Source organism: Methylobacterium gregans (assembly GCF_022179245.1).
GTDB lineage: Bacteria > Pseudomonadota > Alphaproteobacteria > Rhizobiales > Beijerinckiaceae > Methylobacterium > Methylobacterium gregans.
Genome location: NZ_BPQM01000025.1, coordinates 1 through 53,667 on the forward strand (window position 1 = coordinate 1; position 53,667 = coordinate 53,667).

A 53,667-nucleotide genomic window follows, 5' to 3' on the forward strand; every position below is an offset into this window, starting at 1 on the left:
TGTTGCCGGCGACCGCCTCCGCCTGCTCGCGGATCGCGTCCATGGCCTTGGCGGTGTCGGCGACCGCGCGCAGGCCCTGGCGCGAAGTCTGGGCGGTGGCCTGGGCGGTGGCGATGACCTCGCCGGCCCGCTTCGAGATCTGCGCGCCCGAATGCGTGATCTCGTCCACCGTCGCGGCGGTCTCCTGAACGGCGGCGAACTGCTCCTCGACGGAGGCCGCCTGCTCCTGCGCGGAGGCGCGGATCTCGGCGGCCGCCGCGTTGAGGTCGGCGGTCGCGGCGCGGTTGGTGCGGGCGAGCTCGGCCAGCCCCGAGACCATCTGGTTCAGCGTGCGGCTGAGCCGGGCGATCTCGTCGCTGCCGCGGTCGGGCAATTCGCCCGAGAGATCGCCCGAGCCGACCTTCTCCACGAAGCCCATCACCCGCTCCAGCGGCCGGACCACGGCCCGGCTGATCAGGATGGTCACGAGGATGCTGAGCAGGGCGCAGGCGGCGAGCGTTCCCAGGATCGACAGGCGGCTCGCCTCGTAGATGCCCTGCACGGTGCGCTGGCCCGTGGCGATGCCCTCGTCGAGCGTGTTGCGGTTCTGCTCGACGCCGCGGAGCACGCTCTCCTGGATGCGGTTGATGTCGGGATTGCGCGCCTCGATCGCGGCGGTGTCGCGCGCGGCGATCGCCGCGACCTGCGCCTCGCTGGCGGTGCGCAGCTGGCGGAACAGGCCGGCGGTATCCGCGGCGCCGAGCGCGAGCCGCTTCCAGATCGCGGCCCGCGCGGGCGTGAAGGCGGTTTCGGCGTAGCCCTCGGAGGAGCGGATCAGGGAGGCCAGCAGCGTCTCGGCCTCCCCCGCGGCTGTGCGCCAGCTGTCCAGCGCACGGTTGACCGCCTGCGCGTCGGTCTCGCGCGCGAGGACGGCGATCACCGCGTTGCGGCGCTGGAGCCCCATGTCGCGCGCCCTGTTGGCCAGGTCGTCGAGCTGGCGCGCCATCGAGAGATCGCGGGTGACGATCGCGTCGGTCGCCTCGCGCACCGCGCTGATCTGGCCGATGGCGTAGAGGCCCAGGGCGACGATCACCACCGTGATGGCGACGAAGCCGAGGAGGATCCGTTTTCCGATCGAGAGCGACAGCGAGGTCAAGGCGGCTTGCTCCGGAGCCGGTCGGTGGAGCCGACCGGCCTCTGGCGTCAGGGGAGGGCGCGCCGCAGGAGGCGCGGCAGGTCGAGGACGACGAAGTCGCCGCCCGCGGATTCGGCGGGGGCATAGCCCGAAACGGCCGCGCCGCCCATCCCGCCGGAGGACGGAGGCGACGGATCGGCTTCCGGGCGGGCGAGGTCCGCGTCGATCTCGCTCACGCCGATCACCCGGTCGACCGCGAGGGCGACGGGCACGGCGCCCGCGCGCAGGGCGACGAGGTGGCCGCTGGGAGCGGCGCCGGGCCCGGGCCGGCCCAGCGCGCGGGCGAGATCGAGCACGCTGACGATGCGGCCCGAGACCGCCGCGAGGCCGAGGAGCGCGGGCACCGCGCCGGGCACCGGCGTGCACGGGCGCATCGGCAGGACGCCGGCCGCCTCCTCGAGCGGCAGGCCGTAGCGCTCCGCGCCGCAGGCGCAGACGAGATAGGCGCGGCGTGCGGCAACCTCGGCCCGGCCCAGACCGCGCCGGGCCAGCGCCTCGGTTCGGGCCGCGCGCAAGGCACGGGCCCGCTCCGCGGCCTGATTCGCGGCTCGGCTCGCGGCCTGGCTCGTGGCTTGGCTCATGGCTTGGCTCGCCGCCCCGCCGGTGCTCTCCCTGGCCGTTCTGGTGCCCACCCGGCTCCCCACCTCGCTCATCGCCCGATGCCGTCCCGTGCCGCCTGCGCGCCGGCCGCGATCTCGGCGGCGGTCGCCCCGTCGCCCTCGCGGAGCACGGTCTCCGGCGGCAGGGCTTGGCTCAGCCGCAGCGCGTTGTCGAGGGCCCGCCGCGCCGCGTCGGCCCGCCCGAGGCCGGCGAGCAGCAGGCCGAGATGGTGGTGGGCCATGACGAAGCCGGGGTCGAGGTAGAGCGCCGCCCGGAAGGCGCGCTCGGCCTCCGCCTCGCGGCCGAGGCTCGCGGCGATCAGCCCCTCGTAGAAGCGCAGGCGCGGATCGGTCGGCCGCGCGGCGAGCGCGGCCCGAAGCGCGCGCCAGGCCGCGCCGCTCTCGCCCGCGTCGGCGCGCGCGCGGATCTCCGCGAGCACGGCCTCGGGATCCGTGTTTGGATCCATCCCGGCCTCGGGATCCGCCCCGATTTCGGGCGCGACTGCATCGACCGGCGAATCGTCCGGCGGCGGGACAGGCTCGCGCGCGTCCGGCTCCATGTCCTCGGGCGGGTGCCGCGCGGGGACTGCATCCGGGAGCACGTCAGGGATCGAACCGGGGATCGGCTCGGCCCGCGCGAGCGGCAGGTCCGGCAGGATCGGCGGCTGCCAGGGCTCAGGGGGCACCGTCTCCGGACGCGTCTCGCCCGGCCGGCGGTAGGCGACGGTGCCCGGCAGGCTCACCGCGTCGAGCCAGCCGCTGAAGGCGGGGTTCGGCTCGGCGTGGCCGATCAGCAGCCAGCCGCGGTCGCGCAGGCGGGCCCCGAAGGCGCGCATCAGCGCCGCCACGGTCTCGGCGTCGAAGTAGATCAGCACGTTGCGGCAGAGGATCAGGTCGAAGCCGTCGAGGTGCGGGGGCGCACGGCCCTCGATCAGTTCGAGCAGGTTGCGCCGCTCGAAGCGCACGAGGCGGCGATAGGCCTCGCGCAGGGCGTAGCCGCCCTCGCGCGCCGCGCCCGGCTGGGGCGGCACGGCGCGGAAGTAGCGCATCCGCTCCTCCGGGGGCGAGGTGCGCAGGGCCCAGCGCCCGTACTCGGCCGCCCGCGCCGTGGCGAGGGCCGCCGCGCTGATATCGGTCCCGAGGATCGTCACCTGCCAGTCGGGCAGCGCCGGCCCCAGCAGCTCGTGCACCAGGATCGCCAGGGAGTAGGGCTCGGCGCCGGTCGAGCAGCCGGCGCTCCAGATCCGCACATTGCGCTCGGCCGCGCGGGCGGCGAGGAGGTCCGGCAGGATGGTCTCGCGGAGCGCGGCGAATTGCTCGGCGTAGCGGAAGAAGAAGGTCTCGCCGATGGTGATCTCGGCCTCCAGCGCCGTCCACTCCTCCGGCGCCCGCTCCAGAAGGGCCGCGTAGGCGGCGGCGTCGGCCACGCCCAGCGCCCGGAAGCGGCGGCGCAGGCGGTCGGAGAGCAGGTCGTCCTTGTCGGCGTAGTAGTGGTGGCCGGTGCGCGCGATGATGCGCGCCTTCAGACCGGCATAGGCGGGATCGCCCGCGAGGCTGATCCGGGCATCGGTGGCGGCGGCCTGCCGCATGCCGTGGCGCGGCCTCAGGCGGCCGGCAGGGCGGCGAGGCGAGCGGCCGCCGCGCGGGCGGCAGCCTCGACCCGCATCCGCTCCTCGGCGCTCAGCAACCGGTCCGGATCGAGGGCGTGGACGAGGCGGTCCCCGCGCGCGATCGCGGCGGCGACGCAGCCGTTCAGACTCCGGGCCGGATCGACCGGCCGGAACGCGTCGGCCGCGACGGTGACGAGGTCGGTGACGCGGTCCACCAGATAGGCCAGCGCGCGGTCGCGACCGAGAACGATGTGGGCGTGCAGGCCCGGCTCCGGGGCCGCGTCGCGCAAGCCGAGGAGCTGGGCGAGGTCCACCACCGGCACCGCATCGCCGCCGAGATTGAGGAAACCCGCGAGCCAGGCCCCGCAGGACGGCGGCCGGAACAGGTCGGGCAGCGGCAGGATCTCGCCCGCCGCGGCGCGCGGCAGGGCGCAGGGCGTGCCCGCCACGTCGAGGAGGAGGTAGGCGCCGTCGGGCGCGGCGGGGGCGGTGACGGCGACGGACGAGACGGCCAAGGGAGCTCCGGCACGAGGAGGGCGGCATGGCCGGGCCCGGCTCGACCGTGCCCCGCCCGGTCGAGATAGGTCGCTCGCTCCGGCAGCGCAATTCGGAGGGCCGGCGCGACGGGTCCGGCGGCGGATTCGGCAGGGTGTCCGGGACCAACCGGAACTTGCCGGAAACTTGACCTGGAAACTCGACCCCGAAACTTGGCAGGCGCGGGCGGAACTTGCCGTGAAGGACAGGGTTCCTTGAGGGGTTTCGGCGCGGCGGCGCATTGCACGCGCCCCGTTGTCGCGCCGTTTTCCCAGAATCGTACCGGGAGTTTCCAGTCGATGACCAAGACCAAGCTTCTGCTCGCCGCCTCGCTCACCCTGCTGGCGGGCTCCGCCTTCGCGCAGGGCGGCTCGCCCTACAACGCCTCAGGCTCGCAGGCCGGCGGCCCGCTCGGCGGCCTGGAGCGTCGCTCGGGCGCTCCCGGCGGCGCGCCCGCGGTGGCCCCGGGCGCCGTCGACCCGTCGGTGGCCCCGGCCCCCGCTCCCCGCAAGCGGACCATGAAGAAGCGCCGCAGCCATCGCAGCCGGTAATCCGCATCGCCCGTCTCGCGCCTCCCGGCACGGGACGGGCTCCGACGCCCGGTCGCGCCCGCTGCACCGCACACGGCGTTAAGCATCCGCTAACCATGCCCGCGACAGACCGAGCCCCGTGACGGGAACGGGCATGGCACCGCGTTGATGGCACCGGGTTACGAGATCGCGCTCTGGCTCGAAGGGCTGGGCCTTGCCGGCCTCGCCATCGGTCTCTGGCGCCTGCGCGCCGAGGAAGCGGCCCGGGTCCACGCCCTGAGAAAGGTGCTGCGCACGGGATCCGACCCGCGCATCGTGGCCGGCACTCGCCCCAGGGCGGACCGGACCCGGATGGTCCCGCACGTGACGGGCCGGAGCGGGATGCGCTCCGGGACCGTGCCCAGCGCGGCGGCCCACGCCCTGGCGCGCGCCTTCGCGCGCGGGGCTTAATCGGCCCGCGTCAGCGCAGCAGGGCGTCGAGGCCGCTGCCGCAGAGCACGACCAGCGTCAGCGTCACGAGGAACTTCAGGTCTTCGAATCTGCTCATGATCGGCTCTGGTGTCTCGAATTGGGCCGCGCTCTCTCGGCGATATTTAACGATCGCGCATTGCAGGGCATTTGCGCGACTCGTTTCACGACCTGTTAAGATCTGCGGCACGGTTTCCACAGTTCGCCATTAACGAAACGTGAATGCGTTATGATCCGGCGGACGCAACATTAACCGTGCGGCGCCGCACGGTCCGGCAGCGTCCGGGAGCCGTTCGGGCCCGACCGCGTTGGGGGAGCGCCGCCCGCGGGCGGCGTCCTGGGAGACCGCCCGATGCGCAACCTGCTGCTTCTCGTCATCCTCGTCGGCGCGGGCTTCGTGCTCGTCGGCATGTACGTCGCCCCGAACCAGCCCGAGCTGCGGACGTGGTACCGCGACAACGCCTGCCAGCACCTCGACAAGATCAGCCCCGAGATCTGCGCCCCGATCCGCCGGGCGGACGGCGGCGCGCGCCTTTGAGCGTGGCCGCGCTTCGGCGAGCGCTGGACTGGACCTTCCGCAGCCGGGTCGACGGCCGGATCACCGTCGGGCAATGGCCGAACCTGCCGCTCTGGCTGTTCATCGGCCTGACCGCGGCCGGGTTCGCGCTCGATCCGGCGGGCGCGCCCGGCCGCGCGGTGCGGGCAGGCGCCCTGCTCTGCCTCGCCTGGTGGGCGCTCGACGAGGTGGTCCGCGGGGTCAACCCGTGGCGGCGGTTTCTCGGAGCCGCAGTGCTGGTGGGTGGAGTGGTGATGTGGGGAAGCCCATGATCGGAAGCTCGCAGCAGAGGTGGGTAAATTTTTCCTATTTCTGTCTTAAAGCACGAGCTAAAGCATTGAAATCATGAACCCATGCGATGGCACGTCCCTTGCCACCTCTATTAAAAGGAGGTGCATCATAGGCACAGGCGTAACCATCAGCGGCAAAACTTTCCAGCTTCTGGATATCCCCGCGACGGCCTTGAAAAAAGCAGACGGAGAACTTGATATCTTCAAGTCTCTCAAGAATGGGTCTACCTCGACAGAGGCAAGCCCCCCAAGGCCGAGCCACAAACCTTACGCCACCATTCAGAGGGATGGGGCAGCGATCGCAACTCTCTATGAAAGCGGCTTTCTGATCACGGCCGGCAATATCGCACCACCCGCTGATCTCGCTAGGGGCGAGGCCGGCACTGCTCTAGCCGATCAGCGCATCCGCCAGATGCTCGCCCTACACGGCGGGACCGTGGTCTACGCGCAAGACGTCCAGGCGCGGAACGCGGCCGCGCAGGCAGCGAGCCTGTTCACCGCGCAGCTCTCCGGCCAAGCGTCCGCCTAGAAGGCCTCTACAGATCCGCCGAGCGCCGGGACAATTCGGCCCGCAATTGCCGGGCGATGTCCTGAAGCGCCCCGTCGCGGCGGATGCGGGGCCGGGGTAGGTCGATGCGCACCTCCGCGGCGATGCGGCCGGGGGGGCCTGCGATCACCACGACGCGGTCGGCGATGGTCACCGCCTCGTCGATGTCGTGGGTGACGAACAGCACCGTCTTGCCCGTCTCCTGGGTGATGCGCTGCAACTCGTCCTGCAGGCCCTCGCGGGTGAAGCTGTCGAGTGCCGAGAAGGGCTCGTCCATCAGCAGAACGTCAGGCTCGACGGCGAGCGCGCGGGCGATGGCGACGCGCTGGCGCTGGCCGCCCGAGAGCTGGTGCGGCCAGCGCCCGCCGAACTCCGCGAGGCCGACCAGGGCCAGCATCGCCCGCGCGCGCCCCCGGCGCTCCGCCCGGGACAGGCCGGCCCCCTCGAGGCCGAAGGCGACGTTGTCGATCACCCGCCGCCAGGGCAGCAGCCGCGCGTCCTGGAACACCATCGCCATCGGGGTGCGGGCCTCGGGACGGGCGTGCACGTCCATGCGGCCGGCGCTCGGGCGGCTCAGGCCCATCAGCACCCGCAGCAGGGTCGACTTGCCGACCCCGGACTCGCCCACGATGACCAGCACCTCGCCGCGAACCACGTCGAGGTCGAGGGCGTCGAGGATCACGTTGCGCCGCTCGCCGTCGCCGTAGGCGAGGCTGAGGCCCCTGATGTCGATGATCGTGTCCGGCATCTCAGGCCCGCCAGCGCAGGAGCCAGCCCTGGAGGGCGACGAAGGCCGTGTCGAACAGCCCGTAGAGCCCCGCCATGGTCAGCATGTAGACCACGACGATGTCGGTGGAGAGGAGCGAGGAGGCCTGCATCATGCGCTGGCCGACGCCCTCCACGCCGAAGATCTCGGCGGCCACCACCGCCATCCAGGCCTGGCCGAGCGCCGTGCGCAGGCCGACGAGGATGCCCGGAGTGGCGGCCGGCAGCAGGATCTTGACGAGGCGCTGAAGGGGCCCCCGGAAGCCGAAGGCCTGCGCCACCTCGACGAGGTCGCGGTCGACGCCCCGCACCGCCCCTTGCGTGGCGAAGAACACGATCCAGAACACCCCGACCGCGATGATGAACACCGCCGCCGAGGACTCGACGCCGAACCAGATGATCGCGAAGGGCACCCAGGCGAGGCCCGGGATCGGCCGCAGCAGCCGCACCACCCAGGCGGTCGCCGCCTCGAAGCCGCGCGACATGCCGGCGACCAGCCCGAGCCCGATCCCGGCACCCGCGCCGCAGGCCAGCCCCACCACGTAGTGGCTGAGGCTCGACAGCACCGCCGCCGTCCAGACGCCGAGCGCGACCTCCCGCCCGAAGGCGGCCGGGATCGTGCTGGGCGGGGGCAGGAAGGCCGGGTTGATCAGGCCGAGCCGGGGCGCGGCCTCCCAGATGCCCAGGAAGACCGCCAGCCCCGCCGCGGCGAGCAGCGTCGCGCGGAAACGGTTCATCGCGCCGGCTGCGCCGCCTTCTCGTAGTAGGCCGGCACGAACAGGCCATCGACCGGCACCGCCTTGTCGAGGGTGCCGATGCTGACCTGATAGTCCTGCATCGCCTTCGTGGCCTCCACGATCACCCGCGGGTCGGCGGTGAACTTGGCGGCCGGCGAGGTGATGGCCCGGCGGATGGTGGCGACGTCCGTGATCCCCTTGCCGAGCGCCTGCTCGACGGCGGGCGCCGCGCGGTCGGGATCGGTCTTCAGGGTCTGGGTCGCCTTGACGAGCGCGTCCACGAGCCCCTGCACCGCGGCCGGGTTCTTGTCGGCGAAGGCGCCCGAGACCGCCACCACGGTGCCCGGCTGGTCGGGGAACATCTCGGCGCCCGTGGCGATCAGCTTGATGGCCGGGTTGCGGCTCTGGACGATGGTCAGCGCCGGTTCGCGGATCGAGGCGCCGTCGACCGCCCCGGCGAGCAGCGCCTGCTGGGTCGCGTCGATGCCCATGGCGACCACCTGCACGTCCGCCTTGTCGGCCTTGGCGACCTGCCAGAGCCAGTGCTGCAGCGTGGTGTTGGGCACCGAGCCCGGGGGCTGCGTGGCGAGCCGGGCGGGGCGGTTCTCCTTGGCCTTGAACTGGCGCAGCGCCTCGGCCTTGTCCGGGGCGGAGTCGAAGTAGGGGGCGAGCTTGGGGCCAGCCACGAACACCATCTCCTCCACGGCGGTGGCGGCGACGACCCGCACGTCGATGCCCTTCGAGCGGGCGACCGCCAGCGGCGCGATGCCCGCGACGTAGACGTCGATGGTGCCCGAGGCCAGCGCCTGGATCATGTTCGGGCCGGACTCGAAGGTGGTGAAGGTGGGGGTCAACCCCGCCTGCTTCAGCCCGCCCTCGCGGTCGGCGACGAAGACCGGCGCGGCGCCGATCACCGGGATCACGCCGATGCGCACGGGGACGGCACTCTGCGCGAGCGCCTGAGCGGAGAAGAGGGCGGCCGCGGCGAGCGTGGCCAGGGCGGTGAGCGCCGAGCGCATGGGCGAGGTCCGTTCGTGACGATTGCGCGCCCCATGCCACAGGCACGGGCGCGTGCAAACCGCAGAGGCCCGAAAACCTAACCTCGATCAACCGGCCCGATCAACAAATCGAGATTTCACAACAAAAAACGCCCTCGACGCCGGCGATCACTAGCAAGGTCGAAGACTTTCTCCTACGCGATCCGGCCATTTTCAGAATTCTTTTTCCGGCATGGTCGCCATGATCAGTCTCGCCTGTCTCGCCAGTGGCGTGGGTCTCGCCGCCCTGTCCCTGCGCCAACCGGACCGGGCGGCCATCCTGGAGCGCTGGAGCGGCATCTGCCTTCTGGCCGGGCTCGGCCTGCTCGGCTTTGCCCTGCAGGGAGGCCGCTGACACGACGACGGATCGGGCGCCGGGTTGGCGCCTCGATGCGGGAACGCCCTCGGGTGCGACCCGTTGTCAGGCGGCTGCGGGACGAGACGTCCCGCGACGCAACCGATCCGGATACGATAAGGAAGTTCCGCCATGAGCCTTCTCGGAAAGATCGTCAGCAAGATCCTGCACCCGTTCGGCGGCGGCAGCGCGGAAGCCGCTCCCTCCGACACGAGCAACCCGACCTCGACGGCGACCACGGGCAGCACCGGCTCGGGCGGCGCCGCGGCCCCTTCGGGCGGCAGTGCCCAGGGCGGCGAGAAGGTCGATGTCGAGCAGGTGCTCAACGACATGGCTGCCAAGAACCCGCAGCAGCTGAACTGGCGCACCTCGATCGTCGACCTGATGAAGCTGCTCGACCTCGATTCGAGCCTCACCGCCCGCAAGCAGCTCGCCGACGAGCTGCACTACACCGGCGACAAGGACGACTCGGCCACGATGAACGTCTGGCTGCACAAGCAGGTGATCAAGAAGCTCGAAGAGAACGGCGGCAAGGTGCCGGCCGACCTGAAGGATTGACCACATCATCTACCCTCCCCCCTCTGCGGGGGAGGGTGGCACCCAAAGGGTGACGGGAGAGGGGAGCGACGGTGCAGAACAGTGCTCGGCATCGACGCTGCGCTCGCGCCTGAAGCGTCGCCCCTCTCCCGCCTCGCTCCGCTCGGCACCCTCCCCCGCAGAGGGGGGAGGGTTCAGGTGGTCACGCCGCCAGCGCCGGCTTCGCGTGGCGGGCGTAGAGGAATTCCAGCACCTCCGCCCGGCAATGGACGTAGGTCTGGTCCTCGACGAGCTCCAGCCGGCGGCGGGGCCGGGCGAGCGGCACGGGCAGGATCTCGCCGATCGTCGCGGAGGGCCCGTTGGTCATCATCACGATCCGGTCCGAGAGCAGCACCGCCTCGTCCACGTCGTGGGTGATCATGATGACGGTGTTCTTGAGCCGCACCTGGATCTCCATGAGCTGATCCTGGAGATGCGCCCGGGTCAGAGCGTCGAGCGCACCGAAGGGCTCGTCCATCAGCAGCACGGTCGGCTCCATGGCGAGCGCGCGGGCGATGCCGACGCGCTGCTTCATGCCGCCCGAGATCTCGTTCGGGCGCTTCTCGGCCGCGTGCATCATGTTGACGAGGGCGAGGTTGTGCTCGACCCAGGCCGCGCGCTCGGACCGCGACTTCTTCTTCGCCAGCACCTTGTCGACGGCGAGCGCCACGTTCTCGCGCACCGTCAGCCAGGGCAGGAGCGAGTGGTTCTGGAACACCACCGCCCGCTCCGGGCCGGGCGCCGAGACCTCCCGGCCGTCGAGCAGCACGCAGCCGGTCGAGGCCTTGAGGAGGCCGGCCACGATGTTGAGCACCGTGGACTTGCCGCAGCCCGAATGCCCGATGATCGAGACGAACTCGCCCTTGTCGAGCTTCAGGTTCACGTCGCGGAGCACCTCGGTGGTCTTTCCGCCGCGGGTGAAGCTGATGCCGACCTGCGAGAGGTCGAGATGTGCGGTTGCCATGTCGTGCGCCCTCCCTCAGGCCGCGCTGGTGCCGCGGGTGACGAGGCTGCCTGCCGCCGCCACCAGCCGGTCGAGGATGAAGCCGATCACGCCGACATAGACGAGCGCGACGATGATCTCGGAGATGTGGGACGAGTTCCAGGCATCCCAGATGAAGAAGCCGATGCCGACGCCGCCGATCAGCATCTCGGCCGCCACGATGGCGAGCCAGGACAGGCCGACGCCGATGCGCAGGCCGGTGAAGATGTAGGGGGCGGCCGACGGCAGCATCACCTTCAGGAAGAACTCGGCCGGGTTCAGCCGGATCACCGCGGCGACGTTGCGGTAATCCTGCGGGATGTTCCGGATGCCGACCGCGGTGTTGATGATGATCGGCCAGATCGAGGTGATGAAGATCACGAAGATCGCCGAGGGCTGGCCGTCCCGGAAGGCGGCGAGCGAGAGCGGCAGCCAGGCGAGCGGCGGGATCGTGCGCAGCACCTGGAAGATCGGATCGAGGCCGCGCATCGCCCACTCGGACTGGCCGACCAGGGTGCCGAGCATCACGCCGGCCACGACCGCGAGGAAGAAGCCGAGCGCCACGCGCTGCAGGCTGGCGAGGATGTGCCAGAACAGGCCCTTGTCGGTGCCGCCGTTGTCGAAGAACGGGTCCGAGATGATCGGCCAGGCCTCCGACAGCACCCGCGAGGGCGGGGGCAGGCCGGCGGTCGGGCGCGAGCAGGCGACCTCCCAGAACAGCAGGAAGGCCGCCAGCACGACGAGCGGCGGGATCACCCGGGCGCCGAGCGCCCGGAGACCCTTGCCCGTGACGCGGGGCAGGCGGCGGGACTTGACCGCGGCACTGTCGCGCGCGGCCGTGCCCAGGGTAGCGGAGGTGGCGGCCATCAGGCGATCCTCTTGATGCCGAGGCTGGCGAGGTAGGCGGCGGGGTCGGCGGGGTCGAAGACCTTGCCGTCGAAGAAGGTCTCCTTGCCGCGGGACGTCGTGGCCGGCACGTCGGTGACGCCGAGCGCCTTGGCGGCCTCGCGCCAGATGTCCTCGCGGTTCACCTTGGCGATGAGCGCCTTGGTATCGGTGTTCGCCTCGAACTTGCCCCAGCGGATGTCCTCGGTGAGGAACCAGAGGTCGTGGGACTGGAACGGGTAGGAGGCGTGGTCCTTCCAGAACTTCATCACGAAGGGGCTGTTCTCGACGACGCGCCCGTCGCCGTAATCGATCGTGCCCTTGATGCGGCCGGCCACGTCCCCGACCGGGACGTTCATCCACTGGCGCTTGGCGGCGATCTGCGCGACCTCGTCCTTGTTCTCGGGACGGTCGCACCAGGCCTGCGCTTCCAGCACCGCCATGGTCAGGGCCTTCGTGGCGTTCGGGTACTTCTCGACGTAGGCGGCGCGGAGCGCGAAGGCCTTCTCGGGATGGTCCTTCCAGAGCTCGCCGGTGGTGAGCGCGGTGTAGCCCAGCCCCTGCTGCACGAGTTGCGCGTTCCACGGCTCGCCGACGCAGAAGGCGTCCATCGTGCCGACCTTCATGTTCGCCACCATCTGGGGCGGGGGCACCACGATGGTCTCGATGTCCTTGTCGGGGTCGATGCCGCCGGCGGCGAGCCAGTAGCGGATCCAGAGGTCGTGGGTGCCGCCCGGGAAGGTCATGGCGGCCTTCACGGACTTGCCCGCGGCCTTCTTCTTCTCGGTGGCGGTGCGGAAGACCTTGGAGTCGAGCGCGACCTTGGCGTCGAGATACTCCTTGGCGACCGAGATGCACTGCCCGTTGGTGTTGAGGCGCGCCAGGATCTGCATCGGCACCGGCACGTTGTTCTGCGTCACGCGACCGGCCGAGATCAGGTAGGGCATCGGCGTGAGGATGTGGGCACCGTCGATGCCGTTGCCCTCGGAGCCGAGCACGAGGTTGTCGCGGGTCGTGCCCCAAGAAGCCTGCTTCAGCACCTCGACATCGGGCATGCCGTGCTTGGCGAAGAAGCCCTTCTCCTTGGCGACGAAGAGCGGGCTCGCGTCCGTGAGCGCGATGAAGCCGAGCTTGGCCCCCTTCACCTCCGGCCCCGCGCCTTGCGCGAAGGCGCCGCCGGGCAGGGCCAGCCGCGCGGCGGCGGTCAATGACAGGGCTGCGGCCGCGCCCTTGAGGACGCTGCGCCGGGTCTTCGACTCGCCGTTCTGCATGAAACCTGCCCCGATAGAAGAGAGTGCCGACCGCCGATCCGCGCAGCGATGCACACCGCCGGCCGCAGCCCTGAGGCGCGGGACGGGAGGGATCGCGACAGCGGCGTTGCTGGCGGAGAGCGGGGCCGTCGCCGTTGACGGACACGCAGACGTGAGCAGGTTCCGTGCCAATGCGAGATCGCGGCCCGTCTCGTGCGCGGGCGCGCGGACGGCTGGGCCGGCGGCCCGCAACCGGATTGTGCACGCCTGAAAAAGCGGCAACTTGAGCCGCGACGGGCCCGTTTCGGGCGCGACGCGCCCCGCGCTTGGGCAGATTCGGCAAAGGATCCGGCTGTCGAGGGCACGTCACGGTGGCCCTTGCCCCGTCCTTGCCCCGCCCTGCTACGCTGCGCCGCACCCGGAGGACCATCCGGATCATCTCGCACTGCAAAATAGTGCCGGAGCGCTGGGCAAACCGGGTCGTCTGCACTACGGCGAGCGCGTCCTCCGTGCAGACCGCGTCCCATGCTCCAGACCACACCCACTCCGCCGGCCTCGGCCCGCCGCATCCTGACGGCGAGCTTCGTCGGCACGGCGATCGAGTTCTACGATTTCTACATCTACGCCACCGCCGCCGCGCTGGTGATCGGGCCAGTCTTCTTCCCGCCCGGCGAGCCCGGCGTGCAGCTGCTCGCGGCCTTCGCGACCTTCGCCATCGCCTTCCTGGCGCGGCCGATCGGGGCGGCGCTCTTCGGGCATTTCGGCGACCGCATCGGCCGCAAGGCGACCCTGGTCGCCTCGCTGATGATCATGGGCGTCTCGACGGTGCTGATCGGCTGCCTGCCGACCTACGCCACCGCCGGCTGGCTGGCGCCGGCCGCGCTCTGCATCCTGCGCTTCGGGCAGGGGCTCGGCTTCGGCGGCGAGTGGGGCGGGGCGGCGCTGCTGGCCGTCGAGAACGCGCCGCCGGGCCGACGCGCGTGGTACGGCATCTTCCCGCAGCTCGGCGCGCCGGTCGGCTTCATCCTGGCCAATACCTGCTTCCTGGCGCTGAGCTTCGGCCTCTCGCCGGAGGCCTTCCAGAGCTGGGGCTGGCGCCTGCCGTTCCTGGCCTCGGCGGTGCTCGTCGGCGTCGGCCTCTACGTGCGCCTCGCGCTCACCGAGACCCCCGCCTTCAAGGCGGCGCTCGCCCGGGCCGAGCCCGAGAAGGTGCCGCTCGCCACCGTCGTCACGCAGCACACGCGGGCGACCCTGCTCGGCACCTTCGCGATGGTGGCCTGCTACGCGGTGTTCTACCTCTCGACCGTGTTCGCGCTGGGCTACGGCACGTCCACGCTCGGCTACTCGCGGCCGACCTTCCTGCTCTTCGAGTGCATCGCCGTCTGCTTCATGGGCCTCGGCATCCCGCTCTCGGGGCTCGCCGCGGACCGGTTCGGGCGGCGCCCCGTGGTGATGTCGGGCACGGTGTTCACGATGCTGCTGGGGCTGCTGCTCGGGCCGATGCTGGGCTCGGGGTCGTGGCCGCTGGTGCTCGGCTTCCTATGTCTCGGGCTGTTCGCGATGGGCTGGATCTTCGGACCGATGGGCGCGCTGCTGCCGGAGCTGTTCCCGACCCGGGTGCGCTACACGGGCGCCTCCGTGACCTACAACCTCGCGGGGATCATCGGCGCCTCGGCGGCGCCCTACCTCGCCCAGAGCCTCGTGGCGATGGGCGGCATCGCCTGGGTGGGGGCCTATCTGGGGATCGCGGCCGCGATGAGCTTCGTCGCGGTGCTCTTGATGCCGGAGACGGCCCGGCAGGCGGTGTAGCGCCGAAACTCTCCCTCCCCCTTTCCGGGGGAGGGAGATGACGAGTTCTCAGTACGGACGGGTGCGGTGGTTCGGCGAGCCGTAGCGGCGACGCAGCCAGGAGACGACGCGGGGAAGCAGGAAGGCGAGCAGCAGCTTGCGCATGAGGGCCTCATCAACGGTTCGTGATGCCGGGCCAATGCGGGAGCGGCTTGTCCGTTCCACTCAGAGTTCGAGAGCCAGCGTCACGGGCACGTGGTCGGAGGGGCGCTCCCAGGCGCGGGTCTCGCGCGAGACGGTGACGCTGCGCACCGTCCCGGCCAGATCCGGCGAGACCCAGGCGTGGTCGAGGCGCCGCCCCTTGTTGGCGAGCTCCCAGTTCGGCGAGCGGTAGCTCCACCACGTGTAGATCTTCTCCGGCTCGGGCGTGAGGTGGCGCGCCGTGTCGATCCAGCCGGCCTCAGCTCTCAGGGTCTCCAACGCCTCGGTCTCGCCGGGGGTGTGGCTCACCACGTCGAGGAGTTGCTTGTGCGACCAGACGTCGTGCTCCAGCGGCGCCACGTTGAGGTCGCCGACGAGGATCGCCGGGCCGGAGACGCGCCGCCCGCCCCAGGCACGGAGTTCGGCCAGGAAGTCGAGCTTGTGGGCGAATTTCGGGTTGAGGTTGCGGTCCGGCACGTCGCCGCCCGCCGGCACGTAGAAATCGTGCAGCACGATCCCCGCGGCCGGCCCCGCCTCGCGCCCCAGCACCGCCGAGATGTGGCGGGCGTCCGGGCGCTCGCAGAAGCCCATCATCTCGGGGCTGAGGAGCGGGAAGCGCGAGAGGATCGCGACGCCGTTGTAGCCCTTCTGGCCCGAGAACACGACGTTCTCGTAGCCGGTGCCGGCGAAGGCCTTCAGGGGGAAGAGCTCGTTCGGGCACTTCGTCTCCTGCAGGCAGAGGACGTCGGGTTGGTTCTCGCTGAGGAAGCGCAGCACGGAATCGATGCGCAGACGCACCGAATTGATATTCCAGGTGGTGACGGTGAAGCGCACGCGATCAGGGTCCCGAACCGGTCGGAGAAGGGCGCGGCCTCGATAGCCGATTTGGCGGACCGGCACAGCGCGTCCGTGTCGCAGGCGCCCGAAATGCCGTGCACCGGCCCCGGGAAGGCGGTATGGGCGCGCTCCGCCGCCCGAGACCCCAGCCCCGTGCCCTCCCTCCGCTCCGTCTGCTTCAACGCCTACTGGGCGGCCTGGACCGCCCTGTTCCTCGCGCCGCTGCTCGCCTTCGCGGCGAGCGGCGCGCCCGCCCGGCCGATCCGCGCCGCGACCCGGCTCTGGGCGCGCGGCATCCTGTTCGGGCTCCGGGGGATCGTCGGCCTGCGCTACGTCGAGGAGGGCCGCGAGCGGATCCCGGCCGAGCCCTGCCTGATCGTGGCCAACCACCAGTCCGCCTGGGAGACCCTGGCCTTCCTGGTCCTGGTGCCGGACGTGGCGATCATCGCCAAGCGCGAGCTCGTCGCGATCCCCGTGGTCGGCTGGTTCCTGCGCCGCTCGCCGATGATCATCATCGACCGCGCCAACGGTACCCAGGCCCTGCGCACCATGATCGAGGAGAGCCGCGCGGCGGTGGCGGCCGGCCGCTCGGTGCTGATCTTTCCCGAGGGCACCCGCAGCGCCTTCGGGGCGCCGGTGCAGTTCAAGCGCGGGGCCGAGCTGCTCTACGGCAAGCTCGGCCTGCCGGTGCTGCCGGTGGCGGTCAATTCCGGCCTGTACTGGCCGAGCGGTTCGCTCAGCCGGCCCGGGACCGTGGTGGTGAGCTACCTCGCGCCGCTGGCGGCCGGCCTCTCGGCCGCCGCCTTCATGGAGGGGACCGAGCGGGCGATCGACCGGGAGCTCGACCGCTGGCGCCCGACGGCCGCAGCGGCCTGAGGCAGGGCCGCTGACCCGTTCGACAGCGGCTTCAGCCGGGCCTGGCGGCTACCGCGCGGCCCGGCTGGCTGCTCTCCCTCAGGGGTTCTGCGACTGCTTGATGCGCTCAGCCATCGCCTTGTCCTCGGCGCGGCCGTAATTGATGAAGAACAGCGACCCGTCGACGGCCTTGCCCCGCTGCAGGTTCGAGAGCTGCACCGTGGTCAGGTAGCCCTGCGGGTCGGTGATCCGCCACTGCGACAGGGTCTTCATCTCGGCGTCGAAGTAGAGCTGGATCTTCGAGGTGCCGCCGAGCGTCGCCCGGTCCTCCAGCGCGATGCGGATGCCGCCCGGCTCGTTGACCACCTCGGTCACCGTGAGGTCGCGGGCGAGGTCGATCTTCTCGCGCAGCAGGAATTTCAGCGGCGTCTGGGCGATGAAGTAGAGGTCCTGCGTGCCGAGCTTGCGGTCGCGCACGGCGACCGACTGGCCGTCGGCCACCACCTCCAGCGGCGAGGGCTGGTCGTAGTCGAAGCGCAGGCGGCCCGGCTTCACGAGGCTGAGCTTGCCGCCGATCCGGCGCCCGTCCGCCGAGATCTGCATGAAGCTGCCGGTGAGGGTGTTGAGCCCGTTGAAGTAGGCGTTGGCCTGGGCGAGCACGGTGGCAGGATCCGCCTGCTCCAGCGCGGCCGGGATCGCCGCGGGCGCGCCGACCGCCGCGACCTTCTCGGAGGCGGGCGCCTTGGCCTCGGCCGGGCCGGGCTTGCCCTTGATGCTGCCGGTCTTCTCGTTGGCCGCCTTCGCCGCGTCCTTGTGCTCCTTGGCGTCCTTGCCCGCCTGGGGCTTGGGCGCCGCCTTCTTGGGCGCGGGAGCCGGAGGAGCCGCCTCGGGCACCGGCTCGGGGGCGGGCGCCGGCTGCTCCTTGCGGCCGAACAGGCTGTCGAGGAAGTTGCCGACCTGCGCCTCGGCCGGCGCGGCGGCGCCGAGCCAGGCCGCGAGGACGAGAAGCGACACGGCGGCGGGGCTGGTGCGGCGGCCGATCATCGTGGGGCTGTCTCCTCGTGGCGCGGTCGCCGGATGCGGGGCTTGGCGGGCGGGCCCGCTTAGAGCCCGCCCCTGTGGCGAAGATGCGACGCGCGTCGCGGATCCGCCCGGCCGGGGCCGGGCGGACGGGGCTTCTCAGTCCTCGTCGTCCATCGCGGCGGCGCCGAGCGGGTGCGCCATCGCGTTGCCGATGCCCGTGCCCGCGAAGTGGCCGGCGTCGACCAGGATCTCGCGCTTTCCCGCGTGGTTGGCCGGGCCGACGATGCCCTCGATCTCCATCCGCTCCATCAGCGAGGCGGCGCGGTTGTAGCCGATCTGCAGGCGGCGCTGGATGTAGCTGGTCGAGGCCTTCTGGTCCCGCAGCACCACCTGGATCGCCTGCTCGTAGAGCTCGCCGGCCTCGCCCCCGACCGCCGCCGCGAAGGCGCCGACGTCGAAGACCGGAGCGTCCTCCTCGCGTTCCTCCGCGGCCGGAGCCGCGGCCTTCGCGCCGCGGGAGCCCTTGGCGGGCGCCTCCTCGGGGGAATCGTCCGCCGTGACGGCGTCGAGGTAGGCCGGCCGGCCCTGGCGCTTGAGGTGGGCCACCACGCTCTCGACCTCGGCATCCGAGCAGAACGGGCCGTGCACGCGCGTCGTGCGGCCGCCGCCGGCCATGAACAGCATGTCGCCCTGGCCGAGCAGCTGCTCGGCGCCCATCTCGCCCAGGATCGTGCGCGAGTCGATCTTGCTCGTCACCTGGAAGGAGATCCGGGTCGGGAAGTTCGCCTTGATGGTGCCGGTGATCACGTCCACCGAGGGACGCTGGGTCGCCATGATCAGGTGGATGCCCGCCGCCCGCGCCATCTGCGCGAGGCGCTGGATCGCCCCCTCGATGTCCTTGCCGGCCACCATCATCAGGTCGGCCATCTCGTCCACCACGATCACGATGTAGGGGAGCGGCGACAGGTCCATCGCCTCCTCCTCGAACACCGCCTCGCCGGTGTGGCGGTCGAAGCCCGTCTGCACCGTGCGGGTGATGGTCTCGCCGCGCTCGCGGGCCTCCTTCATCCGGGCGTTGTAGCCGTCGATGTTGCGGACCGCGATCTTGGACATCTTCTTGTAGCGCTCCTCCATCTCGCGCACGGCCCATTTGAGGGCGATCACCGCCTTCTTGGGGTCGATGACGACGGGGGAGAGCAGGTGCGGGATGCCGTCGTAGACGGAGAGCTCCAGCATCTTGGGATCGACCATGATCAGGCGGCACTCCTCCGGCTTCATCCGGTAGAGGAGCGACAGGATCATGGTGTTGATGGCCACCGACTTGCCCGAACCGGTGGTGCCGGCCACCAGCAGGTGCGGCATGCGGGCGAGGTCCGCGATGATCGGCTCGCCGCCGATGTTCTTGCCCAGGCACAGGGCCAGCTTGTGCTTCGTCTCCGCGAAGTCCGGCGCGCAGAGAAGCTCGCGCAGGTAGACCGTCTCGCGGGTCTCGTTCGGCAACTCGATGCCGATGACGTTGCGGCCGGGCACGACCGCGACGCGGGCCGAGACCGCCGACATCGAGCGCGCGATGTCGTCCGACAGGCCGATGACACGGGACGACTTGGTGCCGGGCGCCGGCTCCAGCTCGTAGAGGGTCACGACCGGGCCGGGACGCACGGCCAGGATGTCGCCGCGCACGCCGAAATCCTGGACCGTCTGCTGCAGGTTGAGGGCGTTCTGCTCCAGCACGTCGGCATCGACCTCCTCGCTGCCGCCGGGGGCGGGCAGGGCGAGGAGTTCGAGGGCGGGCAGCTGGTAGTCGGCATTCGCGAAGGCCGCGACCTCGAGGTGGCGCCCGGCCGGGATCAGGTGCGGGCGCACCACGGCCGGCACGTTCACCGGGGCCTGGGCCGGAACGGGGAGGGGGGGCGGCTCGGCCGTGACGCCCTGCTCGGTCTCGGCCGGGAAGGGGAGGGGGGCTTCCGCGGCCTCGGGTTCGGCCGCCTCGGCGATCTCCTCGACCGGTTCGGGGGCCGGGGCCGCCCGGCCGCGCAACAGGACGGGACGCGCCGGGATCGGCACCACGACGGGCGCGGGGGCCTCGGCCGCGACCGGGAGGGGCGCCTGGAACGCGGCGGGCTCGAAGGCGGCAACCTCGGCGGGCGCCGGAACCGGCTCCGGCGCGCCCGGCTGGCGGGCCGGGCGGATGGCGGCGCGGGCGGCCATCGCCGACAGGGCCGGCCGGAGGGGGCGCGGCGCCGGGGCGGGCTCGGCGACCGTGATCTCGGCCGGCGTCTCGACCGCGATCTCCGCCAGCACGGCGGCGTCGCTCGGGCCGGCCGGGGCGGGCGTCTCGGGACCGAAGACCAGCGTCAGAGCCGGGCGCGGCGGCAGGAAGGCGGCAGCAGCGGCCGCCGCGGCCGCAGCCGCCGCCTCTTGGGCGGCGCGGGCGCTGGCATTGTCCTGCAGGTCGGCCGGGCGCGGCGGCATGTCGAAGCGAACCAGCCGGTCGAGCACGTAGACGGGCTTCGGCGGCAGCGAGCGCAGGTGCGAGATGTCGACCGGCACCGCGACGTAGGGCGCGGTCTCGCCTGCGGCAGACTCGGAGACCGGCTCGGAGGTCGGCTCGGCGTCGGGGGCGGTCTCCGCGGGCGTCTGCGCGGCGTCGAGCGCGGCCCAGGCCTCGGCCGCCGAGAAGGCGTCGTCGCTGCCGAACCAGGGCTGCACGCCCGACCAGTCGGGCAGGTCCGAGAAGTCGCCGGCCTCGGGGACAGGCGCGCTGCAGCTCTCCGCGACGAGGGACGACGCGACGACGGCCGGTTCGGCGAACGCCGGCTCGACGGTGCCCGGCATCGCCTCGGCGTCGGTCAGGACGGTTTCGGCGGCCGTCGCCTGCAGGGCCTCGTCGGCCGCGTGCGCCTCCGCCGACAGCTCGACGCTCGGGCGGGCCGGGCGCCGGTCGGGGGTGCGGAAGTAGCGCACGCCCTCGGACGCCACGAAGGGCTGGCGCCAGAGGGGCACGGGCGGACCGGCGGCGAGGCGCGCCGCCTCCGCGGCGGCCTGCTCGGCCTCGCGGCGCTCGGCCTCCTCGGCGGCGGCGCGGCGCTCGGCCTCGGCGCGCTCGATCGCGGCCCGGGCATCCGCCTGGGCCTGGAGGGCGGCCTGCGCCTCGGCGCGGGCGCGCTCCAAGGCGGCGCGCTCGGCCTCCAGCGCCCGCTGGCGGCGCTCCTGCAGCACGGCGTCGGGGGTGCGGGTGAAGCGCACGGCCGAGGGCTGGGGCAGGGCGGAGGCGGGCGCCGCGGCAGGCGCGGTCGCGTAGGCGTCGGCCGGCACGCCCTCGGGCGCGATCGCGGCCGGGCGGCGAGGCTGGCGCACCAGCACGCCCGGCGTCGAGGCGGCGTGATCGATGCGGCTCTCGTGGCGCGGCAGCGGCGGCTCGAAGCCGGCGCGGTCGTCGAAGACGTGGTCGGGCCAGCCCTGCGGCTCGGCCTGTCGCCGGGCCGCCTCAGGCCTGCCGAAGCCGCCCGCCTCGTCGGCACCGAACGGCACCTCCGGCGCACCGAAACGCGTCTCCGGTCCGCCGAAAGGCGCCAACTCGGGCTGCAGGACGCGCGGCATCGGCACCTGGGGATCTTGGCCGCGGCCCAGCATGGCGTTCGGCGGGGTGGCCCAGCTCTGGGCGGCGCTCTGCCCCTGGCGCGGCAGGTTGTAGCCGGGATGGCGCGGCGCCCCGCCGAGGCGGCGCGTCAGGCTCTGGCGGAGCGACATCAGCCGGTGCGCGAGCGCGCCGAGCGAGAGGCCCGGGCGGTCGACGCCGCGGCCGGGGCGGGAGGGGTCGCGGTGTGAGTAGGGGGGCCGTCCCGATGCGCGCATGAGAGCTTCTGTTACTCGAAACAGGGCTTCCGCCCGGGGGAGGGCGGCTCGTCCCCGAGTTAGGCGCGTCGTCGTTAACAGAGGCTTGAGCCGGTCGGCCGGTCCTTACCCGCCGCCGACATACCCCTGTTGCTCCCCTGCCCCGCTGGAGAGCGTGGGCGCGGTGCCTTAGATCCCCGGCAAGGTTACCCGCACGCGAGGCCGGCCCGCCGTGACCCAGGTTCCAGAGTTCCGCTCGCTCTACCGCCACGGCTTCGCGCGCGTCGCCGCCTGCACCGGCCGCAGCCACCCGGCCGAGCCGGACCGCAACGCCGAGGCGGTGCTGGCGCTCGCCCGCACCTGTCACGCGCGCGGGGCGGCGCTCGCCGTCTTCCCGGAACTCGCGCTGTCGGCCTACGCGATCGAGGATCTGTTCCTGCAGGAGACGCTGCTCGACGCGGTCGAGGAGGCCGCCGGGCGGCTGATCGCGGAATCGGCGCATCTGCGCCCCCTGCTGGTGGTCGGCGCGCCGCTGCGCTGGGGCAACCGGATCTACAACACGGCGCTCGCCATCCAGGGCGGCCGGCTGCTGGGCGTCGTGCCGAAGAGCTACCTGCCGAACTACCGCGAGTTCTACGAGAAGCGCCACTTCGCCTCCGGTGCCGGGATCGCGGGCGAGACCGTGCGGATCGCCGGCTTTGATGCGCCCTTCGGAACCGACCTGCTGTTCGCGGCCGAGGATCTGCCAGGCTTCGTCGTCGGCATCGAGATCTGCGAGGATCTCTGGGTGCCGGACGCCCCCGGGATGCGGGCGGCGCTCCACGGCGCCACGGTGCTGGCCAACCCCTCGGGCAGCCCGATCACGGTGGGCCGGGCGGATGCCCGCGCGCTCCTCACCCGCGCGGCCTCGATGCGGGCCTCCTGCGCCTACGTCTACGCCGCGGCGGGGCAGGGGGAATCGACCACCGACCTCGCCTGGGACGGCCAGACCTCGATCGACGAGGTCGGCGTGCGGCTGGCGGAAGGCGAGCGCTTCCCGCAAGCGCCGGTGGCGACCATCGCCGACATCGACCTCGACCTGCTCGCCCAGGACCGGCGCCAGGCCGGCAGCTTCGACGACAATGCCCGGAGTTCGGCCCGGAGTTCGGCCCGGAGTTCGGCCGAGAGCTCGGCCCACGCCGGATCCGCGGGCGCCCCGCCCTACCGCCGGGTCGCGTTCCGGCTCGATCCGCCGACGGAGGATCTCGGCCTGCTGCGCCGGGTCGAGCGCTTCCCCTTCGTGCCGGCCGAGGCCGACCGCCTCGCGCAGGATTGCTACGAGGCCTACAACATCCAGGTGGCGGGCCTCGCCCAGCGCCTCCAGGCCACCGGCACCAAGCGGGCGGTGATCGGCGTCTCGGGCGGCCTCGACTCGACCCACGCGCTCATCGTCATCGCCAAGGCCTTCGACCAGCTGGGCTACCCGCGCTCCGACATCCTGGCCTACACGATGCCGGGCTTCGCGACCTCGGAGGGCACGAAGTCCAACGCCCACGCCCTGATGCGGGCGATGGGCTGCACGGCCGCCGAGATCGACATCCGCCCGGCCGCGAAGCAGATGCTCGCCGACATGGGCCATCCCTTCGCGAAGGGCGAGGCGGTCTACGACGTCACCTTCGAGAACGTGCAGGCGGGGCGACGCACCGACTACCTGTTCCGGCTCGCCAACCGCCACGGCGGCATCGTGGTCGGCACCGGCGACCTCTCGGAGCTGGCGCTCGGCTGGTGCACCTACGGTGTCGGCGACCAGATGAGCCACTACGCGGTGAACAGCGGCGTGCCCAAGACCCTGATCCAGCACCTGATCCGCTGGGTCATCTCTTCGGGACAACTGGGCGCGGAGGAGAACCGCACGCTCCAGGCGGTGCTCGACACCGAGATCTCGCCCGAGCTCGTGCCGATGGACGCCGACGACACGCCCCAGAGCACGGAGGCGACGATCGGCCCCTACGCGCTGCAGGACTTCAACCTGTTCTACACGCTGCGCTACGGGTTCCGGCCCTCGAAGATCGCGTTCCTGGCGCTCCACGCCTGGGGCGACAGGGAACGAGGCGCCTGGCCGCCGGACTTCCCCGAGGCCAAGCGCGTCGCCTACGATCTGCCGGTGATCCGGCGCTGGCTCGGCGTCTTTCTCACGCGCTTCTTCGGCTTCAGCCAGTTCAAGCGCTCGGCGCTCCCGAACGGCCCGAAGGTCGCGGCCGGCGGCTCGCTCTCGCCCCGCGGCGACTGGCGCGCGCCCTCCGACGCCTCCGCGCGGATCTGGCTCGCCGAGCTGGAGAGAAACGTCCCCGCAAACGAGCCGACATAAACCCGACCGATTGTGCCATTATGGGAACGGTCAAGCCGATTCTTCGCAGCGCACGCGCTGCGGGGCATCGGCTCTGATGCGAGGCGTCGGAACCGACTTATCGCATCGACACCGATCCATCGGATCGGCCCCGATCCAATGGATCGGCCAGAGGGCGGCCAAGCGGAGGACTTCCGATGCGAAGCTACAATCTGTTCCGCCTGAAGAGCGTCGAGGGTCTGTGCTGCGCGGTGCCGGAATCCTGCACCGTTCCGGCCTTCCTCGGCGGCGGGCGCTGGACCTTCGAGGGCAAGCTCGGGACGGAGGACGGGGCGCCGCTCGATTTCGACGGGCGCGCCGCCGACACGGCCGTGCGCTTCAACGGCTTCTATCTCTTCCAGACCGTGGACCGGCGCTACACCGCCTGACGGCATCCGCGAGTCGCGGATCGGGAAAAACGTTCCTTAAGGGCTGCGGTGGCAGGATCGGGCTCGAAACCGATCCTGAGGCGGAGGCGAGATGTCGGCGGAGCATCGCAACGAGGTGCGCCAGCGTGTGTTCCTGAAGGGGCGCATCAGCTTCAACAACGGCGCGTCCTCCATGGACTGCATGGTCCGGGACTTCTCGCCCTCGGGCGCCCGGCTGGCCCTCAGCGAGACCGCGACGCTGCCGGCGAGCTTCGACCTCTACATCCCGCAGAAGGACCGCACCTACCGGGCGACCCTGCGCTGGCGGCGCGAGGACGGCATCGGCGTCACCTTCGCGGAGGAGGCGGCGGCCGCCGCTCCGCCCCCACCGGCCGCTCCCGCCGCGGAGACCGCCGACGCATCCCTGACGGTTCTGCTGCGCCGGATCAGCGAGCTCGAGGCCGAGAACGCGGCGCTCCGGCGGGTTCTCGCCGGCATGGCCCAGGCGGGCGGCACGGCGGCGGCCTGAACCGCCTCCCGCGCCCGCGCCCGCGCCGCCCCTTCAGCCCTTCAGCGCCGCGCGGATCCGCTCCGCGTGCTCGGCCAGCACGGCGTTGTCGGCCATCCCGCCCTCGTGACGCCTGAGCGGGACGCCCTCCCGGCGCGGGATGATGTGGACGTGCAGGTGGAACACCGTCTGCCCGCCCGCCGGCTCGTTGTACTGGAAGACCGTCAGCCCGTCGGCCGCGAAGGCCGCCTTCACGGCCCGCCCCACCCGCTGCACGCTCGCGATCAGCGCGGCGAGCGCCTCCGGCTCCGCGTCGAGCAGGCCCCGTGAGGGCGCCTTCGGGATCACCAGGGTGTGACCCTCGCCCTGGGGCATCACGTCCATGAAGGCCAGGGTGTGGTCGTCCTCGTAGACCCGGTGGGCCGGGATCTCGCCGCGCAGGATCTTGGCGAAGACGTTCTGGGCATCGTAGGCGGGCGTCTCTGCGGACATCGTTGCGGACATTTCGGCTCCGGTCGTCTCCTCGGTTGCCGGGCACGATGCCGAACGGCGTCCGGTCCGTCCACCGCCCGCCGCCCGGAACCTTGGTGGAACCCCGGCGGAACCTTGGCCTCTGTCGGCTCATTCCCGGCTCACCCGACATCGAGACCGGCCCAGCGCCGGCACAGCCAGGACAGACGCGCATGGCCGAGAGCACCGGCGCCATCTACACCGCCGCGGGCGCCAACCTCGCCATCGCGGCGGCGAAGTTCGTGGGCGCCTTCCTCACCGGCTCGACCGCGATGCTGGCCGAGGGCGTCCATTCGGTGGTCGACACCGCCAACCAGCTCCTGTTGCTGGTGGGCCTGAAGCGGGCCAAGCGGCCGGCGGACGCGCGCCACCCCTTCGGCTACGGCCGCGAGATCTACTTCTACGCCTTCGTGGTCGCGCTGATGATCTTCCTCGGCGGCGGCATCTTCGCGATCTACGAGGGCGCGGAGAAGATCATGCACCCCGAGCCGGCGGCCGACGCCACGATCCTCGGCTACCACCTCCCGGGCTTCTGGGTGAACGTGGCGATCCTCGGCTTCGCGATCCTGGCGGAGGGCTATTCCTGCCTCGTCGCCGTGCGGGCCTTCTGGGCCGAGAAGGGCAACCGCTCGCCGATCACCGCGATCCGCCGCAGCAAGGATCCGTCGCTGTTCACGATCCTGGTCGAGGACGTGGCGGCGCTCATCGGCCTCGTGATCGCCTTCACGGGCGTGGTGGCGGCCCATCTCCTCGACATGCCCGCCCTCGACGGCTGGGCCTCGGTCGGCATCGGCCTCGTGCTGATCGGCATGGCGATCTTCCTGATGATCGAGACGCACGGCCTGCTGATCGGCGAGGCGGCCGACCCGGAGGTGGTGGCGCAGATCCGCGAGATCGTGCGGGCCGAGCCCGGCGTGCGCCACGTCAACGAGGTGCTGACCCAGCATCTCGGCCCCGACGACATCCTGGTGAATGTCAGCCTCGACATGGCGGACGACCTCTCGGGCGCCGAGATCGAGAGCGCGGTCACACGCCTCGACCGGACGCTCCGGGAGCGCAACCGCGAGGTGACGCGGGTCTTCATCGAGATCCAGGACCGCCAGGCCTCGGGGCAGGGGGCGGCCGCGGCGGCGTGACGCTTCAACCCTCCCCCCTCTGCGGGGGAGGGAGACCACGTGAGGGGAGGCCCTTCACCCCCGCCCGACCTGCTCCAGGCTCAGCGCCCAGACCCGCTCCTGCACCGCCTCGTCCCGGCTCTCGGGCGACGAGGGCACGTCCCGGCCCCGCGCGAAGTAGCGTCCGCTGACGCCCTCGATCCCGGGGGCGGCGGCGAGGAGCAGGGAGGTGCGGGCGCCCGCCTCGGGTGTCGCGAGGAACGGCCGGATCAGCCCCCAGCCGAAGCCGAGCAGGCCGCCGGTGTTGCGGGCGAAGCCGGAGTTGATCACGCCCGGATGGAGCGCGTTCACGGTGACGGGCCGGCCGGCGAGCCGGCGGGCCAGCGCGTAGGTGAACAGCACGTTGCCGAGCTTGGCCTGCGCGTAGGCCCGGATCGCGCCGTAGCGCCGCGCGCCCTCGATGTCGTCGAAGTCGATATGGCCGCGCTCGTGCGCCCGCGAGGCGACGTTGACGATGCGGGCGGCCGCGCCCGGGCGCCCGGAGGTTGCGAGCAGGTCGAGGAGTTCCAGGGTGAGCAGCACGTAGCCGAGATGGTCGAGGGCCCAGGTGCGCTCGATCCCGTCGACACTCGTCTCCCGCCGATCGAAGATCGCGCCCGCGTTGTTGACCAGCACGTCGAGCCGGTCGTGCGCGCGCCCGATCGCGGCGGCGAGCCGGCGGATCTCGGCCTGGCTCGACAGGTCGGCCTGCCGGGGATCGACGCGCGCGCCCGGAACCGCGGCCCGGATGCGGGCCTCCGCGTCCCGCAGTCGCCCGGCGTCGCGCCCGACCAGGACGAGACCGGCGCCCGCGCGGGCGAGCCCGAGCGCCGTCTCGTAGCCGATGCCGTTCGTCGCCCCCGTGACGAGGCAAGTCCGCCCGGCGAGGGGTGTCACCTCAGAACACCGCCTGCCCGATCGCGAAGGCGATGACCACGATCACGATCGCGACGAGCAGGAACAGGCCGAACAGGATGCGGGCGAGCGACCCGGCGCCCGAGGCGATGCCGGTGAAGCCGAGGCCGCCCGCGATCAGCGAGATCACGAAGCAGATGAGGGCCCATTTCAGAAGGGTCATTGGACGTCGACTCCGCGCGGAGAAACCGAGCGTCAATGCGGAGCAAGCGCGACCGTTCCGCCGGAGCGGACACCCGCGCGGCCTTTCTTCCCAGACGGCGTCGCCGAGCCCGGCACGGCGCGGCAAGATTCCCGAAAGCCTGCTTCGTGAGCGGCCGTTTACCTGAACACGGGTTCAGATTTTCGCGTTAACCTCCAAGAGGATCCCGAAGAGCCATAGTCCATTACATCGAAGGACAAGCACCGGCACAGACAAACAGCCGGGGAGGCAGCAAGCTATGATCAACACTTCTCTTCAGCACTTCTGCAACCATGCCAAGAGCGTCGGCGGGATCTCGGAGGCCGACGTGCGCCGCCTGATGCGCGACGTCCTGCCGGAGGGCATCGGCAGCCGCGAGGAGGCCGACATGCTGATCGCCCTGGAGCGGGCCGTGCCGGCGGACGCCGCCTTCGGCGACTTCCTGATCGCGGCGGTCGTCGATTTCGCGGTCTGGGGCGAGCGTCCCACCGGCCGGATCGAGCGCGAGACCGCCGCCTGGCTCGCCGGCTCCCTCTCCGGCCGCAGCGGCCCGACCCCGGTCGCCGCCCGCATCGCCGTCGAGATCGTGCGCGAGGCCCAGGCCAGCGCCGAGAACCTCACGGCCTTCGCCCTGGCCGCCAACAGCTGGTCGCGCCAGCCGGGCGCTGCGCGCCGTCCGAGCTTCGCGCTGGCCGCCTGAGCGGACCCCGCCTGGCATCCCAGCAGCATCCCGGGAGACCACCCAAAGCACAGCTTCCGTCCGCCGCACATCTGCTTTATCGGGGAATTCGACCGGGCTCCAGAACCCGGATCATCATCCTGGGAAGCAACGGTCCGAGCGGCGCATGTTCGACAAGATTCTGATCGCCAACCGAGGTGAGATCGCCTGCCGCGTCATCAAGACGGCGCGCCGGATGGGCATCAAGACCGTGGCGGTCTACTCGGACGCCGACCGCGACGCCGTCCACGTGGCCATGGCCGACGAGGCCGTCCATATCGGGCCGGCGCCGGCCGCGCAGTCCTACCTGGTGATCGAGAAGATCGTGGAGGCCTGCAGGAAGACGGGCGCGCAGGCGGTGCATCCGGGCTACGGCTTCCTCTCGGAGCGCGAGGCCTTCCCGAAGGCGCTGGCCGAGGCCGGCATCGTCTTCATCGGCCCGAATCCCGGCGCCATCGCCGCAATGGGCGACAAGATCGAGTCGAAGAAGGCGGCGGCCGCCGCCCAGGTCTCGACCGTGCCGGGCTTCCTCGGCGTGATCGAGAGCCCCGAACACGCGGTCAAGATCGCCGACGAGATCGGCTATCCGGTGATGATCAAGGCCTCGGCCGGCGGCGGCGGCAAGGGCATGCGCATCGCCCACTCGGCCGACGAGGTCGCCGAGGGCTTCGCCCGCGCCAAGTCCGAGGCCTCGTCCTCCTTCGGCGACGACCGGGTGTTCGTCGAGAAGTTCATCACCGACCCGCGCCACATCGAGATCCAGGTGATCGGCGACAAGCACGGCAACGTGATCTACCTGGGCGAGCGCGAGTGCTCGATCCAGCGCCGCAACCAGAAGGTCATCGAGGAGGCCCCCTCGCCGCTTCTCGACGCGGAGACCCGGCGCCGGATGGGCGAGCAGGCCGTCGCGCTGGCCAAGGCGGTGAACTACGATTCGGCCGGCACGGTCGAGTTCGTGGCCGGCCAGGACAAGTCCTTCTACTTCCTGGAGATGAACACGCGCCTCCAGGTCGAGCATCCGGTCACCGAGATGATCACCGGCCTCGACCTCGTCGAGCTGATGATCCGGGTGGCAGCGGGCGAGCCGCTCCCGCTGAGCCAGGATCAGGTGAAGCTCGACGGCTGGGCGGTGGAGAGCCGCGTCTACGCCGAGGATCCGACCCGCAACTTCCTGCCCTCGATCGGCCGGCTCACCACCTACCTGCCGCCCGAGGAGGGCCGCCAGGGCCACGCCATCGTGCGCAACGACACGGGCGTGGAGGAGGGCGGCGAGATCGCGATCCACTACGACCCGATGATCGCCAAGCTCGTCACCTGGGCGCCGACCCGCGCGGAGGCGATCGCCGCGCAGGGCGAGGCGCTCGACGCCTTCGCGATCGACGGCATCCGCCACAACATCCCGTTCCTGTCGGCCCTGATGGCGCATCCGCGCTGGCAGGAGGGCCGGCTGTCGACGGGCTTCATCGCCGAGGAGTTCCCCGAGGGCTTCCAGGCCCCCGAGCCCGCGGGCGACGTCGCCCGCCGGATGATGGCGGCCGCGGCGGCGATCGACCACCAGCTCAACCAGCGCAAGCGCGGCATCTCGGGCCAGATGCGCGATCCCGCGCTCCTCCGGTTCGAGCGCGACCGGGTCGTGATCCTGGCAGGCCAGTCCTACCCGGTCACGGTCGATCCGCACGAGGACGGCGTCGTGGTGACGGAGGCGGACGGCGCCGCCCATCTGGTGGCGAGCGACTGGCGCCCCGGCGAGCCGGTCTGGACCGGCACGATCGGCGCGCAGCGCGCCGCGATCCAGGTGCGGGGCCTGCTCAACGGCGTCGCGCTCCAGCACGCGGGCTGCGCCGCCGAGGCCCGGGTCTACACGCGGCGCGAGGCGGAGCTCGCCGCCCTGATGCCGGTGAAGGAGCAGGCGGGCTCGGGCAAGCAGGTGCTCTGCCCGATGCCCGGCCTCGTGAAGCAGATCCTGGTGAACGAAGGCCAGGAGGTGAAGAACGGCGAGCCGATCGCCGTGGTCGAGGCGATGAAGATGGAGAACGTGCTGCGCGCCGAGCGCGACGCCACGGTCTCGAAGATCCACGCCAAGGAGGGCGACAGCCTCGCGGTCGACGCTGTGATCCTCGAATTCGCCTGACGCCGCCCGTCCGGGTATGGGGGTCGCATGCCCCTTTACTTCGCCTACGGCGCCAACATGGACGCCGCCGCCATGGCCCTGCGCTGCCCGGCCTCGTGCCTCGTCGGCCGGGCGGAGCTGCGCCGCCACCGCTTCATCATCATGCGCGAGGGCTACGCCTCCGTGGTGCGCGATCCCGGCCGCTCGGTCTGGGGCGTGCTCTGGGAGCTGGCGCTCGCCGACGTACCGGCGCTCGACCGCTACGAGGGCGTCTCGGGCGGGCTCTACGTGAAGGCCTACCAGCCGGTGGCGGCGGTGGGCGGCGTCAAGCGGGCGCTGATCTATCTCGGCCGCAGCGCGACGCCCGGCGTGCCGCGGCCGGGCTATCTCGAGGCCGTCGCGGCCGCGGCCGGGGCCGCGCAGCTGCCCGCCGCCCATATCCGCGAGATCCGGGGCTGGCAGCGCGGCGCGCCGGCCTGAGCCTCAGGGCGCGGCGGCCGACGCGGGCCGCACCGCCTTGCCGTCGCGCAGGCCGCCCACCAGCGCATCGAGGCTGCCGGCATCCCCGGAGAAGCCCGCCTCGTCGAGGATCGCTCCGAGGATCGGGCTGTTGTACTGGTAGCGCAGCAGGTGGCCCGACAGGCTGTCGCCGAAGCTCGCCGAGGCCGCACCGGTGCCTGCCCCCATCATCCCGCCCGCGTCGAAGATGCGGATCGAGTCGATCTTCTCCACCGCCCGCATGCTCTCACGCAGCGCGTCCGGGATGATGCCGAGGCGCTTGAGCCCGGTCTCGTAAGCGCGCGCCTCCGGCGAGAGGGCGTTGCGGGCCTCGTTCATCACCCGCTCGCGCTCGGCCTCGGCCCGGCCGAGCTTCGCGATAGCCTCGGCCTTCGAGGCGGCGGCAATCGCCTCGGCCTCCGCGAGGGTGGTGATGGCGTTGGCCCGGTCCTCCGCCGCCCGGCGCTCGGCCTCCGCCGTGACGGTGATGCCGGTGGCCTCGCGCTCCGCCTCGCGCTTGGCCGCGATCACCGTGACCTCGCGCTCGCGCTCGGCGATCTCCTTGGCCTTGGCGGTGGCGACCCGCTCCTCGGCCGCGACCGCCAGCGCCTCGGCGGCCTTGGCGGCGGCGAGCGCCTCCGACTGCTTCTGCGAGCGCTCGGCGATCCGGATGGCGTTGTCCTGCAGCACGAGTTGGCGCTCGCGCTCGGACTCGGCGTTGCGCTGGGCGATGGCGAGGTCGGCCGCGATGCGGGCGCTCTCGGAGTTCTGGCGCGCCTCGGCCTCGCGCTGGCGCACCGCCTGCTCGCGCTCGATCCGGGCGGTCTCCTCGCTCTGCTGGGCGCGCTGCTCGGCCTGGGCGGTCTCGGCCCGGGTCTCGGCGGTCTTGTTGGCGATGTCGCGCTCCTGGGCGAGCTCGGCCTCGCGGGTGGCGCGCCGGATCTCGAGCTGGCGCAGCGCCGCCTCGCGGTCCTTCTCGGCCACCGCCACCTCGGCGTCGCGCTCGGTGGCGTTGCGCTCCTTGCGGCGCTGCTCGGTGATCTCCTTGAGCCGGGCGAGGCCTTCCGCGTCGAAGGAATTGTCGGGGTTGAAATGCTCGATCGCGGTCTGGTCGAGGCGGGTCAGCGAGGCGGATTCGAGTTCCAGCCCGTTGTGGCGCAGGTCGCCCGAGACCGCCTCCTGCACGCCCTTCACGAAGGCGGCGCGCTGCTCCTGCAGGTCGGGCAGGCTCATGCCGGCGGCGACCGCGCGGAGCGCGTCGACGAACTTCGCCTCGATCAGCTCGCGCAGCAGGTTGGCGTCGTTGGTGCGCTCGCCCAGCGTCTGGGCGGCGAGCGCGATCGATTCCTCGCGCGGCTCAACGCGCACGTAGAACTCGACCGTGATGTCGGCGCGCAGCCGATCCTTGGTGATCAGCGACTCGTTGCCGGACCGCTTCACCTCCAGCCGCAGGGTGTTGAGGTTCACCAGGGCGATGGAGTGGAAGACCGGCAGCAGCACCGTGCCGCCGTCGACCACCACCTTGCGGCCGCCGAGGCCCGTGCGCACGAAGGCGGTGTCGCGCGTGGTGCGCCGGTAGAGCCGGCCGAACACGAAGCCGATGCCGAGCAGCGCGACGACGAGGATGCCGGCGATCACCAGGAGGTTGATGAGACCGGGGCTGATCATGTCCATCGGGAACGAGCCTTCGCGGGTGGGTAAGCGGTTCAGAGGTCCGGCGCGGCCGGGATCGCGACGAAGACGCCGTCCGCCCGGTCGACCAGCAGCACCCGGGCGCCGGCCGGCATGGCGGGGGCGTCCGGAGCGGCGCGGGCGCGCAGGAGATGCGGGTTGCCGTGCCGGTCGAGCGCCCGAACCTGCCCGGGCAGGCCCTGGTCGAGAGGCCCGAGCGTCACCTCGGCGATCGCGCCCACGAGGTCGTCGGCGGAGACCGCGTAGCTCTCGTCGCGCGGGATCAGGCGAGCCAGCACCCGGGTCGAGACCCTGAGCACCGGCAGGGCGGCGGCGCCCGCGGCCAGCACGGCGAGCGGCACCGGCAGGGGCGCGACGAGCGCGGCGGCCAGCCCCTGCAGGGCGAAGCCGGCGAGCGCGAAGGCGGCGAGCCCCAGGATCAGCAGGATCAGAAAGGGTACCCGGCCGACATTGAGCCACGACAGCAACGCGGCGGGCGAGAGGGCCCCGTGCGCGTGGGCCGTCCCCACCGGACCGTCCACGGCATTGTCCAGCCCGGCGTCCTGCCCAAGCGCGCCATCGACCAACGCCGAGGCGGAGTGCCCGACGAGGAGCGACAGGACCTCGACCAGAACGAGACCGGCCATCACCGCGGCGGCGAGGCTGAAGGGGAAGAGCGCCGGCCCGGCGAGCGCGCTCACGCGGGCAGGCCCCCCTTCAGCGCGGCGAGCCGCCGCTCGATGGCATCGTCCCGGTGCAGGCGGTCGAGCTCCTCGACCGAGGGGTCGGCGACCGCGCCGGCGGTGCCGGTCGCCCGGTCGATGGCGCGCAGCGACCGGGCGAGGCGCTCCGCGCGGCCCGCCTCCTCGCCGTAGCCGGCGAGCGTGTCGGCCGCCTTCGGGTCGGTTCCCCCGGCGGGGGGCTTGCGCAGCAGGGCGATCCGGTGCTCGGCGTCGCGCCGGGCAGCGCCCGCCGCCTGCAGGGCCTTGGCGGCCGCCGCGTGGCGCTCGGCGACGTCACCGAGGCTCGAATCGATCGCCTCGATCTGGCTCTCGAGGTCGAGCTGCCGACTGATCCCGGCACGCGCCAGATCCTCGCGCCCGCTCGCCAGCGCGAGCTCCAGCTTCTCGGGGAGCGCGGAGAGCTCCCCGTCGAGCTGACCGCGTCGGGCACCGAGCCGGTGCTCCTCCGCCTTGATCCGGCCGAGGTCGAGCCGGGCCTCGTGGATCACGGCGTCGATCTCGCGGAGCGCCTGCTCGGCCACCGCGAGGCCGTTGCGGTCCTCGACAGCCTCCAGGGCCGCGTTGGAGAGGCCGCCGATGATCCGGCCGACGCGGGTCAGGATGGTCTCGGGCATGGTGCGGATCTCCTTCGGGTTCGGGGCCGGATGCGTGGGCATGACGGGGACGCCCACCACGAGGGTGATGTCGTCCCCCGCGATCGTGAGGCGGGCGGCGGAGAGCTCGCGCCAGGGACCGTCGTAGCCCTCGACGCGGTAGGGCATGCTGCGCCGGCCGCAGAGCGTGGTCAGGGTGATCTCGGCGGCGCCCTTGAGGCTGAACAGCTTCCCGTCGAGGGGCAGCGCGCTGACCTGCTGCGGGTCGAGATCCGCCGGTTGCCGGGCGAAGTCGCGGATACCCAGCGTGACGAGGCGAGCGGGCAGGCCGGTCTCGTCGCGCACGCGCTGGTAGCCGTGCGCGATCAGCGCGACGACGTTGGCGCCGAGGCCGTGCGTGCGGCGGATCTCGTCCAGGATGACCAGCATGCGCCGGTAGGCGGCCAGCAGCGCCCGGACCGCGTCGCGATCCGCCGGCTGCGGCAGCAGCCGGTAAGTCAGGCGAGAGGGCAGGGCCTGCGACCGGGTCATGCAGGGAATGTTAAGATACCGCCGCGGTGTTTTTCAACTTTACCCGCTATAGACGCGTGCCGAACCGCACGCGAAGACAGTGTTCAGGCTGGACCGGCGCCTGGATGCGGTCGATCTCGGACTCGCCTGTCATCGCCGAAGATCGTGAAATCCGGACGACAGCCCAGGCAGGACCCGGCATGGGAGGCGGAGCCGGCACGGCGGCGGACCGCACGGCGCGGGCGCCCGAGGCAGCCGTGGATCCGTCTGAAGCCGGGGCACCCGTGATGAAGGTCGCGTTGGCCTGACCATTCGCGAAGGCTTCGCTGGCGAGCTCGCGCGGCTGATCGAAGCTCCGTCCGGCAGCCGCGCGGTTCTCGGCACGAACGGCGCCACCCACGATCTGCACCTGGATGCTGTCGCCGGTGTCGAAGCCCGTGATCAGGTCGGAGGTCGACGCCGTGATGCCCGAGTCGCCGGCCGCGAAGGCGAAGGTGTCGTTGCCGGCACCGCCCGTGAGGGTCTCGGGGAAGCCCACCGCGCCGCCCTCGAAATCGCCCGTCAGGTTGATCGAGACGGCGAAGCGGCGGTGCGCGGTCAGGCCCTGGCCGTTGTCCCGGTGCGGGCGGAAATGGCCGGCGTCCTCGGCCGCGGGATCGATGCCGACGCCGAAGAAGCTCGCGCGGGAATCGTCCAAGCGGGCGCGCTCCCGCAGGGCCGTCCCCAGGGCCGCGGTCGCCAGCGGAGCCGAAGAAGCAGAGCACGATGTAGCGGCCCGCCAGGGTGTCGATGGCGAAGCCGGCCGCCCTTGCGCGCGGGGGCGACCTGCGGGAACAGGTCTCCCAGGCCGAAGGGCGAGGGGGAGCCGCCGGCCCTGTCGGGACCTCCCGCGGGGCCAGGGCGCGTGGCCGGGGTGCGTGGCGGCGCAAGCCCTTGACCGGTGGCGCACGGCATGGTGTTTCGGCCGCGGCAACCGGCCCCGTAGCTCAGCTGGATAGAGCAGCCGCCTTCTAAGCGGCAGGTCGTAGGTTCGAGCCCTACCGGGGTCGCCACTCTATTTTTGGCACCCTTGCGCCGGCGAACCCAGTCGATCCGAAAAAAGAACGCTCCACAAGGCGATATAAACTCAAGAAGTCCATTTCATCCGATTCATGTTCTCCTGATGATCCCGACCCCGCGCAGGGGACGGCCTCACGCATCTCCCCGGTCGATCGGCCGCGCCCGCACGTAGCCGCGCGATATCAGGCGGTCGCGGCGGAGCGAGCGACGCTCCGCCTCGGCCAGGTCCGCGAGCGCGTCGGATACGGCCCGGACGAGGGCCGCCCAGGTGTCGCCGCCGGCCGCGCACGCGTAGGCCGCGGCAATCCGCTCGGCCTCGGATGCCCCTTCGTCCACAACCAGACCGTGCATCCGCGCCTCCCACATGATAGAACATTTAGAGAACAAACACGGTGGACGGGCGCGGCACAATCCGGGCCGCGCCAGTTTCGCCCACCGCTGTGAACATCTGTGGACGACGAGGCGAAAGACGAATGCGGGCTGGCACTTACCGCTTCCACTGCACGGACGGCGCGCACGCGGTGCTCGACCTCTCCGGCCGGTACCTGCGGGCGCGGGACGACCTGCGCGCGGAGGCCGCACGGGCGGCGCGCGCGATCATGGACCGTGTCGCCGGGCGGCTCGACTGGTCGGCCTGGATCGTTGACGTGCACGACGCCGCGGGGCGGCGCGCGCTCACCCTGACCTTCGCGGACGCCGCCCGCCCGCGGGCGGCCTGAGAGGAGACATCATGGCACACAGGAAGCTGTCCGCGTCCGAGACGAAGGCGCGGGATCTGGGGCTGGCGCTCGCCCGCATCGCGGAGAGCGAGGGCCTGCCGGCGGCGGTCGGCGTCGACCGGCTCCGGCAGGCGAGCCCGCGGCTCACGCCGCTCGCGGTCGGGCAGATGGTGCGCAAGCACCGGGATCTCGTGGACGCCACCCTGGCCGAGCGCGGCCTGTCGCTCGCCGACTACGCCGACCAGGGGCCGGGGCTCGGGATGACGTTCACGATTGAGCAGGCGTGAGCGCGTCGCCGGGCCCGGGAAGGGAGATCGACGCCCTTGGGTCTCGACGCCCTTGAGCCCGCGCGCCTGGCTCGTCGCGGAGGGGCCCGTTACGGAAAGAAGGCGTCGACGCCGGCGGTGGCCCCGCCCGGGCGCTGCGGAACCACCACGCTCTGCAGGGGCCGCATCGTCTCGGTCTCGCTCGGCCCCGTCAGGCCCGGCTCGACGCGAGGCCCCGTATCACCGAGGGCGATGAGCGCGGTGGCGGCAAGGCCGAGGCCGCCAAGCAGGAACGCCGTCCGGTGCGACACGCCCCAGCCGCGCAGCAGCACCGCCACGGTCAGGGAGATCGCCGCGAGGCCGATGATCTGATGGGGCAAGGCGGGAGGTCCGGGCCGGCGCTCGGGTGCGGCGCGCGCCGCTCATAGCCGCGGCCGGCTCGCCTGCCGATGCGTAGCGATCCGCAGGCGAGGCGGGGAACCACCCGCCGAACGGCCCCGTGCGCTCTGACCTGAAAAGCTCTCAGCCGATCGCCACGCCGGTGAGCACGTCCGCCGCGCGCCGCACCTCGGCGACGATCATCTCCTCGCTCTCCGAGCCGCCGGCCATGTCGGCCAGGAGGACGGAGACGTCCCGCTTCACGTCCTCGCGGATCTCCGGGTTCTCCTCGGACAGGCGCCCGATCAGGACGCCCAGGACGATCTCCAGCGCGGCGATCTTCGCGTGGAGGCGCGAGGCATCGTCGAGCGGGTCGTCCTGGGGCGCGTCGCGGTCGCTGCTCATGCCTGTCTCCTTGCGTCTGTCCGGGTCGGTTCGGCCCGGAACGGCCTACGCGAAGGACGACCGGCAGACCACCGGGCCGGCGGAGCCGATCTCAGTAGGGATGCGACCGGCGCGTGCGGAGCAGGTCGAGGACGGCGATCCCCAGCGGCGGCAGGATCAGCAGCAAGGCGAAGACGAGGCCCACGGTTCGGCACCCTCCATCCGGTCACTCCTGATCAATGCGCCGCCCGGCATCCGGTTCGGCCCGATCCGGGAACCGACCGGAGATCGGCCACCGATCGGCACCCTGGACGTGCCGGTCAGGCGATGCCGGGGCCGCGGTCCTCGCCCACGATCTCGAGGGTGCGCAGCACCGCCATGCCGACCATCTCGGCATCGACGGCGCCCTCCGGCGTCGCCGGCATCACGGCAACCGCCTCGACCACCTCGCCGGCCTCGGGGCCGAGCACGACCCTGAGCACCGGCCCCTCCGGCGCGTCCGCGTCCTCGACGAGGCCGACCCGGTAACCGCCCGCGTGGCCGAGGAGGCGCAGCAGCTGCGCCGTCTCGGTGGGCGCGGGCGCCCCGGATCGGGGGCCGGATCGCGAGCCGGCTTGGGTCGTGCGGCTACCGAAGGTCGGGCGGATGACGTTGTCCATCCGCCGCTTGTAGCGCGAAAGCCGCGTCCGCGCGCGGCCCTGGCCGCATGACGGCGGCGCGGGGGCCGCCCCTGGAACCGCGGCGTCAGCGCGCTTCCGTCCAGGGCGTGACGGAGCTCGTCAGGATCTCGGCGCCCGGGTCGGTGCCGAGATCCGCCAGCGCGCCGTCCGCGTCCGGCTCCAGCCGGTCGAGGACGAAGGCCGCGGCCATCACGGCGACGGCGACGAAGAGGTACAGGGAGGCGGAGATCACGATCCGCCGCAGCAGGTCCCGAGACAGGTTCCGGCCCTCGCGCGATGACGACGCGCCCGTCCTGGCGGACATCCTGGGCGGTCTCGTGGCGGGCGACACATCGGGAAACGGAAAAAGCGCGCGGGGCCCCGCCTCAGGCCGCCTCCGCGTCCGCGTCGAGATCGCGCCCGCGCGTCTCCGGCAGCATCAGGGCGGCCACCGTTCCGACCACGCTGAAGGCCGCGAGATAGTAGGCCGGGGCCAGACGGTCGCCGCTGGCGTCGATCAGCCAGTTGACGAGATAGTTCGTGCTGCCGCCGAAGATCGAGACCGAGAGGGCGTAGACGATCGACAGCCCGGCGCTGCGCACCGCCCGCGGCAGGGATTCGGGGATGCCCACGATGATCGCCGCCGCGTTGATCGAGGAGAGGGCGGAGAGCAGGAAGGTGACGGCGTAGACGGCGAGCGCCGTGCCCTCGCGGGCCATCCACCAGAAGGCCGGCACGGCGAGCACCAGGATCGCGACCCGCGGCCAGATCATCACCGGGCGCCGCCCCACCCGGTCGGCGAGGTAGCCGCCGAGCAGCGGGAACAGCACCGAGGCGAGGCCGAGCGCGATCGGCACCGCGCTCGACACGGTCTCGGTCAGCCCCAGCGTCGCGCCCGCATAGACCGGCATGTTGGTGCCGACCGCGTTCGAGACGGTCGAGGCCGCGATCACCACGAAGGTGAGGGCGAGGAGCCGGCCGTGCTCGGCGACGAGGCGGCGCACCACGCCCAGCGTGCTGGCGGCCGCCGCCGGGTCCTGCCCCTCGCCCGCCGTCTCCGGCAGGTGGCTGCGGATGACGAGGCCGACCGGGATCACCGCGAGGCCGAGGCCGAACATCAGGCGCCAGCCCCACGCGGCCATGGCCTGGTCCCCGACCGTGAGGGCGAGCGCCGTGGCGACGAGGCCCGCGAACAGGGCGGCGCAGCCCTGGCTGGCGATCTGCCAGCTCGCCACGAAGCCGCGGCGGCGGGGGGGCGCGGCCTCCAGCAGGAAGGCGGTGGCGGGCCCGACCTCGCCGCCGAGGGCCAGCCCCTGGATCAGCCGGCCGGCGACCACGACGACCTGCGCCCAGCCGCCGATCTGCGCGTAGGTCGGGCAGGCCGCCAGCATCAGCATGCCGAGGGCCATCAGCCCGATGGTGATCAGCATGGCGGGCTTGCGCCCGGCCCGGTCGGCGAAGGCGCCGATCAGCACGCCGCCGATGGGGCGCATCACGTAGCCGGCCCCGAACAGGGCGAGCGAGGCGAGCAGGCTGTGGGTCGGGTCCTGGGCCGGGAAGAAGGCCTCGCCGATCGCCTTGGCGAAGAAGGCGTAGACCGTGAAGTCGTAGAATTCGAGGGCGTTGCCGAGCACCACCGCCGCCACGGCCTTGCGGCCGAGGGCCGGACGGGGCGCGGGATGCGGCGGGGTGTGGGGAGGGGCGTGCGTCGCCGCGGTCGAGGCCATCCGGATCCTTCCGTCGTTCCGGCGGGCTTTGTAGGGCCGCGGACGGAGCGCGACAGCCCGGCCGGACGCGGCCCAGGGCTGCGCGACGGCGGGAGGGGAGCCGCCCCCCTCGCGGTTCGGCGGCCCGCCCGCTACACTCGGGCGAAGGCCGCGACGGACAGCCGACGATCCATGCCGACGATCTACGAGGCGCACAGCTTCGCCGCGCTCGCCCATGCGGGCCAGCTCGACAAGCGCGGGCAGCCCTATATCCGCCACCTGGAGCGGGTCGCGAACCGCGCCCTCGCCCGGGCCGGGCACGCCCGCAGCGTCGACCGCCTCGACGTCGACCCGCAGGCCGTGATGCAGGTGGCGCTGCTGCACGACGTGCTGGAGGATACCCCCCGCGAGGCCGCGGATCTGCGGGCGGCGGGCTTCCCCGAGGCGGTGATCGCGGCGGTGCGCGTGCTGACCAAGCCCGCGGTGCCGATCCCCTATCCGGAGCGGATCGACGGGGTGATCGCGAGCCGCGACCTCATGGCGATCCTCGTGAAGATGTCCGACAACGAGGACAACCTCGCGCCCGACCGGGAGCTGCCGGAGGCGGGCTTCCTGCGCGAGCGCTACGCCGCCTCCTTCGCCCGCCTCAGGGAGGCGGCCGGGGCCCTCGGCTACACCGGACCCTGAGCCGCATGGCGCGTTTCGACCGGGACCGCTTCGCCAAGTGCCGCGCTCTGATGGAGAGCGGCGCGACCGCGGGCGAGCGCGCGGCCGGGGCCGCGGCGGCCGCCCGGATCGCCGCGGCGGCGGGCCTGAGCCTCGCCGAGGCGCTGCGGCTGACGGGGGGAGGGCCGGCCCGCGAGGCGCCGAGGGGCCCGCCGCGCGAGCCGCCGCCCCGCCGACCGCGCCCCTGGGAGACGCCGCCTCTGCGCACCGACCCGATCGGCCTCGACGAGATCCTGGCCCAGAAGGCGCGAACCGAGGCCCACCGCAAGCGCAAGGCCGCCCGCGCCGCCGCGGCCCGGCGGGCGGACCTCGTCGCCGAGGCGGCCGAGCGCGCGGCCCTGCGGGAGGCGCAGGAGGCGCGCGACCGGGCCTGGGCGGAGGCGCGCGGGAAGACGGTCTGAGCGCGGGCGCAACCGTCGCCTGCGCGCGGGCCGGGATGCCTGCGCGCGGTGCCGGGTCTATGGAGACCGCGACAGAGCGTGGGCGCAACCGCCCGGAGGACCCGCAATGGAAGAGCTGGACATCGTCGTCGTCGGAGGCGGCATGGTCGGCCTCGCCTCGGCCCTCGCGCTCGGCGAGCGCGGCCTCTCGGTGGCCCTCGTCGATCCGGGCGAGGCGCGGGCGCGCACCTCCTACGGCAATGCGGGCGTGCTGAGCCGCGGCTCGATCTTCCCGATGGCCGGTCCCGCGCTCTGGCCGAAGTTGCCGGCCTACCTGCGCAACGCCGACAGCGCCCTGCGGGTCAGGCACGCCCACCTGTTCCGGGTGGTGCCCTGGGGGCTGCACTTCCTGGCCGCGGCGCGGGAGTCGCGCTGGCGGCGGGCGGCCGCGGCGCTCGTGCCGCTCACCACCGCCGCCTATCCGGCCCACGAGCGCCTCGCGGAGCGCGCCGGGACGCGCGCGTGCCTGCGCCGCTCCGGCTGGCTGAAGCTCTACCGCACGGAGGCCGCCTTCGCGGGCGCGGCGCTGGAGCGGACGATCCTCGCCGAGCACGGCGTCTCGCTGGAAATCGTCGACGGCGCGGGTTTGCGCGACCTCGAGCCCGCCCTGGTGCGCCCCTACGCGCGGGCGATGCTGCTCCCCGAGACCGCCGCGCTCAGCGAGCCCGGCGCCCTGGTGGAGGCCTGCGAGCGGCTCTTCGCGGAAACCGGCGGGCACTACCTGCGGGGCGCCGTCACGGCGCTCGTCCCGGAAGCGGACGGCTGGCGGGTCGCCTATGCGGGCGGGACGCTCCGGGCCCGGCAGGTCGTGGTGGCGGCGGGCGCCGCCTCGGCCGAGATCCTGCGGCCGCTGGGCTACCGCTTCGCCTTCGCGGCCGAGCGCGGCTACCACCGGCACTACGCCCTGCACCCGGACAGCCCGCCGCTGACGCGCCCCGTGCTCGACACGGGCGCCGGCTCGATCATCGCCCCGATGGGGGAGGGGCGGGTGCGGGTGCTCTCGGGCGTCGAGCTGAACGCCCGCCACGCCGCGCCGGACCACCGGCAGATCGAGGCGGCGGCGCGGGAGGCGGCCGGAACGCTGCGCCTCGGCGGCCCGCTGGACAACCAGCCCTGGATGGGCTCGCGCCCCTCGACGCCGGACGGGATGCCGGTGATCGGCCGGGCGCCGCGCCATCCCGGCCTGATCCTCGCCTTCGGCCACGGCCATATCGGCCTCTCCACCGGGCCGATCACCGGCCAACTCGTGGCCGACCTCGCCACCGGCGCCGAGCCCGCTGTGCCGCTCGCGCCCTTCGCCCCCGACCGCCTGCTGCGCCGGCCGCGCCTGTGATCCTGGGATCCCCAAGGGGCGAGCCCCTTGGGCGGGGTCCCGGGGCAGGGCCCCGGGATTGGCCTCTCCGTCCCGGCTCCGCCGGGTCGGAGAGGCCAAATGCAGGGTTCCACCCTGCACCCGCCAAAGGTCCCGACCTTTGGAAACCAGGACCCGCCGCGCCTTTTCCGGCCGGTGCGGCGTTGACTCCGAGCAAAGCGTGGCCGTAGCTGGCCGGGACGGTTCCCTTCGGGGATCAAAAGGGAACGCGGTGAGGGCTTGTCGCCCGATGCCGCGGCTGCCCCCGCAACTGTGAGCGGCGAGCCTTCCGCCACCATGTCACTGGGCCCCGGCCCGGGAAGACGGTGAGACGGCAACGACCCGCGAGCCAGGAGACCTGCCGTCAGCCGTGGTCACACGCGAAACGCGCCGGGCGGGGTGTCCTGGCGGGTGTCGAGGCACCGCCAGGCCCAAGGGGAGCATGCCCGTGGGGCGGCGGAAGCCCAGACCTCGTTCGCGGTGACGTGCCACAAGGCCGCCCGCGCCCGCCGATGCTCGCCGTCGCCCCGTTCCCGTCCGCCCTGCCGGATCGCGCGCCCCGTTCCCGGGATCGCGCCGCCCTGCCGCCGCGCCGGGCCCAGGGTTGCAACATTGTTACGAACGACGATTGTAACAATGTTACATCCGCGATAGAGCCGTCGTCGGGGCGCCGCCGCGCCCGGACCGCCGAACCCGCATCATGCCCAGACTCCCCCATCACGCCCGCCGCCGGTGGGCCGTGCCCGCGCGCGCGCTCCCGTTCCTCCTTCTGCCGCTGACGGGCGCCCAGGCCCAGGACCGCGCCGCCCAAGACCGCGCCGCCCAGGACCGCGCCGCCCGGGATCCCGCCATCCTCGACCGCGTCGTGCTCGACCAGATCTCGGTCGAGGGCACTGGCGTCTCGGCGACGCGCGCCGACCCGGTCGGCCTCAACCTGCGCACCCCCGACCGGGGCGCGAGCCGCCTCGGCCTGACGCCCCTGGAGACGCCCGCCAGCCTCGACATCGTGGCGGGCGAGACCGCGCGCCTGCGCGGCCAGAACACGGTCGCCGAGGCGGTGACGCAGGACGCCACCGGCATCACCACCATCGCGGCGCCCGGCAACGGCAACGGCGCCTTCACGGCCCGCGGCTTCGCGGGGCCGAACTCGGTCCAGCAGCTCTACGACGGCACCCGCCTCTATGTCGGCGCCAACACCGTCACCTTCCCGTTCGACACCTGGAACGTCGAGCGCATCGAGGTGCTGCGCGGCCCCGCTTCGGTGCTCTACGGCGACGGCGCCATCGGCGGCGTGATCAACGTGGTGCCGAAGAAACCCGGCTTCGTGCCGATCAACGCGGGCCGCGCCGTGATCGGCAGCGACGGCGTCGCCCGCCTCGCCCTCGATTCCGGCGGCGCGATCGGCCAGGCCGCGTTCGGCGACACCTTCGCCTACCGGCTCAACGTCAGCGGCAACCGCGGCGACGGCTGGGTCTCGCCGATGGGGGATTTCCGCAGCCTCGCGGTCTCGGGCGCGCTGCTGTTCCGGCCGAGCGCGGACCTCGCCGTCACGCTCTCCCACGATCTCGGCTACCAGGAGCCCGAGCGCTACTGGGGCACGCCGCTGGTCGCGGGCAGGATCCCGGACCGGATCCGGTTCAACAACTACAACGTCCGCGACGCGAAGATCACCTGGGCGGACAACTGGACCCAGCTCAAGACCGAGTGGACGCCCTCGGCCGACGTCACGATCCGCAACACCGCCTACCGGCTGACCTCGCGCCGGCACTGGCTCGACGTGGAGCAGTACAGCTTCAACCGCGCCACCGGCCTCGTCGACCGGGGCGACTACCTGGAGATCTACCACAGCCAGGAACAGGTCGGTAACCGCTTCGACGCCGCCTTCCGGGGCAGCCTGTTCGGCTTCCGCAACGAATTCCTGGCGGGGTTCGACGTCAACCACATCGGCTTCCGCCACACCAACAACTTCACTTTCGACACGTCCGACAGCGTGCCGCTCGTCGGCTACGACCCGGGCTTCTTCCCCCGGGACGGGCGGGCGCGACCGGCCTACGCGACCGACACCGCACAGGCCTCGGTCTTCGCCGAGAACCGGTTGATCCTCTCCGACCGGCTCTCGTTCCTCGGCGGCGTGCGCTTCGACGCGCCGACCCTGCACCGGCAGGACCTCGTGACGGGGGACACCTTCGAGAAGACCTACCGCTCGCTCGGCTACCGCTTCGGCCTCGTCTTCAACCCGACGCCCGACACGGCCCTCTATGCGCAAGTTGCGACAGCGACGGACCCGGTCGGCAGCCTGATCACCCTGTCGCAGTCGCTGGCCGGCTTCCGGCTCGCCACGGGGCGGCAGGTCGAGGTCGGCGCCAAGGGCATCGCGCTCGACGGCGCCCTCGACTGGACGCTGGCCGGCTACCGCATCGTGAAGGACGACCTGATCTCGCGCCTGCCCGGCAGCGCCGCGGCCGGCGTGCAGGTCGGCAGCCAATCCTCCACGGGCGTGGAACTCGCCGCGGCCCTGCGGCTCCCCGACGGCTGGCGGCTGGAGGGCAACCTCGCGCTCCTGCGGGCGCAGTACGAGGACTTCACGCAGGTCGTGAACGGGCAGGCGGTGTCCTACGCAGGCAACCAGCCGATCGACGTGCCCGAGCGCGTGGCCAATCTCTGGGCAACGTACGCCTTCGCCCGCGACTGGGAGGCGCGGGTCGGGGTGCAGAATGTCGGCACGGTGTTCAGCGATTTCGGCAACACCGCGCGCCGTCCGGCCTACAACCTCGTCAATCTCGGGCTCGACCATCAGGTCACGCCGGATTCGCGGCTGTCGTTGCGCGTCTACAACCTGTTCGACCGGGTCTACGCGATCTCGGGCAACGCGGTCGGCGGGGTCGGCAGCAACTGGCTGCTCGGGCGCCCGCGCTCGGTCGAGGTCGCCTACAGCGTGGCGTGGTAGGGGGCGCCCGCGGACGCCCCGCGAAAGGCGGGCCCGCCGCGGCCGTGCCGGGCGGGCCCGAAGTCTGCTCCGAGCCCGCAGCTTAGCGCGCGGCTCCGGGTGCGCCACGGCGCGGAAGGCTTAAGCCCGGCCGGCGCGGGAGGCTTAGACCCGGCCGGGCCGGGCCGCCGGGCGCAGGAGGTGCAGCCGGGTGAGGATGCGGGTGAAGACCTGGGCGGCGAGCCAGCCGAAGCCGCCCCCTGCCGCCTTGACCAGGAAATCCGCGCCGCGCCCGTGCCGGGTGGGCTGGACGAGCTGGGCCAGTTCCAGCAGCCCCGCCGCCGCGACGGTGAGCGCCAGCACCGCGAGGCGACGGCGCGGGTAGCCGCAGGCGAAGAGGAAGCCGAGCAGGGCGAAGGCGCCGAAGCGCTCGGCGGAGACGGGCAGGGCGGTTTCGGGCCGCAGGCCGATCGGGGCCGCGGTCACGACGGCGAGCGCGGCGAGAAGCCCCCAGGCCAGGACACGCGCGAGCATCCGGAAATGAGACGGTGTGTTGGACATCGGACCGCCTACGCAACAGCCGCGCCGGGGTCAAACGCCCGGCACCGGCCCGGTGCGCAACGGCACGCCCCGACGGCGCGGTCACCGCTAGCCTGACTCTCGTCGACGAAGCGTCGGCCGACGGTTCGGTCACCATCCCGACCGATGCAGGAGGTCCCCATGATCGCCGTGACGGCGCGACGGATTCTCACCCTGCTGGCGCTCGTTGCCCCGGCATCCGGCCGGCCCTGCCGGGAGGCCGGCCGCGTGCCCGGACGGGAGGCAGGCGCCGCCGTCCCCGACGCGGTCGTGTTCCGGCACTACCTGTAAGATGTGCTGCTGAACCGGAGATCCGGACCAGCCATCCGGGTACCCGGTCAGGCCGGCCGCTCGCCCCGTCGGCGCAGCGCCTCCGGCAGGCGGCGCGTCCGCCGCACTCGCGCCGAGGCGCGCATGAAGGTCAGGTAGTTCTCGGCCTCGTCGAGGGTCAGCCCGCTCACCACGGGGTCCTTGCCCTCGATCACCGCGTGCGTGCCGTCGCCCGCGAGCCTCACGCTGATCCGCGACATGCCTCTCTCCTCGGTGGTCGCCCTCCGGGGGCGCCTCGCACGGACGCCTTAGCCGCCTAACACCCCGGAACACGATCGGTTCAGCACGTATCCCGGGTCTCGCTCGTGGGAGGCGCTGTGGCCAGGGAGCCACAGGCGTTGCGCTTACGCCACGCCAGAGCGGGCGAGCGCTGCCGCGGCCACGCCGGTTAACCACGCGTTAACCATTGTAAACAAAATCCTCGTCTTAACGAACGGTACACGTTCGGCCCTCCGGCGGATCCACCGAAGTCCTCGCAAGAGCTTCGGAACCGACTGGCCGGAGAACAACAGAGCAAGAACAGCTGCAGGACAATTTTCGGTCGCCGCGCCTCGCGCGCGGCGTCGGCGATGTCTTGCGCCTCTAGGGCAGCCGAGATGTTCATCGTCGTCGACGAGCGGGAAAGCGTGACCGCCCAGTACGTGGCCGGCTTCAGCCAGGAGGGCGTCACCGCCCGCGGCCTGCCCGCCCCCGATTTCCAGGTCTGGCTCAGCGGCCTGCCGGCCGGCGATCTCGCGGGCGTAGAGGGTTTCGTGCTCGGCGATTGCGGCGACCGGCCGGGCTATACGGCGGCGATCCGCAGCCTCTCGCCCGCGCCGATCATCGCGCTGAACGAGACCCGCTCGCTGGAGCAGACGCTGGCCCTGTTCACCGCGGGCATCGACGATGTGGTGCGCAAGCCCGTCCACGTGCGCGAGATCATCGCCCGGGCGAACGCCATCCGCCGCCGGGTCAGCCGCGGCGCGGCGCCCGCCGCGCCCGAGCGGGCCGGCCGGCTCGTCGTCCACACGGACGGGCGCGACCCCGAGATCGACGGCCAGAGCCTGCTCCTGCCGCGCCGCGAGCGCCACATCCTGGAATACCTCGCCCGGAACCGCGGCCGTCAGGTGACGAAGACCCAGATCTTCAACGCGGTCTACGGCGACCACGAGAGCGCCTGCGAGGAGAGCGTGGTCGAGGGCCACATCTCGAAGCTGCGCAAGAAGCTGCGCGCCCGCCTCGGCCACGACCCGATCGAGGCCAAGCGCATGGCGGGCTACACCTTCGTGGGCTGAGATGCGGGCGCCGTCGCGCCGCCCGCTTAACCCGCGCTTAGCTTTAACGCACCCTTAGCAATCCTCCGCCATCCTGAAGCTCCCGATAACCCTGATGCGTCGCCGACCGGCTCTGATGCCCGGCTCGGAGACCGGGGGCGGGGATCGACGGCGGATTCCCCGCACCTGGCGGGCGAAGGCATGAGGCCGCATCCGCCGGCCGGTGCGAACCCGGATGTCCCTGAAGGACGTGCGTCCTTCGCGGCCGCTTCGCGTATCCCGGGTTCCCCATGACGAGTATCCTCACCAACGCACGCGCCCTCACCGCCCTCAGGACCCTCGGCGCGGCTGGCGACGGCCTCGACACCGCCAACCGGCGCGTCTCCACGGGCGCGCGGATCGGCAGCGCCGCCGACGGGGCGGCCTACTGGGCGATCGCCACGTCCCTCAGGGGCGACAACGGCTCCCTCGCGGCGCTGACGGACGCGATCGGCCTCGACCAGACCGCCGTGGATACGGCGGCGCTCGGCCTGACCCGGACCGTCGAGCAGCTGAAGGTCGTCAGCCGGACCCTGGTCGCCGCGCAGAGCGAGCAGGCGGACCGGGGCAAGCTCCAGCTCGACATCGGCATCGCCCTGGGCGCCATCCGCAGCATCGCGGAGAGCAGCGCGGTCGGCGGCTCGAACTGGCTCTCGGTCAAGTCCGACGCGCCCGGCTTCTCCGCCAACCAGCAGCTCGTCATGGCCTTCTCGCGCCGGGACGGGAGCGCGAACCTCACCCGCTCCACGCTCGACGCGTCGCAGTTCATCCTGTTCGACGCCAAGGCGCGCGACGCGAGCCCCGACTGGGTCGAGTCGAGCTCCGTGGCGCCGGCCGGCACGCTGGCCGCGATCACGCAAGGTATCGCGACCCGCGCATCGCCGACGGGCGCCCCTTACACGGTGAGCGCCGTCGTCAGCGCCGGGCACACCCACACGAACGGGCTCCTCGACACCGGCTACCTGCTCAACCCCACAGTTGCCGGCTTCGGCTTCTCGATCAACACCCTCGACATCACGCAGCCCAACACGAGCCGGGCGTTGATCGAGACCTACCTGCGGGTGGTCGATGCCACGCTGCAGCAGGTCTTGGACGGGGCCGCCCTGCTCGGCTCGACCTCGGCCCTCCTGACGGCCCAGCGCGACTTCGCCCGGCAGATGACGGCGATCAACGGCGCCGCGATCGGCACCCTGACCGACGCCGACATCGAGGTGGAGTCGACGCGGCTCAAGGCGCTGCAGGCCCAGCAGATGCTGGGCCTGCGCTCGCTCTCGATCGCCAACTCGGCGCCCGGCACGGTGCTCGCCCTCTTCAACTGAGGCCCGCGCCGGAGCCGATCCACCGGATCCACAGCGACCCGCGCGGCCGGCCCGGCCTTAACGGTTCCGTAGCGAGGCCCGGAGCATTCTCAGTGTCGCCGGAGCGGGGATCGGACAGGCGGTCCGCCCCCCGCTCCGGTGCAGACCCGTCAGGCCCGCGAGGGCCTGGAAGCGCCGCGGATTGCCCTCCCGGGGGCAAAGGCATGATGCCGCTCCGCGAGCCCCGGTGCGAGCCCGGATGTCCGATGAAAGGTTCCCAGACCGCTCGCCACGAGGTTCGTGCGTACCATGACCAGCATCCTGACCAACAACTCGGCGACGATCGCGCTGCAGACCCTGCGCTCGATCAACACCCAGCTCGACACCACCAGCAACCGCGTCTCGACCGGCCAGCGCATCAGCTCGGCCGCCGACGGCGCCGCCTACTGGGCCATCGCCTCGACCCTGAAGTCTGACAACGGCTCGCTCAGCGCGCTCAAGGACGCGATGAGCCTTGATAAGAACTCGGTCGACGCCGCCTCGGCCGGCCTCAACAAGGTGATCGACCAGCTCAAGACGGTCAGCAACGCGCTGGTCTCGGCCTCGACCACGAACACCGACCGCGCCAAGCTGCAGAACGACATCAAGGTCGCTCTCGACGCGATCAAGAACTACGCCGACAACACCGTGATGAACGGCTCGAACTGGCTCTCGATCAAATCGAGCACCTCCGGCTTCACCTACGACAAGGATCTGGTCTCGGCCTTCTCGCGCAAGGACAAGTCGGTCTCGATCTCGACCACGACGCTGGAGACGGGCAGCTTCGTGCTCTACGACTCCAACACCGCCAGCAGCACGAACGCGACCCTGTCGTCCGCCCTCGGCGACATCGCCTCCAACGCCTCCGTGGCTCCGAGCACCGGCCCCGGCGTGACGGTCGCGGTCGGCAGCACGAAGAGCGGCTTCATGGACACGAAGTACTCGATCACGCTGTACAACAGCACCACGGCCGTGAGCGAGTCGATCAAGGACTTCGACATCAAGTCGCTGACCTCGTCGGATACGGACCAGTCGAAGATCACCGGCTACCTGAAGATCGTCGACGCGACGGTCCAGCAGCTCCTGACCGGCGCCTCCAAGCTCGGCTCGATGTCCACCCTGCTCAAGTCGCAGCAGGAGTTCACGCAGCAGCTGATGGACATCAACACCTCCTCGATCGGCTCGCTGGTCGATGCCAACATCGAGGAGGAATCGACCAAGCTGAAAGCCCTGCAGACGCAGCAGCAGCTCGGCATCCAGTCGCTGTCGATCGCCAACGCCAGCTCGCAGAACGTGCTCTCGCTGTTCCGGTAAGCCCAGCCGGCACGAGGACAGACAGTCGTCGGTCGGAGGGCCGCGCTTCCAGCGGGAGCGCGGCCCTCGCGCGTCTGGGGTCCGGAGCGCGCGGTCCGGATCGCGCTCGCTTGTCCACTGGCCCGGTCGCGACTCGCAAGCCCCGCGCAAGGGCCTCCGGCCAGGGTGCCGGGCGGCCGTCCTGCGAGCGTGCGGCGGCCGCGCGGGTCCCGGATCGCGGGCCGCAGGAGCCGGGCGGGATGGGACGCAGGAATCGAGGGAGCGTGCCCCAGCAGGCGGCTGCGCGCACGGGCGGCCGGTCTGCCGGACGGCTGCCCGCCCTGGAGACGCTCGGCCGGGCGCTGCGGCTGCACGGGGAGGGCCGGCTGGCGCCCGCCGAGACGGCCTACCGCGAGGTCCTGCGGCACGACCCTGGGAACGCGACCGCGCAGCACGCCCTCGGCCTGTGCCTGCGCCTGACCGGCCGGCTTCCCGACGCGCTCGCCGCCTTCCGGCGGGCCGCCTCCCTGGCGCCGCGAAACCCGGACATCCGGGCCGATCTCGGCAACGCCCTGCTGGCCAGCGGGGACGCGGCGGCGGCGCGCGCGGCCTTCCGCGAGGCCGTGGCCCTCGACGCCGACCACCGCGCCGGCTGGGACGGGCTGGTCCGCCTCGGCGAGGGCGCGGACGCGGTCGCACCGCTGCGGCGCCTCCTCGCCGTGCAGCCGGCGGAACCAGAGGCCTACCTGCTCCTCGGCCGCGTCCTCTGCGCCCGGGGCGAGACAGAGGGCGCGCGCGCGGTCTACCGGTCCGGGATCGAGGCCGGCGCCCTGACCGGGCCGGCGCTGAGCGCCCACGCCCTGGCGGCGATCGAGGCGGCCCGTACGGAAGAGGGCCTCGTCGCGCTGCGGCTGCTCACCGAGCTGACGCCGGGGGATGCGGCCGCGCACAACCTGCTGGGCTGCGCGCTTCTCGGCCTCAAGCGCCTGGCCGAGGCCTACACGGTCTTCCGCCACGCGCTCGCGGCCGACCCGCGCCACGTGCTCGCCCACATCAATCTCGGCCTGGTGTTCGGCCAGACCCGGCGGATCAACGAGGCGATGGCGTGCTTCCGTGCGGCGCTGAACCTCGACCCGGACTCGGTGCTCGCCCGCTACGAACTCCTCGACCAGCGCCGTCATGCCTGCGACTGGGACGGGCTGATCGCGGAGGACCGCGCGCTCGTCGCGCGGATCCTCGAGACGGGCACGCGCATCTCGCCGTTCAAGCTGCTCGTCATGCAGGCGCGCCCCGACGAGATCCTGCGGGCGACCCGGGTCTGGGCGGAGACCGACATGCCCGCCCCGGCCGATCTTCTGCCGCCGCCCCCGGCGCCCATTCCGGGCCGCCGGATCCGGATCGGCTACCTCTCCTACGACTTCTTCAACCACGCCACGACGCTGCTCGCCGTGGCGCTGTTCGAGCAGCACGACCGCGCGCGATTCGAGGTCTTCGCCTACTCGTACGGGCCCGACGACGGCAGCGCGATCCGGTGCCGGGCGGTGGCGGCTTTCGACCACTTCGTCGAGATCGGCGCGCTCTCGGACGCCGACGCCGCCCGGCGCATCCGGGAGGACGCGATCGACATCCTCGTCGACCTCAAGGGCTACACCTACGCGGCCCGCACACGGATCCTCGCCCTGCGCCCCGCCGCCGTGCAGGTGAACTATCTCGGCTATCCGGGCAGCATGGGCGCGCCCTTCATCGACTACATCCTGGGCGACCCGCTCATCACGCCGGAGGCCCACCAGCCCTTCTACGACGAGCGCATCGTCCAGTTGCCGGACTGCTACCAGCCCAATGACGGCGGCCGGACCATCGCGGCCGAGGGTCCGAGCCGCGCCGCCTGCGGGCTGCCGGACGAGGCGTTCGTGTTCTGCTGCTTCAACAACACCTACAAGATCACGCCGCCCGTCTTCGCCACCTGGATGCGGATCCTGGCGCGCGTTCCCGGGTCGGTGCTCTGGCTCTACGAGGCCAACCCGGCCGCACAGGACAACCTGCAATACGCGGCCGGCGCGCACGGCATCGATCCCCAGCGCATCGTCTTCGCGGGCCATGTCGGGTCGCCCGCGCACCTCGCCCGCCTGCGCCACGCCGACCTCGTGCTGGACACGCTGCCCTACAACGCCCACACCACCGCGAGCGACGCACTCTGGGCCGGGGTGCCGGTGCTGACCTGCCTCGGCGAGACCATGGCGGGCCGCGTCGCAGGCAGCCTGCTGCGCGCGGTCGGCCTGCCCGAACTGGTCACCGATACGCCCGACGCCTACGAGGCGCTGGCCTCGGCGCTCGCCTCGGACCCGCCGCGCCTCGACGCGCTCCGGGCGCGGCTCGCGGCCAACCGGACGCGGGCGCCCCTGTTCGACTCCGCCCGCTACGCCCGCGGCATCGAGGCGGCCTACGCGCGGATGCACGCGCTGCGCTGCGCCGGCCGGCCGCCGGAGGCCTTCACGGTTCCGCGGGAGCCGTTCCCGGACGGCTTCGACCCAGGCCCCGAATCCGGACCCGAATCCGGCCGCCCCTGAGATCCGGGCGCCCGGCGCCGACGAGAAGTCCCGAGACCCTCCATGACCGACCGCACGACCGACATCACGCTCAGCCTCTGCATCGCCGCGGGCGCGCGGCCCGATTTCCTCGACCGCCTGCTCGGGCGCGTGGCGGCCGATGGCGGCCTGCCGGAGCCCTGCGAGATCGTGGTCTCGGACGCCTCCGCGGACGGGGCGATCAAGGAGATCGTGGAGCGCCGCGCCGCCGAGGGGCTGCCGGTCGTGCGCTTCCGTCACGCCGGGGCCGCGCACCGGCCGGGCGACGCGGCGAGCCTGCTCGCCGCCCTGCGGCGGGGCCGGGGCCGCTACCGCGTCGCGCTCGCCGAGGACGAGCTGCCCGTACCGGGGGCCCTGCGCGAGGCGGTGGCCTTCCTCGATGCGCACCCGGAGGTGCTGGCCTGCTACGCGCCCTGGGAGCTGCACGACGAGGCGCCGGGCGCGGTCGCGACCGCGCAGTACGCGATCGCGGCCGACGCCGTCTTCGCGCCGGGCGAGGCGATGGAGCTGTTCGGCTTCCTCGTGCAGAACGGTGCCGCACCGGAGGCGGCCGTCTACCGCGCCGAGGCCCTGCGCGCCCTCTCGGCGCCGAGCCGCCACTGCCACGCGGGCTTCGTCGGCCTCGCCCGGCTGATCGCCGAGGGCGCGCTCGCCTTCCGGACCCGGCCGTTCCGCCGGATCGCCACGCAAGACCCCTTCACGGGCCGGCGCCACGACAGCGCGGCCGTGAACGCGGCGGACTGGGACCTCCACCGCGGCGGGCTCGAATTCTACGTTCGCGCCCTGATGGCACGGACCGGCGCCGCCCCTGATCCGGCCCATCGCCCGGCCTTCCGGGACGCGATCGACGCCTATGTCGAGACCCGAATGCGGCTCGCCTTCCGGGTCGCCATGGGCCGGGGCGACTTCCTGGCAGCCCACGAGATCCACAACCGGCTGAGCCTGCTCAGCCTCGGCGAGGCCCGGCCGCCCGTCGAGAACCTGGAGCGCCTGCCGCTCCTCGTGGCGGTGCAGACGCTGGCGCGGCTCGCCAACGACACCGCCGAGGTGGAGCGCGTGGTGCTGGTCGGCGTCGAGGACGGCCCCTCGATCAGCAGCCTGCTGCGCGAACTCGGCCTGGAGCGGCGCATCCTGGTGGCCCCGCCCCTGGAGGCGCCGGGCGAGAAGGCGATCCGCGGAAGCCTCGTCTTCCTCGGCGAGAAGGCCGCGGACGAGCGCGCGCGCTTCATCGAACAGGGCTACGCGCCGAGCCTCGTGGTCGACGAGCGCGACCTGATCGCCGGCATCTGCCTGCCCTGAGGCCCGTTCCGGGCCCTCTCCCCGGCCGTCCAGCGGAACGTCCGGGCCCGGCTACACGCCC

57 protein-coding genes, 1 tRNA gene and 1 riboswitch (1 of these 59 only partly in view) are annotated in these 53,667 nt (G+C 72.4%); of the genes, 28 read left to right on the plus strand and 30 right to left on the minus strand.

Annotated features, from left to right (window positions below):
• From MFF54_RS05470 to MFF54_RS05485, 4 genes are all read right to left on the minus strand, one after another.
• A partial coding sequence (locus MFF54_RS05470; RefSeq protein WP_238301682.1) for a HAMP domain-containing protein occupies positions 1–1,126 on the minus strand: 1,126 nt, incomplete at its 3' end.
• Positions 1,127–1,182: 56 nt separating this feature from the next.
• Positions 1,183–1,755 carry a chemotaxis protein CheW gene (locus tag MFF54_RS05475; RefSeq protein WP_238301610.1) on the minus strand — a complete coding sequence of 191 codons (573 nt, stop codon included), beginning with the start codon at positions 1,753–1,755 and terminating at the stop codon, positions 1,183–1,185.
• Between the two features lie 68 nt (positions 1,756–1,823).
• Entirely contained in the window at positions 1,824–3,362 is a 1,539-nt protein-coding gene (locus tag MFF54_RS05480) for a CheR family methyltransferase (protein ID WP_238301611.1), read from the minus strand.
• A gap of 14 nt (positions 3,363–3,376) precedes the next feature.
• Complete coding sequence (locus tag MFF54_RS05485) at positions 3,377–3,898, minus strand: chemotaxis protein CheW (RefSeq protein ID WP_238301612.1); 522 nt, start codon at positions 3,896–3,898, stop codon at positions 3,377–3,379.
• A 318-nt stretch (positions 3,899–4,216) separates the two neighbouring features.
• On the opposite strand from MFF54_RS05485, the gene MFF54_RS05490 reads away from it, so the two are divergent.
• Positions 4,217–4,468, plus strand: coding sequence for a hypothetical protein (locus MFF54_RS05490; protein ID WP_238301613.1), 252 nt, complete (start codon positions 4,217–4,219; stop codon positions 4,466–4,468).
• A gap of 147 nt (positions 4,469–4,615) precedes the next feature.
• On the plus strand, positions 4,616–4,897 hold the full coding sequence (locus MFF54_RS05495) for a hypothetical protein (RefSeq protein ID WP_238301614.1): 282 nt from the start codon (positions 4,616–4,618) through the stop codon (positions 4,895–4,897).
• Positions 4,898–4,907: 10 nt separating this feature from the next.
• Here MFF54_RS05495 and MFF54_RS05500 read toward each other — a convergent pair whose 3' ends face one another.
• A complete protein-coding gene (locus MFF54_RS05500) occupies positions 4,908–5,105 on the minus strand; it encodes a hypothetical protein (RefSeq protein ID WP_238301615.1) in 198 nt (65 codons plus the stop codon).
• A 162-nt stretch (positions 5,106–5,267) separates the two neighbouring features.
• On the opposite strand from MFF54_RS05500, the gene MFF54_RS05505 reads away from it, so the two are divergent.
• Entirely contained in the window at positions 5,268–5,453 is a 186-nt protein-coding gene (locus tag MFF54_RS05505) for a hypothetical protein (RefSeq protein WP_238301616.1), read from the plus strand.
• 2 nt (positions 5,454–5,455) lie between these two features.
• A complete protein-coding gene (locus MFF54_RS05510; protein ID WP_238301617.1) occupies positions 5,456–5,743 on the plus strand; it encodes a hypothetical protein in 288 nt (95 codons plus the stop codon).
• 554 nt (positions 5,744–6,297) lie between these two features.
• Here the strand turns inward: MFF54_RS05510 and MFF54_RS05515 are convergent.
• From MFF54_RS05515 to MFF54_RS05525, 3 genes are read right to left on the minus strand one after another with little or no spacing between them, the layout of a single operon-like run.
• Positions 6,298–7,056: an ABC transporter ATP-binding protein gene (locus MFF54_RS05515; protein WP_238301618.1), complete on the minus strand. Its 759-nt coding sequence runs from the start codon at positions 7,054–7,056 to the stop codon at positions 6,298–6,300.
• A gap of 1 nt (position 7,057) precedes the next feature.
• A complete protein-coding gene (locus tag MFF54_RS05520; RefSeq protein WP_238301619.1) occupies positions 7,058–7,810 on the minus strand; it encodes an ABC transporter permease in 753 nt (250 codons plus the stop codon).
• Complete coding sequence (locus MFF54_RS05525) at positions 7,807–8,829, minus strand: ABC transporter substrate-binding protein (RefSeq protein WP_238301620.1); 1,023 nt, start codon at positions 8,827–8,829, stop codon at positions 7,807–7,809. The genes MFF54_RS05520 and MFF54_RS05525 overlap by 4 nt, the downstream gene beginning before the upstream one ends.
• A gap of 211 nt (positions 8,830–9,040) precedes the next feature.
• Here MFF54_RS05525 and MFF54_RS05530 point away from each other — a divergent pair, with 211 nt between their 5' ends.
• Together MFF54_RS05530 and MFF54_RS05535 are read left to right on the plus strand one after the other, a co-directional pair.
• Positions 9,041–9,202, plus strand: a complete 162-nt coding sequence (locus MFF54_RS05530) for a hypothetical protein (RefSeq protein ID WP_238301621.1) — start codon at positions 9,041–9,043, stop codon at positions 9,200–9,202.
• A gap of 132 nt (positions 9,203–9,334) precedes the next feature.
• Positions 9,335–9,760 carry a DUF3597 domain-containing protein gene (locus MFF54_RS05535; protein ID WP_238301622.1) on the plus strand — a complete coding sequence of 142 codons (426 nt, stop codon included), beginning with the start codon at positions 9,335–9,337 and terminating at the stop codon, positions 9,758–9,760.
• Between the two features lie 181 nt (positions 9,761–9,941).
• Here MFF54_RS05535 and MFF54_RS05540 read toward each other — a convergent pair whose 3' ends face one another.
• Genes MFF54_RS05540 through MFF54_RS05550 form a run of 3 tightly spaced genes read right to left on the minus strand, consistent with a single transcriptional unit; the run spans position 9,942 to position 12,916 of the window.
• Positions 9,942–10,742 (minus strand): ABC transporter ATP-binding protein, encoded by an 801-nt coding sequence (locus MFF54_RS05540; protein ID WP_238301623.1) that lies wholly within the window; start codon positions 10,740–10,742, stop codon positions 9,942–9,944.
• A gap of 15 nt (positions 10,743–10,757) precedes the next feature.
• Positions 10,758–11,627 (minus strand): nitrate ABC transporter permease, encoded by an 870-nt coding sequence (gene ntrB / locus MFF54_RS05545; RefSeq protein ID WP_238301624.1) that lies wholly within the window; start codon positions 11,625–11,627, stop codon positions 10,758–10,760.
• Positions 11,627–12,916, minus strand: a complete 1,290-nt coding sequence (locus tag MFF54_RS05550; protein ID WP_238301625.1) for a CmpA/NrtA family ABC transporter substrate-binding protein — start codon at positions 12,914–12,916, stop codon at positions 11,627–11,629. Before MFF54_RS05550 ends, ntrB begins: the two co-directional genes overlap by 1 nt.
• 504 nt (positions 12,917–13,420) lie before the next feature.
• On the opposite strand from MFF54_RS05550, the gene MFF54_RS05555 reads away from it, so the two are divergent.
• Positions 13,421–14,704 carry an MFS transporter gene (locus tag MFF54_RS05555; protein ID WP_238301626.1) on the plus strand — a complete coding sequence of 428 codons (1,284 nt, stop codon included), beginning with the start codon at positions 13,421–13,423 and terminating at the stop codon, positions 14,702–14,704.
• 204 nt (positions 14,705–14,908) lie between these two features.
• Here MFF54_RS05555 and xth read toward each other — a convergent pair whose 3' ends face one another.
• On the minus strand, positions 14,909–15,718 hold the full coding sequence (xth, locus tag MFF54_RS05560) for an exodeoxyribonuclease III (protein WP_238301627.1): 810 nt from the start codon (positions 15,716–15,718) through the stop codon (positions 14,909–14,911).
• 156 nt (positions 15,719–15,874) lie between these two features.
• Here xth and MFF54_RS05565 point away from each other — a divergent pair, with 156 nt between their 5' ends.
• Positions 15,875–16,597, plus strand: coding sequence for a lysophospholipid acyltransferase family protein (locus tag MFF54_RS05565; protein WP_238301628.1), 723 nt, complete (start codon positions 15,875–15,877; stop codon positions 16,595–16,597).
• 78 nt (positions 16,598–16,675) lie between these two features.
• Here the strand turns inward: MFF54_RS05565 and MFF54_RS05570 are convergent, their stop codons facing one another.
• A complete protein-coding gene (locus MFF54_RS05570) occupies positions 16,676–17,620 on the minus strand; it encodes an outer-membrane lipoprotein carrier protein LolA (RefSeq protein WP_238301629.1) in 945 nt (314 codons plus the stop codon).
• A gap of 135 nt (positions 17,621–17,755) precedes the next feature.
• Entirely contained in the window at positions 17,756–21,454 is a 3,699-nt protein-coding gene (locus MFF54_RS05575) for a DNA translocase FtsK (protein ID WP_238301630.1), read from the minus strand.
• Positions 21,455–21,665: 211 nt separating this feature from the next.
• On the opposite strand from MFF54_RS05575, the gene MFF54_RS05580 reads away from it, so the two are divergent.
• The 3 genes from MFF54_RS05580 to MFF54_RS05590 all read left to right on the plus strand — a co-directional run bounded on the left by MFF54_RS05580 (position 21,666) and on the right by MFF54_RS05590 (position 24,695).
• Positions 21,666–23,780: an NAD(+) synthase gene (locus tag MFF54_RS05580; protein WP_238301631.1), complete on the plus strand. Its 2,115-nt coding sequence runs from the start codon at positions 21,666–21,668 to the stop codon at positions 23,778–23,780.
• A 176-nt stretch (positions 23,781–23,956) separates the two neighbouring features.
• Positions 23,957–24,187 carry a hypothetical protein gene (locus MFF54_RS05585; protein WP_238301632.1) on the plus strand — a complete coding sequence of 77 codons (231 nt, stop codon included), beginning with the start codon at positions 23,957–23,959 and terminating at the stop codon, positions 24,185–24,187.
• Between the two features lie 91 nt (positions 24,188–24,278).
• Positions 24,279–24,695, plus strand: a complete 417-nt coding sequence (locus MFF54_RS05590; protein ID WP_238301633.1) for a PilZ domain-containing protein — start codon at positions 24,279–24,281, stop codon at positions 24,693–24,695.
• 33 nt (positions 24,696–24,728) lie between these two features.
• Here MFF54_RS05590 and MFF54_RS05595 read toward each other — a convergent pair whose 3' ends face one another.
• Positions 24,729–25,166 carry an HIT family protein gene (locus MFF54_RS05595; RefSeq protein WP_238301634.1) on the minus strand — a complete coding sequence of 146 codons (438 nt, stop codon included), beginning with the start codon at positions 25,164–25,166 and terminating at the stop codon, positions 24,729–24,731.
• A gap of 191 nt (positions 25,167–25,357) precedes the next feature.
• Here MFF54_RS05595 and MFF54_RS05600 point away from each other — a divergent pair, with 191 nt between their 5' ends.
• Positions 25,358–26,320 carry a cation diffusion facilitator family transporter gene (locus MFF54_RS05600; RefSeq protein WP_238301635.1) on the plus strand — a complete coding sequence of 321 codons (963 nt, stop codon included), beginning with the start codon at positions 25,358–25,360 and terminating at the stop codon, positions 26,318–26,320.
• A gap of 54 nt (positions 26,321–26,374) precedes the next feature.
• On the opposite strand, the gene MFF54_RS05605 is transcribed toward MFF54_RS05600, so the two are convergent.
• Both MFF54_RS05605 and MFF54_RS05610 read right to left on the minus strand, forming a co-directional pair.
• Positions 26,375–27,235 (minus strand): SDR family NAD(P)-dependent oxidoreductase, encoded by an 861-nt coding sequence (locus MFF54_RS05605; RefSeq protein WP_238301636.1) that lies wholly within the window; start codon positions 27,233–27,235, stop codon positions 26,375–26,377.
• A 1-nt stretch (position 27,236) separates the two neighbouring features.
• Positions 27,237–27,416 (minus strand): DUF1328 domain-containing protein, encoded by a 180-nt coding sequence (locus MFF54_RS05610; protein WP_066927931.1) that lies wholly within the window; start codon positions 27,414–27,416, stop codon positions 27,237–27,239.
• Positions 27,417–27,693: 277 nt separating this feature from the next.
• On the opposite strand from MFF54_RS05610, the gene MFF54_RS05615 reads away from it, so the two are divergent.
• The 3 genes from MFF54_RS05615 (at position 27,694) to MFF54_RS05625 (ending at position 30,742) form a co-directional block, all read left to right on the plus strand.
• Positions 27,694–28,134, plus strand: coding sequence for a hypothetical protein (locus tag MFF54_RS05615; RefSeq protein WP_238301637.1), 441 nt, complete (start codon positions 27,694–27,696; stop codon positions 28,132–28,134).
• Between the two features lie 145 nt (positions 28,135–28,279).
• Positions 28,280–30,283 (plus strand): acetyl-CoA carboxylase biotin carboxylase subunit, encoded by a 2,004-nt coding sequence (locus MFF54_RS05620; RefSeq protein WP_238301638.1) that lies wholly within the window; start codon positions 28,280–28,282, stop codon positions 30,281–30,283.
• Positions 30,284–30,310: 27 nt separating this feature from the next.
• On the plus strand, positions 30,311–30,742 hold the full coding sequence (locus MFF54_RS05625) for a gamma-glutamylcyclotransferase family protein (RefSeq protein ID WP_238301639.1): 432 nt from the start codon (positions 30,311–30,313) through the stop codon (positions 30,740–30,742).
• Positions 30,743–30,745: 3 nt separating this feature from the next.
• Here the strand turns inward: MFF54_RS05625 and MFF54_RS05630 are convergent, their stop codons facing one another.
• Genes MFF54_RS05630 through MFF54_RS05645 form a run of 4 tightly spaced genes read right to left on the minus strand, consistent with a single transcriptional unit; the run spans position 30,746 to position 34,974 of the window.
• The gene (locus MFF54_RS05630) at positions 30,746–32,434 is read right to left on the minus strand and encodes a flotillin family protein (RefSeq protein ID WP_238301640.1); all 1,689 of its coding nucleotides are present in this window, start codon (positions 32,432–32,434) and stop codon (positions 30,746–30,748) included.
• Between the two features lie 32 nt (positions 32,435–32,466).
• Entirely contained in the window at positions 32,467–33,132 is a 666-nt protein-coding gene (locus tag MFF54_RS05635; RefSeq protein ID WP_283206254.1) for an OB-fold-containig protein, read from the minus strand.
• Positions 33,129–34,298: a PspA/IM30 family protein gene (locus MFF54_RS05640; RefSeq protein WP_238301641.1), complete on the minus strand. Its 1,170-nt coding sequence runs from the start codon at positions 34,296–34,298 to the stop codon at positions 33,129–33,131. Before MFF54_RS05640 ends, MFF54_RS05635 begins: the two co-directional genes overlap by 4 nt.
• Positions 34,299–34,344: 46 nt before the next feature.
• Positions 34,345–34,974 (minus strand): hypothetical protein, encoded by a 630-nt coding sequence (locus MFF54_RS05645; protein WP_238301642.1) that lies wholly within the window; start codon positions 34,972–34,974, stop codon positions 34,345–34,347.
• Positions 34,975–35,252: 278 nt separating this feature from the next.
• On the opposite strand from MFF54_RS05645, the gene MFF54_RS05650 reads away from it, so the two are divergent.
• Positions 35,253–35,329: transfer RNA gene (locus tag MFF54_RS05650), tRNA-Arg, on the plus strand.
• A 139-nt stretch (positions 35,330–35,468) separates the two neighbouring features.
• On the opposite strand, the gene MFF54_RS05655 is transcribed toward MFF54_RS05650, so the two are convergent.
• On the minus strand, positions 35,469–35,687 hold the full coding sequence (locus MFF54_RS05655) for a hypothetical protein (protein ID WP_238301643.1): 219 nt from the start codon (positions 35,685–35,687) through the stop codon (positions 35,469–35,471).
• 122 nt (positions 35,688–35,809) lie between these two features.
• Between MFF54_RS05655 and MFF54_RS05660 the strand changes: the two genes are divergently transcribed.
• On the plus strand, positions 35,810–36,055 hold the full coding sequence (locus MFF54_RS05660; RefSeq protein WP_238301644.1) for a DUF6894 family protein: 246 nt from the start codon (positions 35,810–35,812) through the stop codon (positions 36,053–36,055).
• Positions 36,056–36,066: 11 nt separating this feature from the next.
• Entirely contained in the window at positions 36,067–36,342 is a 276-nt protein-coding gene (locus tag MFF54_RS05665) for an adenylosuccinate synthase (RefSeq protein WP_238301645.1), read from the plus strand.
• Positions 36,343–36,431: 89 nt separating this feature from the next.
• Here the strand turns inward: MFF54_RS05665 and MFF54_RS05670 are convergent, their stop codons facing one another.
• From MFF54_RS05670 to MFF54_RS05690, 5 genes are all read right to left on the minus strand, one after another.
• On the minus strand, positions 36,432–36,701 hold the full coding sequence (locus MFF54_RS05670; protein WP_238301646.1) for a hypothetical protein: 270 nt from the start codon (positions 36,699–36,701) through the stop codon (positions 36,432–36,434).
• Positions 36,702–36,843: 142 nt separating this feature from the next.
• Complete coding sequence (locus MFF54_RS05675) at positions 36,844–37,104, minus strand: hypothetical protein (RefSeq protein WP_238301647.1); 261 nt, start codon at positions 37,102–37,104, stop codon at positions 36,844–36,846.
• A 299-nt stretch (positions 37,105–37,403) separates the two neighbouring features.
• Positions 37,404–37,742 (minus strand): hypothetical protein, encoded by a 339-nt coding sequence (locus tag MFF54_RS05680; protein WP_238301648.1) that lies wholly within the window; start codon positions 37,740–37,742, stop codon positions 37,404–37,406.
• A gap of 85 nt (positions 37,743–37,827) precedes the next feature.
• Positions 37,828–38,067, minus strand: coding sequence for a hypothetical protein (locus MFF54_RS05685; protein WP_238301649.1), 240 nt, complete (start codon positions 38,065–38,067; stop codon positions 37,828–37,830).
• Positions 38,068–38,128: 61 nt separating this feature from the next.
• Entirely contained in the window at positions 38,129–39,469 is a 1,341-nt protein-coding gene (locus MFF54_RS05690; protein WP_238301650.1) for an MFS transporter, read from the minus strand.
• A 171-nt stretch (positions 39,470–39,640) separates the two neighbouring features.
• Here MFF54_RS05690 and MFF54_RS05695 point away from each other — a divergent pair, with 171 nt between their 5' ends.
• The 4 genes from MFF54_RS05695 to MFF54_RS05710 all read left to right on the plus strand — a co-directional run bounded on the left by MFF54_RS05695 (position 39,641) and on the right by MFF54_RS05710 (position 44,912).
• On the plus strand, positions 39,641–40,135 hold the full coding sequence (locus MFF54_RS05695; RefSeq protein ID WP_238301651.1) for a phosphohydrolase: 495 nt from the start codon (positions 39,641–39,643) through the stop codon (positions 40,133–40,135).
• 5 nt (positions 40,136–40,140) lie between these two features.
• Positions 40,141–40,575, plus strand: coding sequence for a hypothetical protein (locus MFF54_RS05700; RefSeq protein WP_238301652.1), 435 nt, complete (start codon positions 40,141–40,143; stop codon positions 40,573–40,575).
• 106 nt (positions 40,576–40,681) lie between these two features.
• The gene (locus MFF54_RS05705; RefSeq protein WP_238301653.1) at positions 40,682–41,947 is read left to right on the plus strand and encodes an NAD(P)/FAD-dependent oxidoreductase; all 1,266 of its coding nucleotides are present in this window, start codon (positions 40,682–40,684) and stop codon (positions 41,945–41,947) included.
• A 204-nt stretch (positions 41,948–42,151) separates the two neighbouring features.
• Positions 42,152–42,345, plus strand: a riboswitch (cobalamin riboswitch).
• A 320-nt stretch (positions 42,346–42,665) separates the two neighbouring features.
• Positions 42,666–44,912, plus strand: a complete 2,247-nt coding sequence (locus tag MFF54_RS05710; protein ID WP_238301654.1) for a TonB-dependent receptor — start codon at positions 42,666–42,668, stop codon at positions 44,910–44,912.
• A gap of 144 nt (positions 44,913–45,056) precedes the next feature.
• Here the strand turns inward: MFF54_RS05710 and MFF54_RS05715 are convergent, their stop codons facing one another.
• A complete protein-coding gene (locus MFF54_RS05715) occupies positions 45,057–45,452 on the minus strand; it encodes a VanZ family protein (RefSeq protein WP_238301655.1) in 396 nt (131 codons plus the stop codon).
• Between the two features lie 159 nt (positions 45,453–45,611).
• Here MFF54_RS05715 and MFF54_RS05720 point away from each other — a divergent pair, with 159 nt between their 5' ends.
• Positions 45,612–45,761: a hypothetical protein gene (locus MFF54_RS05720; protein WP_238301656.1), complete on the plus strand. Its 150-nt coding sequence runs from the start codon at positions 45,612–45,614 to the stop codon at positions 45,759–45,761.
• 47 nt (positions 45,762–45,808) lie between these two features.
• On the opposite strand, the gene MFF54_RS05725 is transcribed toward MFF54_RS05720, so the two are convergent.
• Complete coding sequence (locus MFF54_RS05725) at positions 45,809–46,000, minus strand: hypothetical protein (RefSeq protein WP_238301657.1); 192 nt, start codon at positions 45,998–46,000, stop codon at positions 45,809–45,811.
• Positions 46,001–46,396: 396 nt separating this feature from the next.
• Between MFF54_RS05725 and MFF54_RS05730 the strand changes: the two genes are divergently transcribed.
• From MFF54_RS05730 to MFF54_RS05750, 5 genes are all read left to right on the plus strand, one after another.
• Positions 46,397–47,074, plus strand: coding sequence for a response regulator transcription factor (locus tag MFF54_RS05730; protein WP_238301658.1), 678 nt, complete (start codon positions 46,397–46,399; stop codon positions 47,072–47,074).
• Between the two features lie 269 nt (positions 47,075–47,343).
• Positions 47,344–48,411: a flagellin N-terminal helical domain-containing protein gene (locus MFF54_RS05735; protein ID WP_238301659.1), complete on the plus strand. Its 1,068-nt coding sequence runs from the start codon at positions 47,344–47,346 to the stop codon at positions 48,409–48,411.
• 288 nt (positions 48,412–48,699) lie between these two features.
• Entirely contained in the window at positions 48,700–49,743 is a 1,044-nt protein-coding gene (locus MFF54_RS05740) for a flagellin N-terminal helical domain-containing protein (RefSeq protein ID WP_238301660.1), read from the plus strand.
• 263 nt (positions 49,744–50,006) lie between these two features.
• Positions 50,007–52,289: an O-linked N-acetylglucosamine transferase family protein gene (locus tag MFF54_RS05745; RefSeq protein ID WP_238301661.1), complete on the plus strand. Its 2,283-nt coding sequence runs from the start codon at positions 50,007–50,009 to the stop codon at positions 52,287–52,289.
• 42 nt (positions 52,290–52,331) lie between these two features.
• Positions 52,332–53,606, plus strand: coding sequence for a glycosyltransferase family A protein (locus MFF54_RS05750; protein WP_238301662.1), 1,275 nt, complete (start codon positions 52,332–52,334; stop codon positions 53,604–53,606).
• A gap of 51 nt (positions 53,607–53,657) precedes the next feature.
• Here MFF54_RS05750 and MFF54_RS05755 read toward each other — a convergent pair whose 3' ends face one another.
• A protein-coding gene (locus tag MFF54_RS05755; protein WP_238301663.1) for a PilZ domain-containing protein crosses the window boundary here: on the minus strand, positions 53,658–53,667 show its final stretch. 344 nt of this gene lie beyond the right edge of the window; only the last 10 of its 354 coding nucleotides appear in the window; its start codon lies beyond the right edge, outside the window; its stop codon occupies positions 53,658–53,660.

What these genes read in the sequence shown, in the direction of transcription:
- MFF54_RS05665 (WP_238301645.1), top strand. Translation starts at nt 36,067, where the DNA reads ATGGCACACAGGAAGCTGTCCGCGTCCGAGACGAAGGCGCGGGATCTG.
- MFF54_RS05530 (WP_238301621.1), top strand. Translation starts at nt 9,041, where the DNA reads ATGGTCGCCATGATCAGTCTCGCCTGTCTCGCCAGTGGCGTGGGTCTC.
- MFF54_RS05710 (WP_238301654.1), top strand. Translation starts at nt 42,666, where the DNA reads ATGCCCAGACTCCCCCATCACGCCCGCCGCCGGTGGGCCGTGCCCGCG.
- MFF54_RS05700 (WP_238301652.1), top strand. Translation starts at nt 40,141, where the DNA reads ATGGCGCGTTTCGACCGGGACCGCTTCGCCAAGTGCCGCGCTCTGATG.
- MFF54_RS05750 (WP_238301662.1), top strand. Translation starts at nt 52,332, where the DNA reads ATGACCGACCGCACGACCGACATCACGCTCAGCCTCTGCATCGCCGCG.
- MFF54_RS05715 (WP_238301655.1), bottom strand. Translation starts at nt 45,452, where the DNA reads ATGTCCAACACACCGTCTCATTTCCGGATGCTCGCGCGTGTCCTGGCC.
- MFF54_RS05590 (WP_238301633.1), top strand. Translation starts at nt 24,279, where the DNA reads ATGTCGGCGGAGCATCGCAACGAGGTGCGCCAGCGTGTGTTCCTGAAG.
- MFF54_RS05690 (WP_238301650.1), bottom strand. Translation starts at nt 39,469, where the DNA reads ATGGCCTCGACCGCGGCGACGCACGCCCCTCCCCACACCCCGCCGCAT.
- MFF54_RS05615 (WP_238301637.1), top strand. Translation starts at nt 27,694, where the DNA reads ATGATCAACACTTCTCTTCAGCACTTCTGCAACCATGCCAAGAGCGTC.
- MFF54_RS05570 (WP_238301629.1), bottom strand. Translation starts at nt 17,620, where the DNA reads ATGATCGGCCGCCGCACCAGCCCCGCCGCCGTGTCGCTTCTCGTCCTC.
- MFF54_RS05675 (WP_238301647.1), bottom strand. Translation starts at nt 37,104, where the DNA reads ATGAGCAGCGACCGCGACGCGCCCCAGGACGACCCGCTCGACGATGCC.
- MFF54_RS05585 (WP_238301632.1), top strand. Translation starts at nt 23,957, where the DNA reads ATGCGAAGCTACAATCTGTTCCGCCTGAAGAGCGTCGAGGGTCTGTGC.
- MFF54_RS05625 (WP_238301639.1), top strand. Translation starts at nt 30,311, where the DNA reads ATGCCCCTTTACTTCGCCTACGGCGCCAACATGGACGCCGCCGCCATG.
- ntrB (WP_238301624.1), bottom strand. Translation starts at nt 11,627, where the DNA reads ATGGCCGCCACCTCCGCTACCCTGGGCACGGCCGCGCGCGACAGTGCC.
- MFF54_RS05740 (WP_238301660.1), top strand. Translation starts at nt 48,700, where the DNA reads ATGACCAGCATCCTGACCAACAACTCGGCGACGATCGCGCTGCAGACC.
- MFF54_RS05520 (WP_238301619.1), bottom strand. Translation starts at nt 7,810, where the DNA reads ATGAACCGTTTCCGCGCGACGCTGCTCGCCGCGGCGGGGCTGGCGGTC.
- MFF54_RS05505 (WP_238301616.1), top strand. Translation starts at nt 5,268, where the DNA reads ATGCGCAACCTGCTGCTTCTCGTCATCCTCGTCGGCGCGGGCTTCGTG.
- MFF54_RS05595 (WP_238301634.1), bottom strand. Translation starts at nt 25,166, where the DNA reads ATGTCCGCAGAGACGCCCGCCTACGATGCCCAGAACGTCTTCGCCAAG.
- MFF54_RS05600 (WP_238301635.1), top strand. Translation starts at nt 25,358, where the DNA reads ATGGCCGAGAGCACCGGCGCCATCTACACCGCCGCGGGCGCCAACCTC.
- MFF54_RS05540 (WP_238301623.1), bottom strand. Translation starts at nt 10,742, where the DNA reads ATGGCAACCGCACATCTCGACCTCTCGCAGGTCGGCATCAGCTTCACC.
- MFF54_RS05630 (WP_238301640.1), bottom strand. Translation starts at nt 32,434, where the DNA reads ATGGACATGATCAGCCCCGGTCTCATCAACCTCCTGGTGATCGCCGGC.
- MFF54_RS05725 (WP_238301657.1), bottom strand. Translation starts at nt 46,000, where the DNA reads ATGTCGCGGATCAGCGTGAGGCTCGCGGGCGACGGCACGCACGCGGTG.
- MFF54_RS05555 (WP_238301626.1), top strand. Translation starts at nt 13,421, where the DNA reads ATGCTCCAGACCACACCCACTCCGCCGGCCTCGGCCCGCCGCATCCTG.
- MFF54_RS05680 (WP_238301648.1), bottom strand. Translation starts at nt 37,742, where the DNA reads ATGGACAACGTCATCCGCCCGACCTTCGGTAGCCGCACGACCCAAGCC.
- MFF54_RS05620 (WP_238301638.1), top strand. Translation starts at nt 28,280, where the DNA reads ATGTTCGACAAGATTCTGATCGCCAACCGAGGTGAGATCGCCTGCCGC.
- MFF54_RS05610 (WP_066927931.1), bottom strand. Translation starts at nt 27,416, where the DNA reads ATGACCCTTCTGAAATGGGCCCTCATCTGCTTCGTGATCTCGCTGATC.
- MFF54_RS05575 (WP_238301630.1), bottom strand. Translation starts at nt 21,454, where the DNA reads ATGCGCGCATCGGGACGGCCCCCCTACTCACACCGCGACCCCTCCCGC.
- MFF54_RS05730 (WP_238301658.1), top strand. Translation starts at nt 46,397, where the DNA reads ATGTTCATCGTCGTCGACGAGCGGGAAAGCGTGACCGCCCAGTACGTG.
- MFF54_RS05660 (WP_238301644.1), top strand. Translation starts at nt 35,810, where the DNA reads ATGCGGGCTGGCACTTACCGCTTCCACTGCACGGACGGCGCGCACGCG.
- MFF54_RS05480 (WP_238301611.1), bottom strand. Translation starts at nt 3,362, where the DNA reads ATGCGGCAGGCCGCCGCCACCGATGCCCGGATCAGCCTCGCGGGCGAT.
- MFF54_RS05495 (WP_238301614.1), top strand. Translation starts at nt 4,616, where the DNA reads ATGGCACCGGGTTACGAGATCGCGCTCTGGCTCGAAGGGCTGGGCCTT.
- MFF54_RS05525 (WP_238301620.1), bottom strand. Translation starts at nt 8,829, where the DNA reads ATGCGCTCGGCGCTCACCGCCCTGGCCACGCTCGCCGCGGCCGCCCTC.
- MFF54_RS05685 (WP_238301649.1), bottom strand. Translation starts at nt 38,067, where the DNA reads ATGTCCGCCAGGACGGGCGCGTCGTCATCGCGCGAGGGCCGGAACCTG.
- MFF54_RS05720 (WP_238301656.1), top strand. Translation starts at nt 45,612, where the DNA reads ATGATCGCCGTGACGGCGCGACGGATTCTCACCCTGCTGGCGCTCGTT.
- MFF54_RS05735 (WP_238301659.1), top strand. Translation starts at nt 47,344, where the DNA reads ATGACGAGTATCCTCACCAACGCACGCGCCCTCACCGCCCTCAGGACC.
- MFF54_RS05550 (WP_238301625.1), bottom strand. Translation starts at nt 12,916, where the DNA reads ATGCAGAACGGCGAGTCGAAGACCCGGCGCAGCGTCCTCAAGGGCGCG.
- MFF54_RS05640 (WP_238301641.1), bottom strand. Translation starts at nt 34,298, where the DNA reads ATGACCCGGTCGCAGGCCCTGCCCTCTCGCCTGACTTACCGGCTGCTG.
- MFF54_RS05655 (WP_238301643.1), bottom strand. Translation starts at nt 35,687, where the DNA reads ATGCACGGTCTGGTTGTGGACGAAGGGGCATCCGAGGCCGAGCGGATT.
- MFF54_RS05515 (WP_238301618.1), bottom strand. Translation starts at nt 7,056, where the DNA reads ATGCCGGACACGATCATCGACATCAGGGGCCTCAGCCTCGCCTACGGC.
- MFF54_RS05535 (WP_238301622.1), top strand. Translation starts at nt 9,335, where the DNA reads ATGAGCCTTCTCGGAAAGATCGTCAGCAAGATCCTGCACCCGTTCGGC.
- MFF54_RS05475 (WP_238301610.1), bottom strand. Translation starts at nt 1,755, where the DNA reads ATGAGCCAAGCCACGAGCCAGGCCGCGAGCCGAGCCGCGAATCAGGCC.
- MFF54_RS05705 (WP_238301653.1), top strand. Translation starts at nt 40,682, where the DNA reads ATGGAAGAGCTGGACATCGTCGTCGTCGGAGGCGGCATGGTCGGCCTC.
- MFF54_RS05695 (WP_238301651.1), top strand. Translation starts at nt 39,641, where the DNA reads ATGCCGACGATCTACGAGGCGCACAGCTTCGCCGCGCTCGCCCATGCG.
- MFF54_RS05490 (WP_238301613.1), top strand. Translation starts at nt 4,217, where the DNA reads ATGACCAAGACCAAGCTTCTGCTCGCCGCCTCGCTCACCCTGCTGGCG.